Origin of the sequence: Vaginisenegalia massiliensis, assembly GCF_900604935.1 — a bacterium.
GTDB classification, from domain to species: Bacteria; Bacillota; Bacilli; order Lactobacillales; family Aerococcaceae; genus Vaginisenegalia; species Vaginisenegalia massiliensis.
Genome location: NZ_UWPC01000001.1, coordinates 1 through 57671, shown reverse-complemented (window position 1 = coordinate 57671; position 57671 = coordinate 1). Strand labels below are relative to the sequence as shown.

The 57671-nt window shown below is 37.5% G+C and carries 47 protein-coding genes (1 of these 47 running past the window's edge); 6 read left to right on the top strand and 41 right to left on the bottom strand.

What is annotated here, in order from left to right; all coding sequences use genetic code 11:
• From hutH to hutI, 7 genes are all read right to left on the bottom strand, one after another.
• Positions 1-343, bottom strand: partial view of a histidine ammonia-lyase gene (gene hutH, locus EIH20_RS00240; protein WP_124057345.1) — the beginning only. It extends 1205 nt beyond the left edge of the window; the window shows 343 of its 1548 coding nt (coding positions 1-343); its start codon is at positions 341-343; the stop codon falls past the left edge of the window.
• 50 nt (positions 344-393) lie between these two features.
• The gene (locus EIH20_RS00235; protein WP_124057344.1) at positions 394-1734 is read right to left on the bottom strand and encodes an APC family permease; all 1341 of its coding nucleotides are present in this window, start codon (positions 1732-1734) and stop codon (positions 394-396) included.
• A 223-nt stretch (positions 1735-1957) separates the two neighbouring features.
• The gene (locus tag EIH20_RS00230) at positions 1958-3634 is read right to left on the bottom strand and encodes a formate--tetrahydrofolate ligase (protein ID WP_124057343.1); all 1677 of its coding nucleotides are present in this window, start codon (positions 3632-3634) and stop codon (positions 1958-1960) included.
• A 34-nt stretch (positions 3635-3668) separates the two neighbouring features.
• The gene (locus EIH20_RS00225; RefSeq protein WP_124057342.1) at positions 3669-4295 is read right to left on the bottom strand and encodes a cyclodeaminase/cyclohydrolase family protein; all 627 of its coding nucleotides are present in this window, start codon (positions 4293-4295) and stop codon (positions 3669-3671) included.
• An 11-nt stretch (positions 4296-4306) separates the two neighbouring features.
• The gene (gene ftcD, locus EIH20_RS00220) at positions 4307-5206 is read right to left on the bottom strand and encodes a glutamate formimidoyltransferase (protein ID WP_124057341.1); all 900 of its coding nucleotides are present in this window, start codon (positions 5204-5206) and stop codon (positions 4307-4309) included.
• Positions 5207-5738: 532 nt separating this feature from the next.
• Entirely contained in the window at positions 5739-8717 is a 2979-nt protein-coding gene (locus EIH20_RS00215) for an AAA family ATPase (protein ID WP_124057340.1), read from the bottom strand.
• A 248-nt stretch (positions 8718-8965) separates the two neighbouring features.
• Positions 8966-10231, bottom strand: a complete 1266-nt coding sequence (hutI, locus tag EIH20_RS00210) for an imidazolonepropionase (RefSeq protein ID WP_124057339.1) — start codon at positions 10229-10231, stop codon at positions 8966-8968.
• Between the two features lie 201 nt (positions 10232-10432).
• Between hutI and EIH20_RS00205 the strand changes: the two genes are divergently transcribed.
• Positions 10433-12451, top strand: coding sequence for a urocanate hydratase (locus EIH20_RS00205; RefSeq protein WP_124057338.1), 2019 nt, complete (start codon positions 10433-10435; stop codon positions 12449-12451).
• Positions 12452-12522: 71 nt separating this feature from the next.
• On the opposite strand, the gene EIH20_RS00200 is transcribed toward EIH20_RS00205, so the two are convergent.
• The 4 genes from EIH20_RS00200 to EIH20_RS00185 form a co-directional block, all read right to left on the bottom strand.
• On the bottom strand, positions 12523-13350 hold the full coding sequence (locus EIH20_RS00200; RefSeq protein ID WP_124057337.1) for a DUF975 family protein: 828 nt from the start codon (positions 13348-13350) through the stop codon (positions 12523-12525).
• 111 nt (positions 13351-13461) lie between these two features.
• The gene (locus EIH20_RS00195; RefSeq protein ID WP_124057336.1) at positions 13462-14766 is read right to left on the bottom strand and encodes an efflux RND transporter periplasmic adaptor subunit; all 1305 of its coding nucleotides are present in this window, start codon (positions 14764-14766) and stop codon (positions 13462-13464) included.
• A gap of 213 nt (positions 14767-14979) precedes the next feature.
• Complete coding sequence (locus EIH20_RS00190) at positions 14980-15273, bottom strand: VOC family protein (RefSeq protein WP_338133169.1); 294 nt, start codon at positions 15271-15273, stop codon at positions 14980-14982.
• A 56-nt stretch (positions 15274-15329) separates the two neighbouring features.
• Positions 15330-15842: a VOC family protein gene (locus EIH20_RS00185; protein ID WP_124057334.1), complete on the bottom strand. Its 513-nt coding sequence runs from the start codon at positions 15840-15842 to the stop codon at positions 15330-15332.
• Between the two features lie 325 nt (positions 15843-16167).
• On the opposite strand from EIH20_RS00185, the gene EIH20_RS00180 reads away from it, so the two are divergent.
• The 3 genes from EIH20_RS00180 to EIH20_RS00170 are packed head-to-tail and all read left to right on the top strand — an operon-like array spanning position 16168 to position 19310.
• On the top strand, positions 16168-17121 hold the full coding sequence (locus EIH20_RS00180) for an aspartate carbamoyltransferase catalytic subunit (RefSeq protein ID WP_124057333.1): 954 nt from the start codon (positions 16168-16170) through the stop codon (positions 17119-17121).
• A complete protein-coding gene (locus tag EIH20_RS00175; protein ID WP_124057332.1) occupies positions 17105-18400 on the top strand; it encodes a dihydroorotase in 1296 nt (431 codons plus the stop codon). Before EIH20_RS00180 ends, EIH20_RS00175 begins: the two co-directional genes overlap by 17 nt.
• Entirely contained in the window at positions 18390-19310 is a 921-nt protein-coding gene (locus EIH20_RS00170) for a dihydroorotate oxidase (RefSeq protein ID WP_124057331.1), read from the top strand. The genes EIH20_RS00175 and EIH20_RS00170 overlap by 11 nt, the downstream gene beginning before the upstream one ends.
• A 54-nt stretch (positions 19311-19364) precedes the next feature.
• On the opposite strand, the gene lepA is transcribed toward EIH20_RS00170, so the two are convergent.
• The 24 genes from lepA to rpsB all read right to left on the bottom strand — a co-directional run bounded on the left by lepA (position 19365) and on the right by rpsB (position 47786).
• Positions 19365-21191 (bottom strand): translation elongation factor 4, encoded by a 1827-nt coding sequence (gene lepA / locus EIH20_RS00165; RefSeq protein ID WP_124057330.1) that lies wholly within the window; start codon positions 21189-21191, stop codon positions 19365-19367.
• Between the two features lie 124 nt (positions 21192-21315).
• Entirely contained in the window at positions 21316-22575 is a 1260-nt protein-coding gene (locus EIH20_RS00160; protein WP_124057329.1) for a M20/M25/M40 family metallo-hydrolase, read from the bottom strand.
• A 211-nt stretch (positions 22576-22786) separates the two neighbouring features.
• Positions 22787-23947: a molecular chaperone DnaJ gene (gene dnaJ / locus EIH20_RS00155; protein ID WP_124057328.1), complete on the bottom strand. Its 1161-nt coding sequence runs from the start codon at positions 23945-23947 to the stop codon at positions 22787-22789.
• 86 nt (positions 23948-24033) lie between these two features.
• The gene (dnaK, locus tag EIH20_RS00150; RefSeq protein ID WP_124057327.1) at positions 24034-25866 is read right to left on the bottom strand and encodes a molecular chaperone DnaK; all 1833 of its coding nucleotides are present in this window, start codon (positions 25864-25866) and stop codon (positions 24034-24036) included.
• 29 nt (positions 25867-25895) lie between these two features.
• A complete protein-coding gene (gene grpE / locus EIH20_RS00145; protein ID WP_241152352.1) occupies positions 25896-26528 on the bottom strand; it encodes a nucleotide exchange factor GrpE in 633 nt (210 codons plus the stop codon).
• 18 nt (positions 26529-26546) lie between these two features.
• A complete protein-coding gene (gene hrcA, locus EIH20_RS00140) occupies positions 26547-27563 on the bottom strand; it encodes a heat-inducible transcriptional repressor HrcA (protein WP_124057326.1) in 1017 nt (338 codons plus the stop codon).
• Positions 27564-27707: 144 nt separating this feature from the next.
• The gene (locus EIH20_RS00135) at positions 27708-28577 is read right to left on the bottom strand and encodes a YitT family protein (RefSeq protein ID WP_124057325.1); all 870 of its coding nucleotides are present in this window, start codon (positions 28575-28577) and stop codon (positions 27708-27710) included.
• 2 nt (positions 28578-28579) lie between these two features.
• Positions 28580-29749, bottom strand: a complete 1170-nt coding sequence (gene hemW / locus EIH20_RS00130; protein ID WP_124057324.1) for a radical SAM family heme chaperone HemW — start codon at positions 29747-29749, stop codon at positions 28580-28582.
• Complete coding sequence (ribF, locus tag EIH20_RS00125; protein WP_124057323.1) at positions 29743-30702, bottom strand: riboflavin biosynthesis protein RibF; 960 nt, start codon at positions 30700-30702, stop codon at positions 29743-29745. The genes hemW and ribF overlap by 7 nt, the downstream gene beginning before the upstream one ends.
• Positions 30702-31628: a tRNA pseudouridine(55) synthase TruB gene (gene truB, locus EIH20_RS00120; protein WP_124057322.1), complete on the bottom strand. Its 927-nt coding sequence runs from the start codon at positions 31626-31628 to the stop codon at positions 30702-30704. Before truB ends, ribF begins: the two co-directional genes overlap by 1 nt.
• Positions 31629-31808: 180 nt before the next feature.
• A complete protein-coding gene (gene rbfA, locus EIH20_RS00115) occupies positions 31809-32222 on the bottom strand; it encodes a 30S ribosome-binding factor RbfA (protein WP_124057321.1) in 414 nt (137 codons plus the stop codon).
• Between the two features lie 18 nt (positions 32223-32240).
• The gene (infB, locus tag EIH20_RS00110; RefSeq protein ID WP_124057320.1) at positions 32241-34499 is read right to left on the bottom strand and encodes a translation initiation factor IF-2; all 2259 of its coding nucleotides are present in this window, start codon (positions 34497-34499) and stop codon (positions 32241-32243) included.
• A 20-nt stretch (positions 34500-34519) separates the two neighbouring features.
• Positions 34520-34846, bottom strand: coding sequence for a L7Ae/L30e/S12e/Gadd45 family ribosomal protein (locus tag EIH20_RS00105; protein ID WP_124057319.1), 327 nt, complete (start codon positions 34844-34846; stop codon positions 34520-34522).
• Positions 34843-35109: an RNase P modulator RnpM gene (gene rnpM, locus EIH20_RS00100; RefSeq protein WP_124057489.1), complete on the bottom strand. Its 267-nt coding sequence runs from the start codon at positions 35107-35109 to the stop codon at positions 34843-34845. Before rnpM ends, EIH20_RS00105 begins: the two co-directional genes overlap by 4 nt.
• Before the next feature lie 54 nt (positions 35110-35163).
• Positions 35164-36429 carry a transcription termination factor NusA gene (nusA, locus tag EIH20_RS00095; RefSeq protein WP_124057318.1) on the bottom strand — a complete coding sequence of 422 codons (1266 nt, stop codon included), beginning with the start codon at positions 36427-36429 and terminating at the stop codon, positions 35164-35166.
• Positions 36430-36446: 17 nt separating this feature from the next.
• Positions 36447-36920 carry a ribosome maturation factor RimP gene (rimP, locus tag EIH20_RS00090; protein WP_124057317.1) on the bottom strand — a complete coding sequence of 158 codons (474 nt, stop codon included), beginning with the start codon at positions 36918-36920 and terminating at the stop codon, positions 36447-36449.
• Positions 36921-37051: 131 nt separating this feature from the next.
• Positions 37052-41353, bottom strand: a complete 4302-nt coding sequence (locus tag EIH20_RS00085; RefSeq protein ID WP_124057316.1) for a PolC-type DNA polymerase III — start codon at positions 41351-41353, stop codon at positions 37052-37054.
• Positions 41354-41414: 61 nt separating this feature from the next.
• Positions 41415-42680, bottom strand: a complete 1266-nt coding sequence (gene rseP, locus EIH20_RS00080; RefSeq protein ID WP_124057315.1) for an RIP metalloprotease RseP — start codon at positions 42678-42680, stop codon at positions 41415-41417.
• A gap of 9 nt (positions 42681-42689) precedes the next feature.
• Positions 42690-43484: a phosphatidate cytidylyltransferase gene (locus EIH20_RS00075; protein WP_124057314.1), complete on the bottom strand. Its 795-nt coding sequence runs from the start codon at positions 43482-43484 to the stop codon at positions 42690-42692.
• Positions 43485-43495: 11 nt separating this feature from the next.
• Positions 43496-44227, bottom strand: coding sequence for an isoprenyl transferase (locus EIH20_RS00070; protein ID WP_124057313.1), 732 nt, complete (start codon positions 44225-44227; stop codon positions 43496-43498).
• A 134-nt stretch (positions 44228-44361) separates the two neighbouring features.
• On the bottom strand, positions 44362-44919 hold the full coding sequence (gene frr / locus EIH20_RS00065) for a ribosome recycling factor (RefSeq protein WP_124057312.1): 558 nt from the start codon (positions 44917-44919) through the stop codon (positions 44362-44364).
• A gap of 254 nt (positions 44920-45173) precedes the next feature.
• Positions 45174-45899, bottom strand: a complete 726-nt coding sequence (gene pyrH, locus EIH20_RS00060) for a UMP kinase (protein WP_124057311.1) — start codon at positions 45897-45899, stop codon at positions 45174-45176.
• Between the two features lie 71 nt (positions 45900-45970).
• Entirely contained in the window at positions 45971-46849 is an 879-nt protein-coding gene (gene tsf / locus EIH20_RS00055; RefSeq protein WP_124057310.1) for a translation elongation factor Ts, read from the bottom strand.
• Between the two features lie 157 nt (positions 46850-47006).
• The gene (rpsB, locus tag EIH20_RS00050; RefSeq protein WP_124057309.1) at positions 47007-47786 is read right to left on the bottom strand and encodes a 30S ribosomal protein S2; all 780 of its coding nucleotides are present in this window, start codon (positions 47784-47786) and stop codon (positions 47007-47009) included.
• Between the two features lie 227 nt (positions 47787-48013).
• On the opposite strand from rpsB, the gene EIH20_RS00045 reads away from it, so the two are divergent.
• The gene (locus EIH20_RS00045; protein WP_124057308.1) at positions 48014-49186 is read left to right on the top strand and encodes an Mbeg1-like protein; all 1173 of its coding nucleotides are present in this window, start codon (positions 48014-48016) and stop codon (positions 49184-49186) included.
• A gap of 136 nt (positions 49187-49322) precedes the next feature.
• On the opposite strand, the gene EIH20_RS00040 is transcribed toward EIH20_RS00045, so the two are convergent.
• The 6 genes from EIH20_RS00040 to EIH20_RS00015 form a co-directional block, all read right to left on the bottom strand.
• Entirely contained in the window at positions 49323-50075 is a 753-nt protein-coding gene (locus EIH20_RS00040; protein ID WP_124057307.1) for a hypothetical protein, read from the bottom strand.
• Positions 50072-51055 carry a flotillin-like protein FloA gene (floA, locus tag EIH20_RS00035; RefSeq protein WP_206424084.1) on the bottom strand — a complete coding sequence of 328 codons (984 nt, stop codon included), beginning with the start codon at positions 51053-51055 and terminating at the stop codon, positions 50072-50074. The genes EIH20_RS00040 and floA overlap by 4 nt, the downstream gene beginning before the upstream one ends.
• Before the next feature lie 22 nt (positions 51056-51077).
• Positions 51078-51677 (bottom strand): NfeD family protein, encoded by a 600-nt coding sequence (locus tag EIH20_RS00030; RefSeq protein ID WP_164470825.1) that lies wholly within the window; start codon positions 51675-51677, stop codon positions 51078-51080.
• 282 nt (positions 51678-51959) lie between these two features.
• The gene (locus tag EIH20_RS00025) at positions 51960-53162 is read right to left on the bottom strand and encodes an AI-2E family transporter (RefSeq protein WP_124057304.1); all 1203 of its coding nucleotides are present in this window, start codon (positions 53160-53162) and stop codon (positions 51960-51962) included.
• 192 nt (positions 53163-53354) lie between these two features.
• Positions 53355-55967, bottom strand: a complete 2613-nt coding sequence (gene clpB / locus EIH20_RS00020) for an ATP-dependent chaperone ClpB (RefSeq protein WP_420894247.1) — start codon at positions 55965-55967, stop codon at positions 53355-53357.
• Between the two features lie 140 nt (positions 55968-56107).
• On the bottom strand, positions 56108-56446 hold the full coding sequence (locus EIH20_RS00015) for a metal-sulfur cluster assembly factor (protein ID WP_124057302.1): 339 nt from the start codon (positions 56444-56446) through the stop codon (positions 56108-56110).
• Positions 56447-56601: 155 nt separating this feature from the next.
• Between EIH20_RS00015 and EIH20_RS00010 the strand changes: the two genes are divergently transcribed.
• Positions 56602-57417, top strand: a complete 816-nt coding sequence (locus tag EIH20_RS00010; protein WP_124057301.1) for a Cof-type HAD-IIB family hydrolase — start codon at positions 56602-56604, stop codon at positions 57415-57417.
• The last annotated feature ends 254 nt before the right edge of the window (positions 57418-57671 follow it).

Here is a 57671-nt window from a genome sequence, read left to right as displayed (position 1 = left end):
CTGAATAACCTTTTAATAAAGAGTTAATCCGGATTAAGATGATAGCTTTTACAACATCTTCTTTGAAAGGATCGCCATAACCACTTGAGTGAGTTCTAATTAAGTTTTCTTGCAATTGTTCAGTATCTTCTTGAGAGATGCTAACGTTACATAAAGAACCAAAACCAGTGTTTACACCATACACTACACGTTTTTCGCGAACGATGTCGTCTACGATTTTACGTGAATCATTTACATCTTGAATGGCTTTTTCAGAAATTTCTACTTTATAGCCATGACGTGAAACATTTACCACGTCTTTTAAAGTTAAACTTTTACCATCTAAAACAACAACATTACTCATTCTAACACTCCTCTATTTTATTAATTAATATTTTAACATACGTTAGTAAATTAAGCTTTTTTACGGCTTGGGTTAATTACGAAGTATAGGATAGAAGCTACAACAATACCAATTAATAGATAAATGACATTTTTACCTTCTGCCATGATCAACATTACAATGCTGACAGTAACAGCTAGTAATGGAATCAACCAAGGACCAAATGGTACATGGAATGAAGTTTGAGTTGGCATGTCAGTCCGTTTACGTAAGAACGGTACAGCTAAAGCTGCTGGAATGTATTGACCAAAACGGAAGACAACAGATAAAGTAGCAAGTGTTTCGAATTCGCCTGAGAATAATAAGATGATGGTTACAACAGCTGAAATTGCGATAGACACGATTGGTGCCCCTTTAGCATTTTTCTTACCAATGATAGCTGGAACTTGACCTTCATCCGCAATCGCAGCACCATAACGAGGGATCATGATTGATTCACCCATATTTAAACCAGCAACAGAAATGATTGCACCGATATTAATCATAGAAAATCCGATAGGTCCTACCATTTCTTTAAATGCTTCTTGTACTGGTGCGTCTGTTTGTAAGATGCCTTGACCTAACATAGCAATTGCACCAGCAGTAATAATGATGTAAAGAACAGATACGATAGAGATAGAACTAATGATAGCTTTTGGTACATTACGTTTAGCATCACGCATTTCACCAGCAACAATTGGTAATGTTTCGAAACCGATGAAAGCATAGAAAATTGTTACAGCTGTACTAGATAAAGCTTGTCCTAATGTCATATCAGGATTCAATTGTAAGAATGGGCTAAAGTGTCCTGCATCAATACCGTGTTTCATAAAGAATAAAGCACAGAAAGCAAAGACAAAGATAGGAATTAATTTCGCACAAGTAACAACAACCGTAAAGATTTTGGATGTTTTAATACCTGCCACATTCATTAGTGAAAGTAAAATAACGATACCAACACTAAGCGCAATATGGTATGGAGCTAATGAAGGGATTTGAATTGTAATTAAACGGGCAAGACCTGCTGCCATTGCTCCCCATGCTACAGTTGTTACAAACCAACCTAATAAACCAACGTTAAAACCAACAAAGTCTCCAAAAGCCGCTTTAGAATATTGGTAAGCGCCTCCATTTTTGTCGAAGTAACCTGCTACTTCAGCAAAGCAAAGTGCTAACATAAATACTAAGACCATTACCCCTACCATGGCTAACAAAGAAGCTGGTCCTAGATCTTTATACAAGCCAGTTTGGACTAAGAAAATACCTGAACCGATAACGGCATTAATTCCATATAAAACCGCTTGGCCAAACGAGAATTTAGCATCTTCAGAAATTTGAACGTCATTAATTTGTGAATTGTTTGATGTTTCCATATTTTTTCCTCCTGCCGACAACAAGGGTATTCTTGTCGACTCATATTTGTAAATGAATAATCATTTAATAATTAAAAATATAGCAATAGATAATATAAATCTGCAGTGAATTCACAATAATCTAAAACCTGCAATCAACTTGTCATCACACCTATTGATTGCATTTTTATTTCATAATATTGAGAGTCAGAGGGCCCTTCTGACTCTCAACGAAATAACTTAATTAGAATAAACCAGTAATGTTTCCTTCAGCATCCACATCAATTTTTTCAGATGCAGGCGCTTTTGGAAGACCAGGCATAGTCATTACATCACCTGTTAAAGCAACGATAAATCCAGCACCAGCCGAAACTTTTAGATTACGGATAGTAATATCGAAGTCTTTTGGAGCACCTAATTTTTTAGGATCATCTGAGAATGAGTATTGAGTCTTAGCCATACAAATTGGATAAGAAGCAAAACCTAACTCAGTTAATTCTTTCATTTGTTTCTTAGCTTTACCTTCAAGAACAGCTTTACGTCCGCCGTATACTTTTTGAACGATCTTATCTAATTTTTCTTGGATAGAATCTTCTTCATCGTATACGAATTTGAAGTTATTTTCTTTTTCTGCCAATTCGATAACTTTCTCAGCTAAGTCTTTACCACCTTTACCACCGTTTGCCCAAACGTCGGAAAGAACAACTTCTACATTACGTTTTTGGCAAGCTTCTTCAACTGCTTTTAATTCAGCTTCGGTATCAAGTGGGAATTTATTGATAGCGACTACAACTGGTAATCCGTAAACTTCTTGAATGTTTTGGATGTGTTTGTCTAAGTTTGGAAGTCCTTTAAGTACAGCTTCAACATTTTCACCAGCTAATTCTTTCTTATCAACACCACCATGCATCTTAAGCGCACGAATAGTTGCTACTAATACAACAGCTGATGGACGTAAACCAGATAAACGGCATTTAATATCGATGAATTTTTCAGCACCTAAGTCAGCACCGAATCCACCTTCAGTTACTACATAATCAGCATGTTTTAATGCTAATTTAGTTGCAATAACTGAGTTACAACCGTGAGCAATGTTTGCGAATGGTCCGCCGTGGATGAATGCAGGTGTACCTTCTAAAGTTTGAACCATGTTAGGATGGATAGCATCTTTTAATAAAGCAGCTAAAGCACCTTGTGCTTTCAATTGTGCTGCTGTTACAGGTTGTCCTTGATAGTTATAAGCCACGATCATTTTACCTAATTTTTCTTTAAGGTCGATCATGTCATTAGCCAAGCACAATACGGCCATGATTTCTGAAGCAACTGTGATATCATAACCATCTTCACGAGGAACACCATTTGTGCGGCCTTGTAAACCGTTTACGATATGACGTAATTGACGATCGTTCATATCTACTACACGTTTCCATGTAATGTTACGAGCATCGATTCCCAATTCATTTCCATGGTGAATATGGTTATCAATTAATGCTGCCATCAAGTTGTTTGCTGCACCAATCGCATGGAAATCACCTGTGAAGTGTAAATTAATATCTTCCATTGGTACAACTTGAGCATAACCGCCACCTGCAGCTCCACCTTTAACCCCAAATACAGGTCCTAAAGAAGGTTCACGTAAAGCAATCGCTGCTTTTTTGCCTAAGTATGATAAACCGTCAGCTAAACCAACTGAAGTTGTTGTTTTACCTTCACCAGCTGGTGTTGGAGTAATAGCGGTTACTAAAATTAACTTACCATCTTCTTTATCAGTTGCTTTTTTCATGGTGTTCATGTCAACTTTAGCTTTATATTTACCATATAAAGAAAGGCTGTCTTCTTCGATACCCACTTTTTTTGCAACTTCAACGATTGGTTTCATCTCTACGCGTGAAGCGATTTCGATATCTGTTAAAATTTCCATGTTATAATTTCCACCTTTTCTTTCTTACTTTATCCTATAAAGATTTTAAGATTTCTTGGTAAATTTCATCGGCTAATTTGCAACCTTTATCAAGGATTTCTTGACCAGATGCTTTATATTCTTCAACAAAAATTTCATCTTTGATACCAGCTAAATTGATTAATACATTTAACCATGATCCTTGCAAAGCTGCTTTCAAATCTAAAGCTGCAACACCTAAATCACTAGCTGCATTAGTATTTGATTTACCGATAGCTTTGTGAGTAACTTCAAGAGCTTTATAAATTACTTCCATAACTTCATATGGAGTTTTAGCAGCAATCTTTAACGCTTTTTGCATAGCTTCACGACGAGCTGCTTTTTCTTCATCTGTTTCTTTTGGCATTTCAAAAACAGCTGCAACTTCGTTAAATGACTCAGTATCTTTATCAATAGCTTCAACTAATTCACTTTGTAATTTAGTTGATTCACTTAATACTTGTTTCATTTCTTCTTCGAATTCAGCATATTTCTTTTTACCAACAGTTAATTCAGCAACCATTTTAGTAAGAGAAATTCCTTGAGCAGCTGCTAAAGCTGAAGCAGAACCGCCACCAGGAGCTGGCTCATCAGAGCCTAAAGTTGTCATAAAGTCTTTTACAGTTAATTCAACTAATTTCATTTTGCCACTCCTTAGCTCAATAAGTGATTTTCTAATACTTGTTTGCCGTAATCTAAATCAGCAATTTGTAAGTACCATTCAGCTGCATCGATTAAAGCTTTAGCTGGGCAGAGACCAATTAATTCAGTTTCGATAATATTAACGCCATAGCGTGCTGCTTCAAAGCGAACTGTTTCAACTACACGGTATAAAGGAGTTTTTTCGAAGTTAACCATGTTCATAGATACTTGTGCAATGTTGCGATCTTCTAACATAACGCCGATTGCTTTACAATATTTGTAACCACCTGAAGATCCACGAACCATTTTTGCAATCTTGTTAGCAATTTCAATATCATCAGTATCTAAGTTGATGTTGAAGGCTACTAAAGGCATCCGAGCGCCGACAGCTGTAACACCTGCAGTTGGATGGATTTTACGTTCACCGAAATCTGGAGCCCAATCTTCTTCTAATAATTTTTCAGGCATACCTTCGAATTGACCTTTACGAACTTTAGCTAAGTTCACACGAGCAGGTGTTGAAGCTGAATCTTCATATAAGAAGATTGGAATTTGTAATTCATCATTGATACGTTTTGCAACTTTTTTTGAAATTTCAACACATTCTTTAGCAGTGATATCTTTAACTGGTACAAATGGAACTACGTCTGTAGCACCCATACGTGGGTGTTCACCTTTGTGTTTAGTCATATCGATATTTTCAGAAGCAAATTTAACTAATTGGAAAGCTACTTCTTGGATGTTTTCTTCATCCCCAACTAAAGTGAAGACGCTACGGTTATGACTTGCATCAGATGAATAGTCTAATAATGTTACGCCAGGAACACTTTTTGCAACTTTCACTAAGCCTTCAATAACCTCTTGGTTAGTACCTTCAGAGAAATTAGGAATACATTCTACTAATTTTGCCATTCTACATCGTCCTTTCAAAATTTTAAAACTTGAAGTTCATTATCATGCAAATAGCTGATAACGTTTTCAGTGACTAAAGAATATCATTAGTAAATAATTGTGTCAAACCCTGTTAAAACAGTATTTCAAAGCAATAATATCAATATATTTTCTAATAATTAAGTTCATAATATTTAGCTTTGTCGTTAATTATTGGAATTATTTGACGAAAATTTGACTGATTTCTCATCATTTCATCTTGTTGATTATCTAAGATAACTCAATACCTGTTATGAAAACGCATTCTATTAGTATCCCGTTTTTATTGTTCTTATGCGAAAGTTAACTTTGAAGGCGAATTCACCACAAAATTTTATTTAGCTTTAGATCTTGGTTTTTAGTCTTTTAAAAATTCGATTTGTTTTGTAAAATTTGACTCTTATTAGATACTTTGTTCACAAAAAAACTAATCAAAATTAAATTTTAAAAAGCGTATTTTAATTATTTTCTCATATAAAAGCAAATTAGGCACTTTTATCTAGTGCCTAATACATTATGCATATTGATTTTCAATTAATAGTGTGCGTTCAAACTGATCCCTATATGGATTCAAGTGACGTAATGCCTCTTCTTCATAATAAGCCAATGGTTGATCTAATAAAGCATCAATCAGAGGTAACTCTATATTTGATAAACTTCGTCTTCTCTTGATCAAACTAAAGGCCCAATACAACATGCCAATATCCCGCGGATTTGTATCTGTAACTATCTCTTTCTTTGCGTCTACTAAGAAGCGTTCAACCTCTTCAAATTTAGATTCTTGCATATTTATAACAGCCATATAAGCTTCGAGTTGAGCTTTCTTCCAATTTGAAGTTAAGTGAGAATATAGTTCGGCACTTTTATTGAAATAGTCCTTAGCCAATTGATATTCTTGATTTGCAAACTGGACCACACCCATATCAACATAAAAGACAACCAAACTCGATTCAACCCCAGTTGCCTCACAATAAGCGAGTGCTTGTTCCTGCTGTTTTAATGCCATTTCATAGTTTCCTTGATTCATTTCAATTTCAGCCAAATAATCGTATGAGGCTGCAATATTGATTGCATACTTAGTCTCAAGTTCATTAGTAATCGTAAAGGTCATGATGGAGTTCACTAAATCCTTTTTGGCCGCTTCATACTGCCCTATCATTAAGCTGTACAAGCCCTTCAAACGTAATAGTATCCCAATCGAATCATGATTATTTGTTTCAATAGCTACTTTCATTGCTAATTCAAGATATTTGGCCATCTCAACTTCATTGTCTGTCTGAATACAATAGTAAATCATTTGTCGGTATGCTCTAAGCAAAAATTCTTGATCATGACTGTCTTTTGATTTCGTAATGACAGTTTGAATATTTTGAATTCCCCGATCATACTGATTATAGCGAATATAATAACGACCTTCTAAATACAAATATTTCAAGATCAATTGCTGATAATTTGGGTCAAATTCATGCGTTTCTTTAAGCGTATTGATTTGACCTTTTATATGTTCAAATTTTACACGAATCATTTTTTGCTTACTATGATTCAGGTTTTCCAAGTGATGATAATCTGAACTATAAATAGGAAATAAATCATGTTGAAAGCGCAGATAATTCTGTAAGTAAGACAATTCGTAATCTAAGGCCTTAAGAGGTTCTTTAGCTTGATCAAAATGGTAAGCAATTCTTGATAAAGCCAAAGTTTTATTGGTCTTATTAACAAGTTGGTGAATCATAAATTCAGCAATCCGTGCATGAATAATTCGTTTCTTTGAAGCAGACTGTTCATCATAAATATATTCCTTAATAATATCATAGTTGAAGGCTAAGCCTACTTCGTCCTGTAGGGTCATTTCGTGTAATAAATGTCGTTCAATTAATAAGTCAATGGCCTGGGCCACTTCCATCGAATCGCGATTGAGCAGCTGACAAAGCAAAGGCGTTGGAGCAAATTCTTTAAAATAAGACACCATGGTCATCAATTCTTTAGCTAACGGCGTCAAATATGCTAACTGCACGCGACAATATTGCTTCATTTTGTCAGTCAAGGATTCTAATTTCATGTTCATTTTTAATAAATACACATATTCCGTTAAAAAGAACAAGTGTCCTTTTGAATGGTGGTAAATAAAATCAACTTCACTTTTTGATAAACGAATCTCTGGAAGTTGTCTTTCTAAAAAATGACCCGTTTCTTCAAATGATAGAGGACCCAAATCTAAGGTTAATAAATGATGTTTATAGACTCCGTTTGCAATCAAGTCCTCTAAACTACTATTAAATTCTGTATTAGCACTGATAAAGAAGAAAATAGGTAAACTTTCACGGTGCAATACAAGTTGATTGAGTAGTATCAAACTATCAGGATCTAACCATTGACTATCATCAATTCGCATAATGATTTTCAGTTGTGGATTTGATTTGACAATTTCCATAAAAGCGATAAACAAGGAGCTTGATGGATCAGCATCACCCAGTTGACTTAGAATTTTCGTGAATGTATCTTCATTTGGTCCGATATGATCCATTAATTTTGACAAGATGACTTTAAAAGCTTGTAAAGATTGATTAGCTTCTACTTGTTGACACATATATGAAATCAAGACAACATCATTAGGTAAATGCTCTAAGACTCGGTCTAGTAGAGCTGACTTGCCTACCCCCATAGGTCCTTTCAAGAAAATGGATTTAAAGGCTTGTCCTTCAAAATAAACCGCTAATTGGCTTTCAATCACGCCGATTTCTTTATTGCGCCCCCAGAATGAAACCGCGTTCTTGCTATAATTCAAGTGTGCTTGATTCACTTGTTTAATTGTCTCATCATAGATTGCTTTGGTCTCTTTACTTGGTGCAATCCCTAGTTCCTTCTTTAATAAGTTTACTAGTTCTTGATAAGTTTCAATGACCTTACCATTACGATTATGATCTTGGTAATATTTCATTAACAACTGGTAATTACGTTCGTCAAATTCATCGATTGAAATCAAGCGACGTATGTTCTTCTCTACTTCATTCAAATGCTTAAGTTTTATATCTTCTTGGATTTTGCGATAACACTCTTCCACAAATTTTTGTTCATAAAAACTTCGCATTTTTACAATCCAAATATCAAAATTTTCGGAATCCTTTAAATAAAACCCTTTTAAAAATTCACCCGTGTATAAATCTAAATGTTCAATCGGTTGATTCAAAAAAGCGTCAACATCACAATGAATTTCAAGTTCTTTATTCATAGTTAATATTTGATTATTTGGCGAGATAATATACTCATCATTTAACGCTTTATTCGCTTGATAAATCGTATTTCGCAAGTTCTTCTTTGCACTTTGCTCTGATTTATTTGGCCATAAGAGTCCAGCTATCTCATCACGCGAGACAGTCTGATTAATGACTAGATAATATAATAAGGCATTAATTTTAGAAAAAGAAAATAAAACTGGCTCATTATTTAGAAATACTTGAGGATTGCCAAATAAACGAAAATATACTGTATCCATAACGCTAACACCTCACTTAATAGTTCTATTGTACCTTAAAGTAAGGGCTTTTAAAAATACTATTTTCTTCAAAATTTAAAGTAAAACATAATGCAAAAAAATACAACTTGACTCATAGATTAGAAAAGGCCCAGTATTCCTTATCTTATCGTATATATAGCCAAGTTGTATTTTCTTTAAAGCAGCGCAATGGTCGCAAAGTTTATTTTCATAAACTTGCTCAATTGAAATAGCAAATTAAATAAATATTAAACCGCTTGTTTATCTTTGATGACACATTGTCCATCTTTATAAACATCAGAGATTAAATTAGTAGCAAAGAAGTAAATGGTGTGATCTAAGTTTGGTGCGTCGAAGATTGCAATATCAGCCCGTTTTCCTTCATCAAAGCTACCAATTTCGTTAGCTCGATCTACAGAATATGCCGCATTGATCGTTACAGCATTATACACTTCAATCGGTGTTAAGTGGTACATGTAGCAACCTAATTGCATAACAAATTGAATATTTGCAGTTGGACAAGAACCTGGGTTACTATCCGTTGATAAAGTAATAGCCATATTGTTTTCTAACATTTTTTTAGCTGGCGCATAGGTATCTTCCATTAAACTGAAAGTAGTAGCTGGAAGTAAGTTACCAATAACACCATTTTCGCTCATTAATTTGATACCTTCGTCAGTTGCTTTCATAAGGTGCTCAGCACTTGTAGTATGTAATTTAGCTGCTACATTAACACCACCGATAGAGTCGATTTCATCAGCATGAATACGTAACTTAAAGCCTAATTCTTTAGCTGCTGACAATAAATATTCAGATTCTTCAGCTGTGAAGACGCCTGTTTCGCAGAAAATATCACAAAATTCAGCTAAATCGGCTTCTTTAACTTTAGGTAGCATTTCATTGATAATTAAATCTAAATATTCTTTTGAACGGCCTTTATATTCTGGTGGAACAGCATGAGCAGCCATAAATGTTGAAACTAAATCAACTTTAGAATCTTCATTCAGTTTCTTAACTACCTCAAGTTGTTTTAATTCAGTTTCCCAATCTAGACCGTACCCGCTTTTAGCTTCTACAGTCGTAACCCCATGGCTTAACATATAATCCAATAAGCGATCTGATTTCTTATATAAGGTATCAAAATCTGATTTGCGAGTTGCACGAACCGTACTTAAAATACCGCCGCCTTCTCTCAAAATATCTAAATAAGAAACACCATTCAACTTTTTAGCAAATTCATGCTCGCGGCTTCCACCGTAGACTAAGTGAGTGTGACAATCAATTAGACCTGGACAAGCAAATTTTCCTGTGTAGTCAATTACTTCAGTTGAATCATCAATTAGACTAGCTTCTGGTTGGCCAGAACCAATGGTCAAAATTTTACCATCTTTAATTGCGATATATGCATCTTCAATAATGGTCGCTTCATTCATTTCTTTTCCTTGAAGAGCACGTCCCTTATCATTAGGATTAAAAAGTTGACTAAAGTGAACTAAAATTTTATCTGCTGTCATTTTGTTTCCTCCTTATTCAGTCCTATTAACTGTAAATTAATAGTAAGCACCATGTGTCAAATTTTAGTCAAATCTCTCAATTATGTTTTTGACGCAAGGGTTTTCAAAGAAAATTTTTTGATTGACACTTAGTTGACTGTTAACGTTTACACTGAGCCCAACGAATAAAGATTCGCCAATTTAAATTTTAGGAGGAATATCATGAAACAATTTAATGTTGCTGATGCAATGACCATCAAACTTGATGCTGTCTTGCCAGAAATGCCTGCTTTTGAAGAAGGAATCCGTCGCGCTCCAAACCGTGGCTTCCGTTTATCCCAAGCGCAAACCGAAATCGCTTTGAAGAACGCTTTGCGTTATATCCCAGAAGAATTCCATGATCAAATGATTCCTGAATTCTTAGAAGAATTAAAAACTCGCGGACGTATTTATGGATATCGTTTCCGCCCTGCTGGTAACCTACACGGTAAACCAATCGAAGAATATAAAGGTAAATGTGTAGCTGCCAAAGCTATGCAAGTTATGATTGATAACAACTTAGACTTTGCAGTCGCTTTATATCCATATGAATTAGTAACTTATGGAGAAACAGGTCAAGTTTGTTCTAACTGGATGCAATATCGTTTAATTAAGAAATATTTAGAAGAAATGACTGACGAACAAACATTAGTTGTTGAATCTGGTCACCCAGTTGGTTTATTCAAATCTAAGAAAGATGCACCTCGTGTTATCATTACAAATGGTCTTTTAGTTGGCGTTTACGACAACATGAAAGACTGGGAAATCGCTGAACAAATGGGTGTAACGAACTATGGTCAAATGACAGCTGGTGGTTGGATGTATATCGGACCTCAAGGTATCGTTCACGGAACATTCAATACATTATTAAATGCTGGACGCTTGAAACTTGGTATCGCTGACGATGGTGATTTAACTGGTAAATTATTCATCTCTTCTGGTTTAGGAGGCATGAGTGGTGCTCAAGGTAAAGCTGGTGAAATTGCTAAAGCTGTTGCAGTAGTAGCTGAAGTTGACCGTTCTCGTATCGATACTCGTTTAGAACAAGGCTGGATCCAAATGGTTACTGAAACTCCTGAAGAAACCATGAAAGCTGCTAAAGAATATTTAGATAAGAAAGAATCTACTTCAATTGCTTACCATGGTAATATCGTTGACTTATTAGAATATATCAACGAAAACGATATTCATGTTGACCTTCTTTCTGACCAAACTTCTTGCCACAACGTATACAATGGTGGTTACTGCCCTGCTGGCATCACATTTGAAGAAAGAACTCGTTTATTAGCTGAAGATCAAACTAAATTTGAAAAATTAGTTGATGAAACCTTAGAACGTCACTTCAATGCCATTAAGAAATTAACCGAAAAAGGTACTTACTTCTTCGACTATGGTAACTCATTCATGAAAGCTATCTATGACTCTGGTATCAAAGAAATTTCTAAGAATGGTGTTGACGATAAAGACGGCTTCATCTGGCCTTCATATGTTGAAGATATCATGGGACCTATGTTATTTGACTTCGGTTATGGTCCATTCCGTTGGGTTTGCTTAAGTGGTAAACACGAAGACTTAGTAACGACAGACCATGCTGCTATGGAAGTTATCGACCCTACTCGTCGTTATCAAGACCGTGACAACTACAACTGGATTCGCGACGCTGAAGAAAACAAAATGGTTGTTGGTACTGAAGCTCGTATCTTATATCAAGATGCAATGGGTCGTGTAAACATTGCCCTTAAATTCAACGAATTAGTTCGTGAAGGCAAAATTGGACCTGTTATGATTGGTCGTGACCACCATGACGTATCTGGTACTGACTCTCCATTCCGTGAAACTTCAAACATCAAAGATGGTTCAAACGTAACGGCTGATATGGCTACACAATGTTACGCAGGTAACGCAGCTCGTGGTATGAGCTTGATCGCTCTTCACAACGGTGGTGGTGTTGGTATTGGTAAATCTATCAACGGTGGTTTCGGTTTAGTGCTTGATGGTACTAAAGAAACTGATGAAATTATCAAATCAGCAATTGCTTGGGACACAATGGGCGGTGTTGCTCGTCGTAACTGGGCTCGTAACGAAAACGCTATTGAAACATCTATCGAATATAACAAGATGCGTAAGGGTTCTGACCATATTACCATCCCTTACTTAGCTGATGATGCTAAAGTTAAAGAAGCTGTAAGTAAATTATTCTAATCAGAATAACTGATACAAAAAGACGTCATTCACTTGAATGACGTCTTTTTTGTATCTTATTTATTTGAATCTTATTTAAACGTATAGTTCTCAATTGATTCTTTTTTCACGCTATTTTCAACATTTTGTTTGACATAGGAATCTACTTTTTCTCGGCTTTGATCTATCTTTGGCACTAAATATCGATAAAAGGCTCCTAAAGTTAAATTTTGATAGAGGGTTAACCACCACTCTAGCCCTTGGGCAATAATAAGCAATAATATGCCAAACGGCTTGTTAACTGAATCCCCTTGCCATAAATCATCACCTATTCCCCATACAAATACAAATAAAATACCATAGCCAATAAAACTTAAAAATAAGACTAATAATTGGGTCTTATTGCCTTTCATTAACTGTGTACTAATTTTAAAGGCTTGTAAATAACTGATGGGCTGCTTAGCCTTCTTAGCATCAAAATATAAGGGCAAAGCTTGTGAATAAGACAATGCTTTAATCAGTCCTGGAATAACTAACAAAATCGTCCATAAAGTTACAAAAAGGAAATATAAGACAGACATGGCAACTAAGTCAATGAAATCAGAAGTATTTTCAATCCACGTTAGACCATCCTTATAATCCAAAGTCTGATTAGTTTCTGGCTGATCAATACATTTAATACCTAAAAATACTAATGGAAAGGTTAGAATTCCCAAGAAAAAAACGACCCAGTCAGAAAGAAAATCTAAATTTATTCCAAATATAAGCTCTTGTTTTAAAGGGGGAACCAATACTAGACTCAACGAAAGACAAGCGACTAACCCAACCAAAAAACTTGCCCGAGCATACCCGATGGCATTTTTTCTCATTTCATTTTTTATGCTTTTTTTAACAAGGGAGCGATTAAATACTTTATCCATTTTTCACCTCTAGTTATTTTTCTGAATTAAGTATAACATCCCCTGTGTCATTTCATAAAATTTTTTGTCAAAGTCTAATCTTTTAAATCATCTTTTATTCTTAAACTAAAGTTACCTACCTTTACGTTTAATATCTGCCTTAGTTTTTACATTTAGCTCTTTAGGATGAAGGACAACACGATCTCCTTCCTTTATACCCTGATAAATAAGCCAATGGTCTTCTTGTCTTTGTCCTTTAACCTTACGACAGAGATATTTGCCATCTTGATAAATCCATAAGAATAACTGGTTACCATTTATATAAATGGATGATTCGGGTATTTTATAGGCCAAATCATCTAACTCGACCTCGACTGAATAACCTGGTTGAATATATCCTTCCACAGCAATTTCATATTGAAATTGACCGGCCCTAACTTGATTGGATTGATACTCTCTTTCCTCAAAAGATGAAGATACTTGTCCATTCTTGTTATTTGAAAGGACTGGAGTTATTTGAAAAAGTCGACCATCGACTGTACGATTTTCAACTAAAATATTTACTTTTAAGCTTTGACTCGATTTTATTAATGGGTAAGTATATTCTGATACTTGCCCCTGCACGCAACTCTGCTGGTTGGAGACTAGACGAAAGATGACATCTTGTCCGTTAGGTGATTGGTTTACCAAATCTCCCCTTATTTCCCCTGAAAATGGCGCTTTTTCTGTTGGTATATATTGGGATTGGAGTCGTTGAGGATTAATTTCAACATCCTCTATTTGATGATTAATTTTGCGAATTTCATTTTGTAACGCTACTTCGTCCGCTAACATAACCTTGCTATTTCTATCCTTTGTTGATTGACTGTTCGACGAAGCTTCGGAAGGAAGCTTTTGTTCCTGACTAGCTTGCCAATGCTTTAAATCAATATAATCAATCATGGCTTCAATTTTTGTTTGATTGGATCCATTTTTTGCTGACTTGACCAACCGATCTCCCCGATAGTTGTAATTGGCTTGAGTGAGTTCACTAAGAAGTTCTATATAATTTTCACGTAAATTATATAATTGCGTTTGCTGGCGTTGACAATCTTCAATATCGTAATTAAGTTGATTCTGTTGATAAGAAAATAATTCCTGTCCCTTTTCAACTTCATCCCCTACTTTAACGAATACTTGCCCCACCTGACCTTTTGCAGAAGACCAATGATAAACTTGTTCCTTTGCTGGTATCGCAATAGCTTCAAGCTTAATTGGCGATGCTTTTTCAACTTGATAAAGGTCTAAACTGTTATCCGCATTCTTAATTGGTTCCTTAGGATCATTAGCCAAGATACTAGAAGATAAACTAGCTATCAGCAAAACTAAATAAATCGCTGCTATTATGATTGACATCCACCATTTTGATTTCAAATGTAGCATTTGTTTAAATGACATTTATATTTCCTCAATTCATTTCATTAATGACTGTCTCTATCATAAATAGACGATTGAGGATTAAATTCTTTTTAAAAATCCTTGAATGCTAAAATCTAAACGATCATATATATACATTTACGTCATTATTCTATCTTAAAAAATGAAAATACCTCCAAAAGACAGACCAGTTAACAATTGTATTTTTAGAGGCTAATTTGATAATGATAGTACTTAATCTGCTTCATTTAAGATCAAATCAAAAACAATACCATTTGGGTCACAGATCGTGATTATTCGATCAGTTGCTGTTAATAGGTAAGACTGTCCACTTACTTTAGCCAGTGTTTCTTTGAAATAGGTTGAATCATTGGTCACCATTTGATAACGCAATAGCCCTAAACCATCATTGATTTCTCGAGTTTTTAATCCTGGTTGCCATTGATTCACAGCCAAATGATGATGATAATCACCCGAAGCTATCCAAGCAGCAGTAGGAATAGTCATCTTATTACCAAAATCTAAAATATCTTGATAAAATTGGGAACTCTGTCTTACATCAATGACACTTAAGTGAAGATGGCCTAAGATAGTCTTTTCAGGAAGTTGATATGCTTTTCTTTTTTAAGGCTAGCAAAAGCAAGAAGTCCTTCTAAATCCAAGGCTTCAGTCACGCCAATAATTTGCCCATCTGGCCGCTTATCCCATTTTGATTGAAGTCGATCAGCATAAATTTCTATTCCATTCCCTTCGGGATCCTCTAAATAAATAGCCTCACTATAGCCGTGGTCTGAAGCGCCAATTAAGGGCACTTTTTTATTAATAAAATGCAAGAGGCAATCAGCTAAATCTTTTCTTGACGGCAGTAAAACCGCAATATGATAAAGACCAGCGACTTGTTTTCGCTGAGCACCTTCTTGATTAACTAGTTGAATCATAGTTTCTTTTTGACCTTCGATTCCTAGATTAACCTGATTATTATTTTCATATAATACGGAAAATCCTAATTGTTCAGTATAGAAGCGAGTCATAAAGTCGAGGTTTTCCACCCCTAATTGAATCATTGATAAACGAATGGCTGATTGATATGGATACATTGTTAATCTCCTTTCTATGATCCATCTATATTATCTCTAATTCGAGATAAATGCAAGAAAAAATATTTGCTCTAACTTTCACTTGACAGTTGACTTGTCTTATCGCTATAATGAGCGTGAAAATAAGAAGTAGTCTATTTTAAACGTGTTCTGTGAAACATGAAAGTAAACTATGCAAGCCAAAATCATTATGAGTACGAGAGACTCAATATGATTTTTCCTTAAATAATTTGCCGATTAATGAGATCAGTCCACGGATTGGTCTCTTTCTTTTTTTCTAAGTCTAATAAATATTGTCAGTGAACAATCATTAGGAGGAAAAAATATGCCAACTTTAATTCCAGCGACCAAAAAACTTGCTCTTTCACACCTTACCAGTGTCGAAAGTTTAACCGATGCTCAAGTCCTTGCTTTAATCAAACAAGCTCAAGCCTTTAAATGTGGTCAAAGCTGGCAAGCCGATCGGACTTACTATGCGACTAACTTATTTTTTGAAAATAGTACCCGGACCCATCGTAGTTTTGAAATGGCCGAAAAGAAATTAGGTATGCAAGTCATTGATTTCGCCGTTGAACATAGCTCGGTAAATAAAGGGGAAACCTTGTATGATACTGTTCTAACAATGGATGCAATCGGTGTAGATATTGCCGTAATTCGCCATAGCCAAGTTGGCTACTATGAAGAATTAATTGCTTCTAACTCTATCAAATGCTCTATCATTAACGGCGGTGATGGTAGTGGCCAACACCCTACCCAATGCCTACTTGATTTAATGACAATCTATGAAGAATTTGGTCATTTTGACGGTTTAAAAATCGCCATTGCTGGTGACCTCATCCACTCACGCGTTGCAAAATCAAATATGCAAATGCTTAAACGTCTTGGTGCTGAACTCTATTTTTGTGGACCAAATATCTGGTACGATGAAGCTGAATTCAACGCTTATGGTCAATATGTATCAATTGACTCTATTATTGATCAAGTTGACGTGATGATGTTACTTCGCGTTCAATCCGAACGACACGATGTAAAATCGATGATGAGTCAAGACCTTTACCACAACGCCTATGGCTTAAATATTGAGCGGGCAAATAAAATGAAACCACAAGCGATTATTATGCATCCAGCTCCAGTAAATCGCAATGTCGAATTAGCAGACGAATTAGTAGAATGTCCTCAGTCTCGCATTGTTACTCAAATGCAAAACGGAGTCTTTATGCGTATGGCGATTTTAGATGCTATTGTGGAAGGGAAAAAAAATAATGCGATTAGTTATTAAAAATGCTCAAATTATTGAACGGGACAATGAGTTAAAAAGATGCGATATTCTAATTGAAGATGGTTTTATCAAACAAATCCAATCTGTTATTGAACCCGACAATAATGACCAAGTTCTTGATGTCGAAGGCCATTTCGTAAGTCCCGGTCTAGTCGATGTCCACGTTCATTTAAGAGAACCTGGTGCTTGCCACAAAGAAACCATTGCTACCGGATCGTTAGCAGCAGCTCATGGTGGCTTTACGAGTATTTGTGCCATGCCAAATCTTAATCCTTGTCCAGATAATCCAGCAAAACTAGCTTCAATTCAAGAGATAATAAAAAAAGACGCCGTTGTTAAAGTTCACCAATATGCATGTATTAGCGAAAATTTAAAATCAGATATCTTAGTAGATTTTGCTGGACTTAAAGAGCAAGGTGCTTTTGCTTTTACTAATGATGGAGTCGGTGTTCAAACTGCTGGTACCATGTATTTAGCTATGCAAGCCGCTGCTGATCAAAATATGGCTTTAGTAGCTCATACAGAGGATAACTCTCTCCTCTTTGGAGGCGTGATGCATGCGGGACATAAAGCCCAAGAACTTGGCTTACCTGGGATTTTATCAATTACAGAAGCTAGCCAAATCGCTCGAGATTTACTGTTAGCTGAAGCTACGGGTGTCCACTATCATGTTTGCCATGTATCTACCAAAGAAAGCGTTAGAGTTATTCGTGATGCTAAAAAAGCTGGCATCCATGTTACCGCTGAGGTGACACCTCATCATTTATTATTAAGTGAAGAGGATATTCTATCTGATGATGCCATGTGGAAGATGAACCCGCCATTACGATCAGAAATGGATCGCCAAGCCTTAATTGAAGGCTTACTAGATGGAACCCTAGATATGATTGCAACAGACCATGCCCCTCACGCAGCAGATGAAAAAGCTCAAGGATTTTTAAAAGCTCCTTTTGGCATAGTCGGTAGCGAAACAGCCTTTCAACTCATCTATACCCATTTTGTTAAACAACATATTTTTACTCTTGAACAAGTCATCCAATGGATGGCAACTAAACCAGCTAGTCTTTTTAACTTACCGGTTGGTCAAATCAAAGAAGGATACCCGGCTGATCTAGCCGTCTTTGATCTAGACCAAAGCTATACTATTAATAAAGCCGATTTTCTTTCAAAATCTAATAATACACCATTTGATCAGTGGCCAGTTTACGGTCCTACCCTATATACCCTAGTGGATGGTCAAATAGTTTGGCAAGCTAAAGGAGGTCCCCATGTTCATTAAAACTCAAATAGCCGATATAACGTTTGACAATTGTCTAATGAATGCTGCCGGCGTCTACTGTATGACCAAAGAAGAATTAGAACAAATAGTGGCGTCTCAAGCCGCTACTTTTGTAACCAAAACAGCAACCCTTCAAAGCCGCCCAGGTAATCCAGAGCCTCGCTACCGCGATGTTGGTCTAAATAGTATTAACTCGATGGGTTTACCAAATCTAGGACTCGATTATTACTTAGATTTATTAACTAATGATCCACATCAAGAACAACGCTTTTTATCCATTAGTCCGATGAATGCTGATGATACGCCAACTCTTTTTAGCAAAATTAAACAACACGATTTTAAAGGTTTTGTTGAATTAAACTTATCCTGTCCTAATATTCCAGGAAAAGCTCAAATTGCTTATGATTTTGATCAAACTCAGAGAATCTTAGACCAAGTCTTTGACTTATATCAGGGAAAATTAGGTGTAAAATTACCACCCTATTTTGATCAAGCTCATTTTGACCAAATGGCATCAATCCTCAATCAATATCCGCTAACTTTTATTAACTCGATTAATAGTTTAGGCAACGGAATTATGATTGATGATCTATCGATGATGATTGCCCCAAAACAAGGCTTTGGTGGTATCGGCGGCCCTTGTATAAAACCTTGGGCTCTTGCCAATGTCCATGCCTTTTATCAACGACTAAAACCTGAAATTCAAATTATCGGCACAGGTGGAGTAACCTGTGGACGCGATGTATTCGAACATATACTTTGTGGTGCTAGTATGGTACAAGTCGGTACTCTTCTCCATCAAAAAGGACCCCAAGTATTTGAACGCCTCATTCAAGAATTAAAAGATGAAATGGCAACCTACGGATACCAAACACTAGCCGATTTTAAAGGAAAAGTACAATATCTATAACAAAATCAGCTCTTTCTCATTAAATGCGAGAAAGAGCTGATTTTTGCACTTTTCTTATTCTTCGTCCATTTGAAGAATGGCCATAAAGGCTTCTTGTGGAACTTCAACCGAACCGACTTGTTTCATTCGTTTCTTACCTTCTTTTTGTTTCTCTAATAATTTTTTACGGCGAGAAACATCCCCACCATAAAGTTTAGCCGTAACATCTTTACGTAAAGCTTTGATAGTGGATCTTGCAATAATTTTCTGCCCGACCGCTGCTTGCACGGGAACTTCAAACAGTTGGCGAGGAATAATCATTTTTAATTTTTCAACTAAATCGCGGCCCCGATTATAAGCGAAGTCTTTGTGAACAATCATTGAAAAGGCATCAATCAAATCATTGTTCAACAAAATGTCCATTTTGACAAGATTAGATTGTTTGTAACCAATTAGCTCGTAATCTAAGGATGCATAGCCTTTAGTGTTCGATTTTAGCTTGTCAAAGAAATCATAAATGATTTCGGACAAAGGCAATTCATAGATAACATTTACCCGATAATCATCTAAATAATCCATCGTAATAAAATTGCCCCGCTTACGTTGACCAATATCCATTACCGCCCCAACAAATTCATTAGGAACCATAATAGAAGCTTTAACATAAGGTTCTAAAATTTTATCAACTTTAGTATTCTCTGGCATTGCTGAAGGATTATCAACGATAACTTCTTCCCCATTAGTCTGAATCACTTTGTAAATAACTGAAGGAGCCGTCGTAATTAGATCAATATTAAACTCTCGTTCCAGTCTTTCTTGAACAACATCCATATGTAATAAACCCAAGAAGCCGGTACGGAAACCAAAGCCTAGGGCTTGCGATGTCTCTGGTTCAAACTGTAAGGCAGCATCATTCAGTTGTAACTTCTCTAAGGCCTCACGTAAGTCATTATAGTCATTCGACTCAACAGGATAGAGACCACAGTAGACCATCGGATTTAATTTACGATAACCTTCCAAAGCTTGACTAGCGGGTTGATTAGCTAGAGTAATCGTATCACCGACCCGGGTATCTTGAATAGTTTTAATCGCTGCCGAAATATAGCCCACATCACCGACCATCAAATAATCACGTTTTAAAGGTTTAGGTGAAAAGACTCCTACTTCTACAACATCGAATTCTTTGCCATTAGACATTAAACGAATGCGATCCCCTGGCTTAACAATCCCATTGACTACCCGAATATTTAAGACCACTCCCCGGTAAGAATCGTAGAATGAGTCAAAAATTAAGGCTTGAAGTGGGGCTTCAAGATCGCCACTCGGTTGCGGTACCTTAGCAACGATTTGTTCAAGAATTTCTGGTACCCCGATGCCGCTTTTTGCCGAGGCAAAAACCGCTTCGCTTGCATCTATCCCAATGACTTCTTCAATCTCATGTTGAACTTTTTCAGGATCAGCTGCCGGTAAATCAATTTTATTAATGACTGGCAGTATTTCAAGGTCATTATCTAAAGCTAAATAAACATTGGCTAAAGTCTGAGCTTCAATACCTTGAGCCGCGTCCACAACTAATAAAGCTCCCTCGCATGCCGCTAATGACCTTGAAACTTCATAAGTAAAATCGACGTGCCCAGGCGTATCAATTAGATGGAATATATATTCTTGGCCATCCTTAGCTAAATAGGTTAGCTCAACTGCATTTAATTTAATCGTAATTCCGCGTTCACGCTCTAAATCCATCGAATCAAGTAATTGATCTTGCATTTCTCGATCAGCCACAGTCTCCGTTTGTTGAAGAATCCGGTCAGCTAAGGTTGATTTACCATGGTCAATATGTGCAATAATTGAAAAATTGCGAATTTGTTTTTGTCGTTTCTTTAAATCTTCAAGATTAAACATTATTTTTCACTTCCTCTTACGCTGGCTTAGACAGCCAGACAGACTCACTCTTTATATTATCAAAATAATAGCTTATCGCCTAGTAAATTAAAGAAAAACAGTCCAAAAGGACTGCTTTTTTTGCTTAAAGAGCTATTTGATTAATAAAAGTCTGGTAGTCTAAATAAGAACGGTGATAGAGATGATTGCGTTCTACTTTCTGACTAAATAACCCAATCACATCAATTAGGAAAGAGGGAAAGGTCTCCAACACAAAATGAGGATTGACCATTTTAAAATCTTGACCATGAATTCGTCCGCTAAATCCGCCGTATGAAACTTGGATACATGGCATCATGTAAGATAAGTCACCTATATCTCCTGCTGCAGCAATCGTCCCCCGGTCTTCAATCAGGCGTTTAATATCAAGATTGCTTTCAAAACATGTCTTAACAAATGAATTTAAATAACGATCTTGAACAAAAGGTAAATAACCCATCTGTGTTTCTAGGATCACCTGTCCACCTAATGCCGAAGCACTAGCTTTGGCCATTTCATCCAACCGTTTGCTTAATATATTCATATAATCTAGATCATTCGTTCGAAGATCAGTTCCAATGGTCACTCGGTCAGGTATAACATTGGTCGAGAAATTTCCCTGGCTAATTATGGGATTAATCCGAACATAAGCATCTTCGCGAATTTGCTGTCTAGCAAACCCTAAAGCCACATTAAACAAGTTCGACATAGAATAGGCATTTACACCAGTGAAAGGATCCCAACCAGCATGGCTTGCTTGACCTTCGAAATGATAATTCTTATATAGAAAACCAGCTAAATCACAATTGACTTCAATTGTTTCCCCTTCTTCTTCACCAATAGAATGAATGGCTAAAGCAAAATCAACACCATCAAAGGCCCCTAATTTCATCAACTCGGGTTTGCCAGCTAGATGAGTTAACTTTCCTTCTTCTATCATTTGCTGACGCCAAGTTAAATCCACGAATTCTTCTGCGGGAACGAATAAAATGCAAAAATTCATATTATATTGCTGATAATGTTGATCTTCTAATAAATAAGCCAAAACGGCTAATATTACAGCCACTTGACTATAGTGGCCACAAGCATGAGCAGCTCCTGTTTCTTTGTCAGCTACTAAGTGACTAGGATTAATGAGTGCATCCATTTCTGCGATTAAGCCCATGGTCCGGTCTGCTTGATTATCTAAACAAATTCGTAAACCAGTAGTCGAAAATTCTTCGATATGGAGATGGGGATCCTTATCTCTAATAAAATCCATAATTTTAGCTTTGGTCTTAAATTCTTTAAAGCCTAGTTCTGGCTCGTTAAAGATTGATTCACATAGAGCTAAATGTTCAGAAAAATGTTCTTGAAAAAATGTCATAATCTGCCAACTTTCTTCTTATCACTTTATTAAAGTGTACCATATTATTGGTTGAGCGTCAGTTATCCTTATGTGAGGATTTAGACATCCTTTCATAAAAAAATAAACCGAATAAACAAACAAGATGGAATCCACTTCACTTAAATTTAGTAAAAGTAAATCATATTACTTGCTTATTTATTCGGTCAATACAATATTTATAATACTTCAGCTATTTGCCATCAAATAAATCTTTCATTTTATCAAATAATTTACTTTCATGGCCTTTTACTTCCTGTCCCGAAGCCGCAGCTAATTGCTTAAAGAGATCGCGTTCACGATCTGACAGTTTCTTAGGCGTAACTAGGGTAACTTCTACGTGTTGATCGCCATTCATTCCACCACGAATAGAAGGAGCCCCTTTTCCTTTCAGACGGAAACGCGTACCTGTTTGAGTACCCGCCGGAATTTTGAGCTTGACATTACCGTGAACCGTTGGAACAACCACTTCATCTCCAAGTGCTGCTTGAGCAAAACTAATAGGTAAAGAATAGAAAATCTCTGTCCCTTCACGTTCAAAAATATCACTCGGTTCCACTTGGAATATAACATACAAGTCACCATAAGGTCCTCCGTTAGAACCTGCTTCGCCTTGATCACTTAACCGCATTTGTTGGCCATCTTCTACCCCTGGAGGAATGGTCACTTTAACTTTATGTTGTTTGGATTCAATACCAGAGCCATGACAAGTTGAACATTTTTCTTTAATTTCTTGTCCGGTTCCGTGACATACATCACAGGTTGCTTGAGTCATGACACGTCCAAATGGTGTATTACGTTCAACTTGAATATGTCCGGTTCCATGACATTTATGGCAAGTTTCTGGATGGGTTCCTTCCTTAGCACCTGTTCCATGGCAGGTATGGCATTCTTCATTACGCATGTAGCTTACAGTCGTTTCCTTACCAAATATCGCTTCTTCAAATGTTAACGTAACTCGATATTGAAGGTCGTTTCCTCGACGAGGAGCATTTGGACGTCGACTTTGTCCACCCGCACCTCCAAAGAATGTATCAAAAATATCTTCGAAACCACCAAATCCGCCAGCGCCACCGCTAAAGCCACCAAAACCGCCAAATCCGCCACCAAAGCCAGCACCAAAGTTTGGATCAGTGGCAGCATGTCCATACTGATCGTAAGCAGCCCGTTTTTGGCTATCACTTAAAACCTCATAAGCCTCAGAAATCTCTTTAAATTTGACTTCTGCATCAGCTTCTTTATTAATATCCGGGTGATATTGTTTAGATAGCTTACGATAAGCTCGTTTAATCTCAGCATCCGAGGCGTCCCTAGAAACGCCGAGTACTTCATAATAATCACGTTTATCTGCCATAGTCTACCTCCTTTTCCAAAGTATTTTCTCTATCAAGGTTAAAAGCCAAGGCTGGGCCTTGGCTTTACCCCATCTTAATAAATATCTTATTCGTCTACTTCTTCAAAGTCAGCATCTACAACACCGTCTTGGTCAGCTGGTTTCGCATCGCTAGTTGCTGTATTGTCTTGTTGAGCTTGTGCTTGAGCGGCAGCTTGTTCATATAATTTAACCGTTAGAGCTTGAACTACTTCATTCAAGGCATCCCGTTTAGTTTTCATTGCTTCTAAGTCATTTGCTTCAACAGCCGCTTTCAATTCATCACGAGCTGCTTCAGCTTTTTTAACTTCATCTTCAGACACTTTATCTTTTAATTCAGCTAAAGTTTTATCAGTTGCGAAGATTAATTGATCAACTTCGTTGCGTAAATCTACTTCTTCACGACGTTTTTTGTCTGCTTCAGCGTTCGCTTCAGCATCTTTAACCATACGTTCGATTTCTTCATCAGATAAACCAGTTGAAGATTTAATGGTAATAGTTTGTTCTTTTTGAGTACCAAGGTCTTTCGCACGAACATTAACAATACCATTCTTATCAATGTCGAAAGTTACTTCAATTTGTGGAATTCCACGTGGTGCTGGTGGAATATCCGTTAATTGGAAGCGTCCTAGAGTTTTATTGTCTGCCGCCATTTGACGTTCACCTTGTAGTACGTGAACATCTACAGCAGGTTGGTTATCTGCAGCTGTTGAGAAGACTTGTGATTTGCTGGTTGGGATAGTTGTGTTACGATCGATTAATTTAGTGAAGACACCACCCATTGTTTCAATACCTAATGATAAAGGTGTTACGTCTAATAAAACGATATCTTTCACGTCACCTGAAATAACACCACCTTGAATAGCAGCTCCCATTGCAACTACTTCATCAGGGTTAACAGATTTATTAGGTTCTTTTCCAGTTTCTTTACGAACGGCTTCCACAACAGCAGGAATACGAGTAGAACCCCCTACTAGGATAACTTCATCGATTTCACTTTGTGATAAACCAGCGTCTTTTAAGGCTTGACGCACTGGAGCTTTAGTCCGTTCAACTAAATCGTGAGTTAATTCTTCAAATTTAGCACGTGTTAAAGTCATTTCTAAGTGTAATGGACCATCAGCAGAAGCTGTAATAAATGGCAATGAGATTTGTGTTGAAGACACGCCAGATAGGTCTTTTTTAGCTTTTTCAGCCGCATCTTTAAGACGTTGAACAGCCATCTTATCTTTTGATAAATCAACACTGTTTTCTTTCTTAAATTCTTCAACTAAGTAATCCATGATTTTCTTATCAAAGTCATCCCCACCAAGGTTGTTATCACCGGCAGTTGATAACACATCAAAGACACCATCGCCTAATTCAAGAATTGAAACGTCGAAAGTTCCGCCTCCTAAGTCAAAAACTAATACTTTTTCTTCTTTATCAGTCTTATCTAAACCATAAGCTAAAGCAGCAGCTGTTGGTTCATTGACAATCCGTTCTACTTCTAAACCAGCAATTTTACCAGCATCTTTAGTTGCTTGACGTTGAGCATCATTGAAATATGCAGGTACAGTAATAACCGCTTTTTCAACTTTTTCACCTAAATAATCTTCAGCATAACCTTTAAGGTATTGTAAAATCATGGCTGAAATTTCTTGAGGTGTATAATCTTTACCATCCATCGATTCAACATGGCTTTCACCCATGTAACGTTTAATAGATGATACCGTATTTGGATTTGTAACAGCTTGACGTTTAGCTACTTCACCTACTTGGATTTCGCCATTTTTAAAGGCAACAACCGATGGAGTTGTACGGTTTCCTTCTGGGTTAGGAATAATTTTAGCTTCGCCACCTTCAAGGACAGCTACTGCAGAGTTTGTTGTACCTAAGTCAATACCAATAATTTTTGTCATATTAATATCCCCTTTTCTTTTTTAAAATTTTATTGTGCGACAATAACCATTGCTGGTCGTAATACTCGTTCATTTAAGACATAGCCTTTTTGTAAGACGTTTATCACCGTATCGGCCTCTTGGTCAGCCTCTGCCGGCATCATACTAACGGCTTGATGATAATTAGGATCGAAAGCTTGATTCAATGGATCAATTACTTCGATATGTTCTTTCTCAAAAGCTGCTTTGAATTGATTTAAAACCATTTCAACGCCCTTCTTCAAGGATTCAGCTTCTTCACTGGTCGTTTGACTAGTTAATGCTCTTTCCAAATTATCAATGACTTCCAATAATTCAGTCGCTAAATTTTGTGATCGGAACTTGGCTGCATCCTGCTTTTCACGTTGATGAATACGTTTCATATTAGCAATTTCAGCTTGTGCACGCAAATAACGATCCTCAATACTTTGCTTTTCTTGTTCAAGCTGTTCAAGTTTATGCTTAAGTTGGACTAATTCATCATCCTCGTTAGCCTTTTGCTCGTCAACTTGATCTTGACTTACATCTTCTAGCTTAGATACAGAATCGTCAACCTTTACATGCTCATCTTTCTCTTCTGTTGAAGAAGGTTTATCTGTTTGATCTTGTTCGTTTAATGAATCTTTCAGTTCTTCTTTATCCACTTCAACGCCTCCTTTACATTAATAACTAGATAGCTCTTTGACTAATTTTTCCATAATCGCAATAAGTCGCTGATATGGCATCGTGGCCGGCCCTAACAATCCCAATGTAAATTGTTGATTTTGTCGGCGGTACGAACCTTTAAGCAGACAAATATTCGGTAGACTATACTGATCAAAATCAATGCCAAAGGTGACATCCAAACCGGTACGTTCCTGTTCCAACAGTTGATACATAGCTGGAGAACCGTCCACCAAGGACATAAGTTGCTTAATTCCTTGTGAGCCAATTTGTGGATCTAAAAAATCAAACAAATTATTCTTACCACTCACTAAATAGCGTTGCCCTTTTAATCGATGAATGGATTTTTCAACAATGGGAGTAAAGTCTAGTTGAAAAGCGATATTTCGTTGAATCATTAAAGGTATGGTTAATTTCATTCGCTGAGCAACTTCTTCTAACGTTAAACCTTTTAACTCTTCATTCAATAAATCAGCAAGCTTTCGGGTTACCTCCTTATTAAGCGAGTAATTTAGATGGAAAAGATGACTCTCTACTTGACCACTATCTGTAAGCAGTATAGCCACAAGCGAATAATCATTTAAGTGAACCAATCTAAACTCTTGCAAATGATGAACCTCATTGGTTTGGGCTAAAACCACTGCCGTATAGCCAGTAATTGAAACCAAATAATCTGCTGCCATCTGAGCGAGTTGTAAACCACTGTACTGGTGATCTTGAAACAGTTCTTGAACAGCATCTAAATCTTCTTGACCTGCCATCAGTTCATCTTCGTGATGGATTAAATGATCAACATAAAAACGCAAACCATTGAAAGAAGGAATTCGTCCACTTGAACTATGAGCTTTTAATAAAAAACCTTGCTTTTCAAGAGCCATCATTTCATTACGAATGGTAGCAGGACTCACATTAAGATAACTTTCTCTTAGTAACGTTTTAGATCCAATCGGCTCCTCAAATTCACCATATAATTGAATAATTAAATTTAGAATTTGTTGTTGCCTTGGTGTTAGCATTTAATCACCTCACTTTTTAGCACTCTGTAACTCCAAGTGCTAATGTACCTATATAATAATGCTAATAAAGGTCATTGTCAACCAATTAAACCAAAATTCCGACAAAAAATTAGCACTCTATTTAAAAGAGTGCTAAGTGACGATTTACGGTAGAATTTTTTCGCCTGTTTCCCGATTTAAATAAAAGGTAAAACCTTCACCAATGACCGATTGTACATCTGTAATAGTAACGAAAGCATCCGGATCAATATCGTGAATAATACGTTGTAATGGCATTAATTGCAGGCGATTAATCACAATATAAAGTATATTTTTTTCAGTTTTTGAATAGAAACCATGTCCGTGCATTACCGTAATCCCTCGACCAATTTGTCTTTGAATTTCATTCCCGATTTCTTCATTTTTATTAGAAATAATCGTAATTGACTTCTTAGGGTTGAATCCTTCCAAGACAAAGTTCATGGCCTTACTAGCTATAAATAAATTCAGGATGGTCAGAATGCCTTTCTCAATTCCAATAACATAAGATAAAGGTATGACTACCATCACATCAATTAATAAGAGTGAAATAGCTACATTCATTCCTAAATATTTTTTCATCATCATTGCCAAAATATCTGATCCAGCTGTCGTTCCATGGCCTAAGACAACAATTCCAATCCCGACTCCAATTAATAAACCTGCAGCAATTGAAGCAATAATAGAGTTTTGTGGTACAAATTCAGGAATATGAATATATTGTAGGAAAAGAGACATTGATGCAATCGAGATAAATGTGTAATAGATTGTCCGTTTATCTAGAAACTTCCAACCCAAAACAATTAAAATACTATTTAATATAAAGGACGAAATGGCTGGATTAATTCGGAATAAATATAAACCCAATAAGGTTAATCCCGTGACTCCCCCTTCTCCTAAATGATTAGGAATAATTACCGTATTTACTGCAATTGAAAAAATAAGAGTACCAATAAGAACTAAGATAACTGAAATAATGGTTTTGCTTTGAATCAATTTTATCCCTCCTTATAAATTGTACCTAATAACTCTCTAAATACATGATCAGCTAAATTCAACCCTTTTTGACTTAAGCGTAAGTCAGAATCCTGACAGATCATGAGGCCTAATTGTTCTTGTCGTCGAATAAAATCAGGGATTAAGTCCCAATAGTTTCGCTGAAATATTCTTTCAAAATCAGCCAAGCGAACTCCTTGAGTGGTTCTCAAACCTAAAAATAAGAACTCCTCCATCTGTTCCTCAATACTTAAATTATGTTGGCGTATTCGTCCATTTCCTTGCTCATTCACAGCCTTAATATAATGATGGACAGGACCATGATTGGCATATCGATATCCATCTACAAAACCATGCGCACCCGCACCAAAACCAAAATAAGGTTGATATTGCCAATAAGTTAAATTATGTTGCGATTCAAAACCTTTTTTTGAAAAATTGGATATCTCATATTGGTAAATTCCTTCTGCAGCTAAACGCTCTTGAGCTAATTGAAACATATCAGCATCTTGATCTTCATTGGGAATGGGTAGTTTTCCTTGGCGCATTAGTTGTTGGAAGACCGTTTTTTGTTCAATGATTAATGAATATAAAGAATAATGGGGTAAATCCAAAGCTAAGGCCTGACTTAAAGATTGGTTAAAATCAGCCAGACTTTGATTTGGCAATCTAAAAATTAAGTCAATTGATAGATTTTCAAAACCGACTTTACGCAGCCAATCTATCGACTCATAAACTTGTTTACTTCGGTGATTGCGCCCAATTTGACGAAGCAATTGATCATTAAAACTTTGGACCCCCATACTAATCCGATTAACACCAGCTTCTTTTAGCAACTGGCATTTGGCCAGACTCAGTTCACCCGGATTCACTTCAAAAGTATACTCGTAGTGATCAGCCTTAGATAAATATTGGTCAATACTGGCTAAAAGTGTCGATAATTCATTCAATGAGAGTGCAGAAGGTGTTCCTCCACCTACATAAATCGTATCGAATGTCTTTTTTGATTGAGTGTCGCTAGCAAGTGTCTGCTTCATCTCCAAGTCCAAAGCCTGAAGATAGTCATCAATGGGTTGACCATCGTAGAAATATTTATTAAAAGCACAGTAATGACATATTTTTTTACAAAAAGGTATATGTAGGTAAACAGCTCGTGGGTCTTGGGTTAACATCTTGATTCACCCTTTTGATTGCTGAAATAGGCTTTAGTATCCACCAAATCTTGATCGAGTTGATTAATTAAGGCTTCTATACTATCAAATTTTTGCTCTGACCGTAAGAAATGTCGCCATTGTACCTTAACTTGCTCACCATAAATCATTTGATCAAAATTAAGAATATATACCTCGCAAGTTAACTGATTTGTCTGACCAAAAGTAATATTATACCCAACGGAAGCCATACCTTGATACCATCTGCCTTGAACCCATATAGAAACAACATAGACGCCTACACCCGGCAGAAGCTCTTGACTAGGTGTATCAATATTGGTCGTAGGATAACCTAATTCACGCCCTCGTTTAAAACCGTGAACCACACAACCACTAGTTTGATAAATATAACCCAGTTGATGGTTGGCTTCTTCTATTCGGCCCTGCTTAATCGCTTGCCGAATACTCGTTGTTCCCACTTTGTTTTGATCTATTTGCAATTGAGGAATTTCAATAATATCAAATCGTCCTCTAGCATGTTGGGGCAAGGTCTGCATATTAGCTTCAGTCGCTTTACCATAGGTATAATCAAAACCAGCCACCACAGTTTTGGCATGGAGTCCTACAATATAATCATCTACGAATTCCTGTGGGCTTTGTGCCCCAAAGGAATAGGTAAAATCAATCAGATATAAAATATCGACACCCAGTTCATTCAACAATTCACATTTGCGTGTAAAAGGAGTTAAATATTTCAGGTCATCACCCTTAACCTGGGTAAAAATTAGTTTAGGATGTTGGTTAAAAGTCATAAGAGCCAGTGGTCGTCCGCTGTCGTCAGCCACTTGACGCCCTGCCTGAATGACTGCTTGATGACCCAAATGAACGCCATCAAAGAATCCCAAAGCCAAAACAACATCCTGATTCACAATTTCATCAGCCCTATAAGGATGAGTTAAATGAATAATTTTCACTACTTCTCCTCCTCTCCGGTAAACATACGCTGTGGTTTAATTAATCCAGGCTTAAGTGGATGTGGATAATAGATCGCCAAAGCTTTATCTTGCCAAAATAAAACAGTCGATTGATCGATCAAAGTACCAAATTCCTTTTCGCTTAAAACGGCTCCGTGTAAAACTTGTTTTGCTTGACTATCTGTTAATTCAAGTTTAGGAAAATCGGCTAGCGCTCGCTCAATCGGATGGATAGAGGCAGCTAATCTGCCTTCATTCATGGCCACTTGAATTTCTTCCAAAGTGAGACAATCTGCTTGGCTAAACCCCCCCGTTTCCATTCGAACTAAGTGAGACATATGGCTAGGATAGCCTAGCTTTTGCCCCAAATCCACGGCAAGGGTGCGCACATAGGTCCCTTTTCCACATAAGACTCGAAATGACCAGGTTTGAGTTCCTTCCTCTATATCAAAAAATGGTATATTCAACCGTTCAAAAGAATCGATTTGGGCAATGCGTTTTGGTCGCTCCACTTCTTGGCCCAAACGTGCATATTCATATAAACGCCGTCCATTCACTTTTACGGCAGAATAATATGGTGGAATTTGAACAATTGAACCTTCCATTTCTTTCATACAGTGATCAATTCGACTTGTTTCGATAGGCTCTTTGAGAAATTCACGGTCAACTATTGCCCCGTGACTATCTTCCGTCTCAGTTGAAATCCCCAAAATAATAGACCCTTGATAAACCTTACGTCCAGACATCAAAAACTCTACTAGTTTAGTAGCTTGTCCAAGGCAAATTAATAGGACCCCTTCCACTTCCGGATCGAGGGTCCCTGTGTGGCCAATCTTTTTCATTTTTAATATTTTTCTTAGTTTGAAAACAACATCGTGACTGGTCATGCCAGCAGGCTTCCAGACCGGTAAGATACCATTAAACATGTCCTACCTCCTTCTCATTTCCTTTTAATTATAGCAAATTTATCCACTCAAAACTATGTTTCAGATAGCAAAAAAATCAATATAAATTAGTTCAAATTATGGTCAAATTTTAACCAATATGACAAAAAAACTGTTTGAAGTAAGCTTGGGTCTTACTTCAAACAGTCTTCTTTCAAATGTTTAGTCTTCAAGATTATGCATATCATCAGTATCGTCATCAAGATCCTTTTGATCCTCAAATTTTGAATCTTGCTGATGAATTTTATTTAATAATGCAGAAATATGTTCCCCATAATCAATTGAAGCATCGCGTTCAAATTTGATTTCAGGAGTTTTATAGAGACTTAATTTCTTACCCAATTCACTCCGCACTAAACCCGTTACCGCATCCAAACCGGCTTGCGTTTTTTGACGAGCACCTGCTTTATCAGATAAAGTCGAGTAATAAATCGTTGCATTTTGTAAATCGCCAGTCAAATCAACATCGGTAATTGTCACACCGTCTATACGAGGGTCTTTAACTTGACGCAATAAGATTGTATTGACTTCTCTAAGAATCTCTTGTCGAACGCGTCCAACTCTAAACTTAGCCATCGGCTAACCTCCTCATTCTTAGCGTTTTACTTCAACCATGTGATATGGTTCGATAATATCGTCAACGCGGATATCGTTGTAATTTTCAATCATAATTCCGCACTCAAAGCCTTTCTTGACTTCTTTGGCATCATCTTTAAAGCGTTTAAGGCTGGCTAATTCGCCTTCATAGACAACAATATTGTCCCGTATTACACGAACTTTACTTGAGCGCGTAATTAAACCATCTAACACATATGAGCCTGCAATGGTTCCCACTTTAGAAACGGTAAAGGTTTCACGAACCACAACTTGACCTTGAATTTCTTCAACATATTCAGGGTCTAGCATACCCTTCATTGCTGTTTCAATTTCATCGATGACATTATAGATTACTCGGTGTAACCGGATATCAATTTCATCGTCAGCTGCTTGTGCTTTAGCTTGCGGCGTAGGTCGTACATTAAAGCCAACGATTAAAGCACCTGAAGCCGCCGCTAAACTGACATCACTTTCGTTAATAGCCCCCACCGCTTGGTGAATAATGTTCACGCGAACGCCTTCAACTTCAATCTTTTGTAAGCTAGCTGATAAGGCTTCAACGGATCCTTGAACATCACCTTTAATAATGACATTAACCGATTTCAGTTCACCTTCTTGCAAACTATCAAATAGGTTATCCAAAGTTACCTTCTTCTTAGAATCTCGTTGAGCCATTTGTGCACGTTTCGCCCGCTCTTCACCGGCAGCCCGAGCAGTTTTCTCATCTTCAAAGACCACGAAAAGATCGCCTGCTTGCGGTGCATCGTTCAAACCAGTAATTTCAATTGGAGTTGCCGGACCAGCTTGTTTAACCCGACGATTAGTATCATTAAGCATGGTCCGTACTTTACCATATGAATTACCGACCACAATAGGGTCACCAATTTTAAGGGTTCCTTGTTGTACTAATAAGGTAGCCGTAGCCCCTTGAGCTTTATCCAATCGTGCCTCAATAACCGTTCCAATCGCTAAACGTTTTGGATCTGCTTTTAATTCTTGCATTTCAGCAACAAGTAAAATCATTTCCAATAATTCATCAATGTTTTTGTTGAATTTAGCGGAAATCTGAACAAAGATCGTATCGCCGCCCCAATCCTCTGGAATTAAGCCATGTTCCGTTAATTCTTGGGTTACGCGATCTGGATTGGCACTTGGTTTATCGATTTTGTTAATCGCAACGATAATAGGTACACCTGCTGCTTTAGCGTGGTTAATGGCTTCGACTGTTTGAGGCATCACTCCATCATCGGCCGCTACAACAATAATGGTAATATCCGTTATATCTGCACCACGAGCCCGCATAGTCGTAAATGCTTCGTGTCCAGGTGTATCCAAGAAAGTGATGGTTTTACCTTGGACATTGATTTGATAAGCCCCGATGTGTTGGGTAATTCCGCCCGCTTCACCTTCGGTTACCCGTGTATTACGCAATTGGTCTAAGAGGGTAGTTTTACCATGGTCAACATGCCCCATGATCGTAACTACAGGTGGGCGTGTGGTTAATTTAGCTTCGTCAACTTCTGCTTCAAAGTGGCGCTCTAAGTCAGCATTATCTAAAACCACTTTTTCTTCTGGCTCTACCCCATATTCTAAACAGATTAATTCAATAACATCTTTTGACAAGGCTTGGTTTACTGTAGCCATAACTCCAAGCATCAGTAATTTTTTGATAATTTCTGAAGAATCGCGGTGGAAACGTTTTGCGATTTCTTGAATATTCATGCCATCTGTATATTGAAGTTTCTCAGGTAATTCTTTATGTTTTCTTGCTGTAATACCCTTAGATTCAGTCTTAGGTTGGAAGCGACGATTTTGACGATTTTTCTTTGAATTTCCACGTGCTCGTTTAGATCCACCAGCTTTCATTTGATTATCATCATTCGCACGTTTAGCTGGTTTTTTAGTTGGAATGATCTTGCTAGTATTCGCTTCTTCCAAATCCTTATCGTTTAAATGTAAGGGACGCACTTCTGCCTTACTTGCTGGTTTGCTTGGTTTTGGAGCAGTTGGCTTCGATTGAGCCGGTTTTGTTGAACTAGCGGGTTTATTTTCCTTATTTGAAGCAGCCGGTTTTGCTTGGCTAGTTGGTTCCGCCTGTCCGCCCTTAATTAATTGGGTTAATTTTGCTTTTTGTTGGTCATCCATTGAGGACATATGGCTGTTAAATTCAATACCATTTTTCTTAGCTAGGTCCAAAACAGCTTTACTACTTAAATTGTGTTCTTTTGCAAATTCATATACACGACTTGTGGTCATATACTCACCTTCCTATTCTGTCATTTACCATCCATAGATTCTTCTCCTATTCGATATGATAAAAAACGTTGGGCCATACCTTGATTAGCAAAGGCGCATATTGTTCGACTTTTGCCAATCGCATGACTAATTTGATTTTTGTTAAATTCTATAAACAATGGAATTTGATTCCGTTGGCAATATCCTTGATAGCGTTCTAATGTAGCTTGACTAGCATCGCAGGCACAAATGACAAGATAAACTTGTTTAGACTTAATAGCTTTTTCGACAAATTCATCACCACTGATTAACTGCTTAGCTCGCGTTGCTAATCCCAATAAATTTAATTGTTTTTGGCTTGGGGTCATAGAAGTTCCTTACGTGCTTTCTGATGCTCAACATAAGCATACAATTCATCGTAAAAGGCTTCAGGAACTTTCATTTCAAAAGCCTTATCTAAGACTTTCTTCTGTTTAGCCTGTATGGCAAACTTCGGTTCTAAAGCGATATAAGCTCCTCGTCCATTTTGACGCCCAGTTGGATCTATAAAGAGCTCTTGCTCTTTGGTTTTTACAATGCGCACTAATTCTTTTTTGGGAAACATCTCTTGCGAGACAAGGCATTTACGCATGGGAATTTTGCGTTTTGGCTGGTTTGTTTTCAAACGATTCCCTCCTCAACTGCTTTAAGCCTCATCTTGGCTTAAGCGATCTTCTTCATTTAACTCAGCTTGGGCTTGAGCTTGGTCCATCAGTGCTTCCGCATCTTCCGGTCTCAGAACATCTTCAGCTACTTCTTCAGCATGACGGAGTGCTTCAGCGGAATCCACTTCAGCATCCATATCAATTGTATCATCCAGATCAGTTAATTCTAATGACTCAACTTCTGGCTCATGATTAGCTAATTCAGCCATATAGGTTGCATAATCGCTTTCAGATTTGATATCAATTTTGTATGTGGTTAAACGTGCTGCAAGACGTGCGTTTTGACCTTTCTTACCAATAGCTAAAGACAATTGGTAATCGGGTACAACCACGATACAGGCATGATTCGCTTCATCAAAATTGACGTCAACGACTTCGGCTGGATTCATAGCGTTACGAATAAAGGTAGCTGGATCTTCATCCCACTCGACAATATCCATATTTTCACCATTTAATTCATTAACAATCGTTTGCACCCGTTGACCTTTTTGACCAACACAAGTTCCTACTGGATCAACATTAGTATCCCGTGAACGAACGGCAACTTTCGACCGATCACCCGCTTCACGAGCGATATTAACTATTTCAACGGTTCCATCATAAATTTCAGGAACTTCTTGTTCGAATAGACGACGTAAGAAGTCAGCGTGGGCTCTTGATACCACTACTTGCGGGCCTTTGTTTGTTTTCTCAACCTTAACAACATAGACCTTAATCCGTTGATCCATTTCGAATACTTCACCTTGGATCTGTTCGCTGATTGGCATAACCGCTTCAATCTTGCCTAAGTTTACATAGACAAAGCGTTGATCCACTCGTTCAACTGTACCGGTAATAATTTCGTCTTGATATTGAGAATATTCATCAAAAATGATATCACGTTCAGCTTCACGAATACGTTGCATGATAACATGTTTGGCAGTTTGAGTCGCGATACGGCCAAAGTCTTTTGGTGTAACTTCAAAACGAATTTTATCGCCCAACTCATAAGCCTTGTTAATTTTTAAAGCTTCTTCTAGCGAAATTTCTAAAGTGGAATCATAGTTTGTTTGAACGACTTCTTTAACCGAATACACTTTGATTGTGCCTTTTTTATCGTCGAATACAACTTCTACGTTTTGTGCTTGATCATAGTTCTTCTTATAAGCTAAAACTAAGGCCGATTCGAGTGCCTCCTTGATAATATCGCGAGAAATTCCCTTCTCTTCTTCTAAAACTTGTAATGCTTTTGCTAATTCTTTACTCATTCATCTCACCTAATTTACTAAAATTTTATAGCCATACGGGCTTTGGCAACATCTTTTTTGTTGATTTCAATTTGCTTGGTAGCCGTTTTAATCCGGATTTCCAAACAATAGCGATCTTGATCGACAGCCAGTAAGGTTCCTTCATGAAACTTCTCACCATACTGAGGAGCATAATAATCTAAATGAATATATTGGCCAATGGCTGCTTCCATATCGGCTTGCGTTTTCAAAGGACGTTCCGCTCCAGGTGAAGATACTTCAAGGAAGTAAGCTTCCGGGAAAGGATCTGGTTGCATTTGGTCTAACGCATTGCTTACGGCTTCGCTAATTTCAACGCAATCTTCAATGTCGATTCGTCCGTCCTTGTCTGCATAGACTCTTAGAAACCATGCTTTTCCTTCTTTAACATATTCAATATCCACTAATTGACAACCAAAATCTGTCACAATTGGTTCGATAATCGGGGTTACTTTGTCTAATACCGTACTCATAGTTCACTCCTTTAATTTCATCTGCCCGTTGCACGAAAAAAGTGAGCGTTCCCGCTCACTCTCCTCTTCCGTCAATTTACTCTATACAAAGTATAACACACATAGGTAACTGATACAACTCAAGCCACTCATTAAAAGAGACTCAGTTGATCTTGATCAGGCAAACCATCTAAGACGCCATTATCGGCTAAATAGTCAATGATAGTTTTGGATACTTTACCCCGCTTTTGCAAATCTTCTTTGGATAGGAAAGGTGCTTCATTACGGGCTTTAATTATTTGATAAGCCACGTTGGTCCCCAATCCTTGTACGGCTCTAAATGGTGGGATTAAGGTATCCCCTTCAATAATAAATTTTTCAGCATCCGATTTCTCTAAACTGATCATTTGGAATTTAAAACCGCGTTCTAACATTTCGTTGGCCAATTCTAAGACAGTTAATAGTGATTTATCCTTAACCGACGCTTCAAAGCCTTTATCATTGATTTCACGAATCCGGCGTTTAACCATTTCTTTTCCTTGATGCATGGCCACAATATCAAAATCCATAGCTCGCACAGAGAAATACGCCGCATAGTAAAGCATTGGCTCATGTACTTTATAGTAAGCCACCCGTAAGGCCATCAATATATAAGCCGCTGCATGGGCTTTAGGGAACATATATTTGATCTTCAAACAGGAATCAATATACCACTCAGGAACTTTGCACTTACGCATTTCCGCTTGCCAGTCGTCAGGTATGCCTCGTCCTTTACGGACACTCTCCATTATTTTGAAAGCTAGACCATCTTCAAGACCATAATGGATTAGAGTGACCATAATATCATCCCGACAGCCAATTACTTTAGCTAGAGGCGCGATATTATTTTTAATTAAATCCTGAGCATTCCCCAACCAAACATCAGTTCCATGAGATAAGCCCGAAATTTGCAACAATTCGGAAAAAGTCTTAGGTTTCGATTCAACTAACATTCCTCGAACAAAGGCCGTCCCAAATTCAGGGATCCCCAAAGTACCCGTTTCGGAGAAAATTTGTTCAGGTGTCACACCTAAAATTTCTGGACTAGTAAAGATTTTCATAACGTCCGGATCAGTCGGTGGTATGGTCTTCGGATCACGTCCACTCAAATCCTGCAACATACGAATAACGGTCGGGTCATCGTGACCCAAAATATCTAATTTCAAAATGTTATCGTGAATTGCATGGAAATCAAAGTGAGTGGTCTTCCACTCAGAGTTGATATCATCAGCCGGATATTGAACCGGTGAAAAATCATAAATGTCCATATAATCAGGAATAACAATGATTCCACCTGGGTGTTGACCGGTGGTTCGTTTAACGCCTTCAATTCCCTTAGCTAATCGTTCTTTCTCAGCTTGAGGCAAATTAGAACCAATGGCTTCTAAATACCCCTTTACATAACCAAAGGCTGTTTTTTCCGCCACCGTACCGATTGTCCCTGCCCGATACACATAGTCTTCACCAAACAATACTTTAGTATAAGCATGGGCGCGAGCTTGATAATCTCCTGAGAAATTCAAATCAATATCGGGAACTTTATCACCATAGAAACCTAGGAACGTTTCAAACGGTATATCATGTCCATCTTTAGCCAGACTATGCCCACACTCAGGACAAAGTTTCTCTGGCAAATCAAAACCGGAACCAATTGATCCATCCGTTATAAATTCACTATGTTGACAATTTGGACAATAGTAATGAGGGGCGAGTGGATTCACTTCAGTAATCCCAGTCAAAGTTGCCACTAAACTTGACCCAACCGAACCCCGCGATCCAACCAAGTAGCCATCTTCCATACTTTTATGAACCAATTTTTGGGCAATCAAATAAATAACCGAGAAACCATTTGAAATAATCGAATTGAGTTCTTTTTCAATCCTTTTTTGCACAATTTCTGGCAATGGATCACCATACAATTCATGCGCTTTACCGTAAGCAAGATCCGTGATTTGCTCATTTGCGCCTTCAATATTAGGAGTGAAAAGTTTGTCCTTAATAACCTGGATTTCGTCAATCGAGTCAGCAATTTTCTGAGAATTTGTTACCACGATTTCGTGAGCTTTAGCAGAATCCAAGAAAGAAAATTCGTCCAGCATTTCATCAGTTGTTCTAAAATGCAAAGGAGCAAAGGTCATCGTGCGGTTGGCATTTTTCTTCATAGATCGTTGTAGAATTTCACGATAAACGCTATCTTTTTCGTCTAAATAATGAACATTACCCGTTGCTACAACTAATTTATTCTTTTCTTCACCTAAACGAATCAGTTGCGTCAAAATATGTTCTAGATCCGCCTCAGAACGAATCAGTTCTTGATCAATTAAAGGACTATAAGCCGATTTAGGTTGGACTTCAATAAAGTCATAAAAATCGACTAATTTAGCTGCTTCATCATATCCTTTTTGCATCATGGCCGTGAAGACTTCCCCTTCACTACATGCCGTCCCAATTAAGAGATTTTGCCGATATTGCTTTAATAGACGTCTAGGAATCCTTGGCTCACGGTAGAAGTAGTCCACATTGGAGTAGGATATCAATTTAAAGAGGTCTTTAAGCCCTTCTTGATTCTTAGCTAAAAGAGTCGCATGAAACGGACGACCTTGCTTGTAGCTATCACCCTGACCAATTTGTTGATTTAAATGATGGTGAGCGGTCATACCATAATCTTCTTTAGCTTGTTCCAATAACTTCATCAAAACATAACCGGTGGTCTCAGAATCGTAGACTGCGCGGTGATGTTGTTCTAGATTAATTCCATAGTGCTTAGCTAATGTATTCAAACGATGTGATTTCAAATGGCTGTTAACCAAACGAGAAAGTTCAAGCGTATCAATGACCGCTAAAGAACTGGCTTTCAATCCTAAACGTTCATAAGCCTGATTAAGAAAGCCCATATCAAAAGAGGCATTATGAGCCACTAAAATACTTCCCTCTGAGAAAGTCATAAAGCACTTGATGACACTTGCTTCATCTGGTGCATCGGCTAACATGGCATCCGTAATCCCTGTCAATTCGGTCGTAAAAGCGGAAAGACTATGGCCTGGGTTAATGAAGGCTTCAAATGTATCAATCACTGCCCCGTCATGCATCTTCACCGCAGCTAATTCGATAATGCGATCATAGACCGATGACAAACCGGTAGTCTCAACGTCGAAGACAACATAAGTCGCACTAGCCAAATCAATATCCTGTGGATTATAAGCAATCAATTCCCCATCATTAACCACGTAGGCTTCAATACCATAAATCACTTTAATGCCAAGTTGCTTACCTGTATTATACGCCTCTGGAAAGGCTTGAGCCCCTCCATGATCTGTAATCGCGACAGCTTTATGACCCCATTTAGCCGCTTGTTTGATCAAATCAGTCGGCGAATTCGTAGCATCCATGGCGGACATATTGGTATGCAGATGTAGCTCGACCCGCCGTTGATCTGCTGGTGCTTGATCCATTCGCTCAGCTTTGCTAATTTTACGAATACTGCGCGGACGAAATTCCATTTCATTAGACCAATTATCTAATTGATAGTCACCTTCAAGTCGAATCCAATCACCTTTACTAAACTGAGCCATAGCTTCAAATTTATTCTGACGACCTTCAATAATTTTGGCCGTAACCGATGAAGTGTAGTCAGTCACTTTAAGGATTAATATATGGGTACCGGATCGTGTTTCACGCATTTCTAGGTTAAAAATATATCCTTCAATGATCTGACGGTTAGGAAAGTCTGGTAAATCAATCATTGATAACAATGGGCTAGTTGGAATATCTTTACCAATTTGTGGAATATCAGCATTTTCTTCTACTAACTTACTTTGTTGTTGCCTTTTTTCCTGACGTTCAAGTGCTTCTTGTAAATGTTTTTCTTCTTCATTCGATAAGCGTTCCTGAACCGCATGTTTAGTTTGTTGATTAACCGCTTCATCGACAAAATAGCTTAAATGGATGTCACTAATCCCCACTTGTTTCAGTTTTAGCGAAAATAAATCATGATATTTATCTTGAACTAAATCAACTTGGTGTTGACTCTCTAAGCCAATGTTTAAAGTTTGATCCGTTAATTGATAACTTGCATGTGACAGACACGCTTTAATAAACGGTTTTTGATTTCCTAGAATAGTTTGAACCGCTTGCCAGTATGCTAAACTCGTTGTTTCATCAATCTCTCCATCCTCGAATGACCACCAAACTTCAACGTCCGCAATCGAACTAAAGGCTTGATGCAGATGGTGCATAAATATTTCATAAGCATGAGGATGGATGCGTTTTGGACTAGCCAAATAAAAATGCCATTGTCCACTTTGGGCATAGACATCTACATGATCAATTTGAGTATCAGCCAAAACGGCTAAAATATCCTCATCTTCTATTTGGAGTTGGTCTAATAAGTGATTGAATAAGTTATCTTGATCCATGAGCTTCCTCCTTTCAAGCAAATAAGGATGCTAGCTCTCCCCGCATCCCTATCTAATCAGTCTAATTAAAGTAACGCATGATATCATTCCAAGTTACAGCAATCATGAAAATAGCTAGAATAGCCACTCCCACTAATGTGATAACCCCTTCTTTTTCCTGACTTAGCGGCTTACCTCGCACTAATTCCACTAAATTAAGAACGATTTTACCACCATCTAATGCTGGAATTGGAAATAAATTAAAGACCCCAAGATTGGCAGATAACATCCCCATTAAACTAAGGGTAGAAATAAAGCCATATTTAACCACTTGACCGGTCATTTGGGCCATAGCTAAAGGCCCTCCAAATTGATTCAAATCAAATCCTGATTTAAACATTCCTGCCACGACAGCAACGACCATGGTCATTACTTCCCAAGTCTTTAGAAATCCATAACTCAAACGCGTGGCAAAATCGGTGCGATAAGCTGGAATAACTCCTAATTGACCATAAACTTTACCGGAATTCGGATCTTTTACCGCTTTTATTTTCAATGATTTTTCAAGGACTTGATTACCTCGTTCTAATTCAAAAATCAGTTGTTTATCAGGCGCTTCTGCAACCAGTTTTACCATTTGGTCCCAGTCCTTGACTGGCTGGTGATTAATAGCTTTCACCCTATCCCCCGCTTTTAACTGGGCTTGAGCGGCTGGAGTGTTTTTGATAACTTGTCCAATTTGAGCTTGTGAACTTGGAATGCCAGGAACTAAGAAGCCAATAACTGTAAATACAATAATGGACAAGATAAAATTATTCATAGGACCAGCAAAGTTCGTTTTGATCTTTGACCAAACACTGGCTTGTTCATAGGTTTGATCCCAAGTAGCAATGGGAATATTAGTTCCATCGGCTTCAATTACTCGAGCTTTTGGATCGACATCAAAACGTTTGCGGTCTTCTTGACCACTGGTATAACCAGCAATCGACAATGTCTTCGATAAATCGCATTCATCCACTTGTAGCGGCATTTCATTCCCTAATATTTTTTCTGATAAGTTTAGTCGGGTAACCTGATTTGCTTCATTGAAGGTCAACCCAACTTCCATACCAGGTTTGACCAACTCTTCTTCATTTAAACCAGCTAAACGTACATAACCACCCAATGGTAAGAAGCGCAAAGTATAGGTAGTTCCATCTTTACCTTGATGAGCAAAAACTTTTGGCCCCATTCCAATTGAAAACTCGCGGACTAAAATCCCCGCTTTACGGGCAAAATAATAATGACCAAATTCATGAATAACAACAATCACTGAAAAAATCAGCAGAAAAACCAATAATGTTTTCATTTATGTATCCTACCTTACTAAATTTATCCAAATCATAAACATAAAACTGGTAAAAATGGTGGAATCAAAGCGATCAAGGACGCCACCATGTCCAGGCAATAATTTACCTGAATCCTTAACCCCAAAATGGCGCTTATAAGATGATTCAACCAAATCACCAAGCTGACCCACTACTGAAAGACAAACAGTTAGTAATAAATAATTATGGGTCTGTCCGAGATTGGGTTGAAAGACATTTACATACAAGGTTGCTACAATAATGGCACACAAAACACCACCTAGTGAACCCTCAATCGTCTTATTTGGGCTTATATCAGCAGCAAGAGGTCGTTTACCAAACCGTTTACCAATTAAATAAGCCCCAATATCAGTAGCCCAAATAACAATGAACTGGAAGAGAATCGTCTTTAACCCCATATCGCGCATTAGAATCATAAAACGAAAACCAAAACCGATGTATAAGGCGCCAAACATTAAGACTGAGGCATCATCAAAATTGAAAGTACGGTGTAGATATACGGTCAATGTTAACAGTGCCATACAACAGAGATAAAACATAAATTCTGGATTCAAACCTGACACAATAACCTGGAGGTAACGAACCGGAACAAGGACAAAACATAAAGCCAAACTCGAAATTAATCCCACTGAATTAAAGAAAGGAATATGCTTCATTCGGGCAATTTCATGGAGACCAATGACCCCCAAAACAAACATAAACCAAGCAAAAGCTGTTCCACCTATGAAAACCAAGGATAATAAAATCGCTGCTCCGATTATGCCACTAATTAGTCTCGTTTTCATGGGTGTCCTCCTTACGCTTCAAGAACTTTACCAAAGCGCCGTTGGCGTTGATTATAGGCTTCAATGGCCCGATCAAATTCTTGGCTATTGAAATCTGGCCACAAAACATCAGTAAAGTAGAGTTCGCTATAAGCTGCCTGCCATAATAAAAAATTGCTCAGGCGTAATTCGCCACTAGTTCGGATTAGTAAATCTGGTTGGGCCAAAGTGCCATATCGACCCGTCGTTAATTTGGATGCTAACACGTCCTCATTAATTTCATCAAGTAATCGCTGACCCTCTTTTACTTCTTGAGCAATTTCTTTCACGGCTTGAATAATTTCAACTTGACCACCATAGTTGATGGCAAAATTTAAAATCATACCATCACAAGTGGCAGTAGCTTCAATTGCTTGATGAAGGATATCCTGGGTTTCTCTAGGCAAAGCTGTCGTATCGCCAATACATTCAACTTTGATATTATTGTCAATTAATTCTGGTAAAAACGAATTAAAGAATACTTTTGGAAGTTTCATTAAGAAGGAGACCTCCTCTTCAGGACGGCCCCAATTTTCAGTTGAAAAAGCATACAGAGTCACCAGTTTAACACCTAATTCGTTGGCACGAATCGTGATTTCCTTGATCGTTTCTACGCCTTTCTCATGACCGGCCACCCGAGGAAGCATTCGTTTTTTAGCCCAACGACCATTACCATCCATGATAATGGCAATATGTTGAGGGATCTGCTTAAATGAAGTCGTCATTTCATTGCTCCTTATTTTTGTATCATTCTAAATTGTGTCAATTCGCTATTTAAGCGAATAAAAACATCCTATCATGTTGTCAGAAATGCCTTGAGCATTAAACGCCATGATAAGATGCTTAAACGAAGTCAGGCTTATTCTAAAATTTCTTTTTCTTTATCAGCCGTAATGGTATCAATTTTCTTAGTATAGTCATCAATTACTTGTTGAATATCTTTTTCGTAGGCCTTGAAATCATCTTCAGTAAGTTCGCCTTCTTTAACTTGTTTTTTGATAGTATCTAAAACATCTCGACGAATGTTACGTAACGAAACTTTCGCGTTTTCTTGTTCTTTACCTACTTGTTTAACTAGTTCAACCCGACGTTCTTTTGTCAAGGCAGGCACGATTAGACGAATCACATTACCATCATTGGCTGGCGTAATTCCTACTTCGGATTGGAGCAAGGCTTTTTCAATATCAGCTAAGGATCCTTTATCATAAGGGGTAATTAACAACATTCGCGCTTCCGGAACTGTAATGGAAGCAATTTGGTTTAAGGGGGTTGGAACGCCATAGTACGTCACATTAACCCGATCCAAAATACTAGCATTGGCTACGCCGGCACGAATGGATCCTAATTCTCGTTGATAAGCTTCGATTGATTTTTGCATCCGTTCATGGGTGGTTTTAATTAGTGAATCTGTTGTCATAAATATATCCTCCTAAAGAACAATTTAATTTCTTAACTATCCAATATTATACCACATGTTTAGCCCAACTTCCTATTCAATCGCTAAGCTTTCATAGAAAAATACCGAATACCTGCCAAAATACTCAAATATACTTACCCAAAATAATGTTGTTAGGTCAACTTGATATTATGCATTGACGTATTAATGACTTAGTCTAAACAAAAAAAGATTCACTCAATAAAATTGAGCAAATCTTTTTAATCAGAATTGTTTTATTCGTGACCGCCAACGACCGTCCCAATATTTTCACCACAGACAACGCGACGAATATTTCCGGACTCATTTAAATTAAAGACAACCAATGGAATATCATTGTCCATACTTAATGATGAAGCCGTTGAGTCCATAACTTTTAGACCTTTAGCAATAACGTCCATATGACTTAAATTATCAAACTTAGTCGCTGTTTCATCATGCCGTGGATCTGCATTGTACACACCATCCACATTATTCTTAGCCATTAGGATGACATCTGCATTAATTTCAGCAGCTCGTAGGGCTGCTAAGGTATCCGTTGAAAAATAAGGATTTCCTGTTCCACCTGCGAAGATAACGACACGCCCTTTTTCAAGATGACGTATAGCCCGACGACGAATATATGGCTCAGCAACTTGACGCATTTCAAGAGCTGTTTGAACACGCGTTGGCACCTGATTGTTTTCAAGAACGTCTTGTAACGCTAAGGCATTCATAACAGTAGCTAACATACCCATATAATCAGCTTGGGCACGTTCCATACCCATTTCTTCACCAATGTGTCCACGCCAGATGTTTCCACCACCTACGACAATAGCAATTTCTACACCTAGAGCATGTACTTCTTTAATCTCATCAACCATAGTCTGAATCGTTTGAGGTTTAATCCCAAATCCTTCATTACCAGCCATGGCCTCACCACTTAATTTTAAGATGATACGTTTATATTTTGGTTTATCCATACTTCCCCCACCTCTTTAGCTTTTCCTAAAAAAAGCCCCATAATGGGGCTTAGTAAACTCAACAAATTAAATTATTTACCCATTTGAGCAGCAACTTCTTCTGCAAAGTTATCTTGACGTTTTTCCATTCCTTCGCCCACTTCATAACGAACGAATGTAGAAATAGTTCCGCCTTTAGTTGCTAAGAATTCTGCTACTGTTTGGTCAGGATTTTTAACGAAAGCTTGTTCAGTTAAACTGATTTCAGCTAAATATTTATTCATACGACCTTTAATCATTTTTTCAACGATATTAGCTGGTTTACCTTCGTTTAAAGCTAATTCAGTTTGAATTTTTTCTTCGTGTTTGTAGTCTTCTTCAGATACATCTTCACGAGATACGTAACGAGGATTTAAAGCGGCAACGTGCATCGCAACATCTTTAGCTGCAGCTGCATCATCAGTTCCTTTAACTAAAGTTAGAACACCGATACGTCCACCCATATGTAAATATTCACCAAATACATCAGAAGCTTCTTTGGTAAGTAATTGGAAACGACGTAAAGAAATTTTTTCACCGATAACTGTTGTAGCTTCTTTAATCATGTTATCAATACTTTCACCATTTACTTCTAAAGCTAATGCTTCTTCCATAGAGGCTGGCTTACCTTCTGCAATTGCTTTAACAATCACACTAACTAAATCTTTGAATTTATCATTTTTTGAAACAAAGTCAGTTTCAGCATTTAATTCAATAATGGCAGCAGTTTCACCATCAATATAAGTAGCTGTCACACCTTCTGCTGCAATACGATCAGCTTTCTTAGCTGCTTTAGCTAACCCTTTTTCACGTAAATAGTCAACAGCTTTGTCCATATCGCCATCTACTTCAACTAAGGCTTTCTTAGCATCCATCATACCTACGCCTGTCATATCACGTAATTCTTTAACTTGTTTTGCTGAAATTGCCATTAATAAATCCTCCTAAATTCAATTGGTAGTTCTACTATACTATAGCATAGTATAGCCTAAAAAATAAATATAATAAAAAACTGTCTCACACAGGCACCTAGCTTTCGAGCCTATGGTTTGTTTCCTGCTATGAGACAGTCTCTTTAATCTTTATAAATTATTCAGCTTCTACAGCTGGTTTTTCTTCGTTTGATTCGAATAAGTTATCAAAGAAATCTTTATCAGAAGCTTCTTCCGTTACATCCTCAGCGATGTTTCCTTGGTTTGATTCGATAATTGCATCAGCCATAGCAGCTGCAACTAATTTAATCGCACGAATAGCATCATCATTAGATGGGATAACAACATCAATTTCATCTGGGTCACAGTTAGTATCAACCATAGCCACGATTGGAATGTTTAATTTGTGCGCTTCTTGAACAGCAATGCGTTCTTTACGTGGGTCAACGATAAAGATTACGTCAGGAATTCTTGGCATATCTTTGATACCGCCTAAGAATTTTTCTAAACGATCTTGTTCCTTACGAATTTCGATAACTTCTTTCTTAGGAAGCACATCGAAAGTACCATCTTCAGCCATTTTTTCAATAGCTTTTAAGCGTTTGATACGTTTTTGGATGGTATCCCAGTTAGTTAATAATCCACCTAACCAACGGTGATTAATGTAATATTGACCTGCACGTTTAGCTTGTTCTTCAACAGCTTGTTGAGCTTGTTTCTTTGTACCAACAAACAAGACAACGCCGCCATCAGCAGATGCTTCGCGCATATAGTTGTATGCTTCATCGACTAATTTAACGGTCTTTTGTAAGTCGATAATGTAGATTCCGTTACGTTCAGTAAAGATGTAACGTTTCATTTTTGGGTTCCAGCGACGTGTTTGGTGTCCAAAGTGCACACCAGCTTCTAACAATTGTTTCATTGAAATAACTGCCATAATTTGTATTCCTCCATTTGGTTTTTATTTTCCTCCGAACAACTCAACTAATCATTAGACTCTAATTCAAGAGCACCCTAATCACTATCCTTGTTCGTGTGAATTGGTTTTTACACCGTTAATCATTCTAACTTAAGTCCGGTCATATTGCAAGGGAAAATTTTCTGTTTGGTATAAACATAATAAGTCTTTAACTTATGCTACACTATAAGTAAGGAGGGATAATTATGGCTACTTGTGTCGATTATTTAATGAAGTTTCGCAATATCCCCTTTGAAGAAGAACCGATGAACGAAATCGACCGACTCATTCTCAATGAAATCCTCTACTTGCCGATTGATTCCTTGGTTACTTCTAGTTTTGATCCTGAAGAAGGCTTGAGTCCGGAACAATTGTGTCAAAAATTTTACCAACACTTCCCTGATGCTAAACCGCTAAAAAAATTAATGTTCACTCCGAGTCGTTTACGCTTACTAAAGTTAATGCAGTCAGCTACTCGCTACCAAGACCTCATCCTACTCGGCTTTCATCAACAATTTAATCCGGATATAAACCAACAATTCGCCGCTGCATTGTGGCTTTTACCCCAAATAAAGGAAATTCAAGTTGTCTTTCGAGGAACAGATGATACCATAATTGGTTGGAAAGAAGACTTAATGATGTCATACCAGGAACCTGTTCCAGCCCAAATTGCCTCCGCCTTTTATTTAAAAGCTGTATTTCATCAATACTCAACCTATCGCTATTATATTACAGGACATTCAAAAGGAGGCAATCTAGCCATTTATGCCTCTGCCATGCAAAGCCGCTCATTTCATCAGCAATTAATCCAAGTCTCTGCCTATGATGGTCCAGGCTTTCACGAATCGTTTCTTAATTCTCAAGGTTACCAACATATATTGTCCAAGATTCAACTATTTATTCCTCAAGATTCAGTGGTGGGTAAGATGCTTGTTCATCGAACTCCCTACATTATAGTTAAAAGTAAAGCCTTTGGTCTCCATCAGCATTTTGCGACTAATTGGTTGGTTGACAATCACCACTTCATTCAAATCCCTTTTTCGTCTAGTTTTAGTCAAACAGTCGACTGGGTTATAAAGACTTGGGCCAACGATTATACCGGCGATGACCTAGCCTTTTTCGTTGAAACCAGTTTTTATGCCCTTTTAGCTACTGGAGCTGTTTCACTAGACGAATTCAGTAATGACCTTCGCTATTATCTAAGTAAAATAAGACAAGCATCAAACCAATTAAACCCAACTGACAAACATCGCTATGAGACCATGCTTAACCATTTACTGCGATTGACACTGAAGAAAATACGCCAAAATCGAAAAGAGAAACTCTCCATATTGAAAGACTCCTTACAGATAAAATGGTTCAAACATCCTCCCCTTTAATATAAAAATTATTCCCATTCGAATAACCCCTCTCGTTCCATTAGGCACAAAAAATCCGTTTGACTATCTGCATAAAGCTGATAATCAAACGGAATTTTTTATTTATAAATATTAGCTCACATCAGTCGATAAATGATTATAAGCGACTATGTTTGGCCTTTGCCGGACCAAAGATTTCTTTAGCAACCATCATGTCTTTATAAGAAATGGCTTGTAAACGACCCTGAGCTGGATTCAGCTTTACAACAGGTCGATGATGAACTTGAAGAAATTCTTCTTGATCATCGCCGACTAGCGAATTTTCAAACTGAGTAAGTTCATCTAACCAGGCAGCCTCTTGATCGCTAGTTAGGCTAGAAGCCAACTCTTGATCAACCTTTGCTAAAGTAGATTCTTCAGGATGGACATCAATCTTAAATTCTTGACTGTTAGATGATTGATCCGGCTGCACAATTTCCTTCTCTGGTATATATTGTGGAAGAAATTCTTTAGTTATTTCTTTAAGCCCCGCTATTTCCACAAGAGGTTCAACTGTTTTAGAAACAAAGTCGCGTCCTAAAGTTTGATTGTTCATCGCTACTTGTGTCTTAGATTGACTAGATTGAGCTTTATTTTGAAGTTTCATCAATAATAAATCGCGTTTAATTTGCGGATCCATTTCAGTATGACTGGTCATTTTTCGCTCTGTTTGTTTTATTTGTTTATCAAGATTATCTTTCAAATGAGTATGATTAAGATTTCTCTTACCATGATTGATTGCCTCTATTTGGCGTTGATACTTCTCGGTTGATCGAGAAATCATCTTCAAAATCTTATTTAATATCGCAAAAAATATGCTGAAAAAACTAATGATTAAAGCTAACAGAACGAATAAATCATTCAAGGTCATGATTCTTGTCCTTGAGTCGTTTGGTGAGGAGCCTCTTTAGCAATGGATTCCCTCATCGCTGTATCGGATTGGATATTTTTTAGATTATAATAATCCATCACACCCAAATTGCCCTTCTTGAAGGCTTCCGCAATAGCCAAAGGCACTTCGGATTCAGCTTCTACCACTCGCGCTCTCATACGTTGAACTTCAGCTAACATCTCTTGTTCTTCTGCTACTGCAAAGGCGCGACGTTCCTCAGCTTTTGCTTGAGCAATTTTCTTATCAGCAACGGCTTGATCGGCTTGCAATTTCGCACCGATATTTCGGCCGACATCAACATCCGCAATATCAATCGAGAGAATTTCAAAAGCGGTTCCTGAATCTAACCCTTTGCGCAAAATGGTTTGCGAGATTGAATCAGGGTTTTCTAAAACAATAGAGTGCTTAGGCGCACTACCAACAGTAGTGACAATCCCTTCACCAACCCGAGCGATAATAGTTTCTTCACCCGCTCCGCCGACTAAACGTTCAATATTGGCTCTGACTGTAACTTTAGCTTTAGCTTTAACTTCAATCCCATCCATAGCTACTCCGGCAATAACCGGTGTTTCAATAACTTTAGGGTTAACTGATACTTGGACGGCTTCAAATACATTTCGGCCAGCTAAGTCAATCGCTGCAGCTTGTTCAAACTCCAGATCAATATTAGCCCGTTGGGCAGCAATTAAGGCATCAATTACCATATTGACATTCCCACCAGCAAGGTAATGGGCTTCTAATTGATTTGTGTCGATTTTCAAGCCAGCTTTAGTGGCTTTAATTAATGGATTAATGATCTTAGCAGGAGCAACCCGACGCAAACGCATACCCACTAAATCACCAATTCCAACCTTTACACCTGAAAAATAAGCTGTAATCCACAAGCCAACTGGTACAAAACGGAAAAACAAGAGAATAAATAGGAGAACTAGAATTGCTAAAATAATCCCGCCCGCCATAGATTCTCCATATAAGATAGTATTAGTCATTTACTTCCCTCTCTTCTACATAAATAGATGAACCACTAACTTTAACGACTTTCACAGGACGATTTGCTTCAATCATATGTGTTAAACTTATGACATCATAGTATTTTTGGTTGATTTTTGCTTTACCAACCGGACGTAAATCAGTTATCGTTTCCCCAGCTTGTCCCAATAAATCAGGATCATCTTTGGAGCTAGAATATCCAGCATCGCGAGTTAAATTCGTAGCTAGAATAAAGTTTGAATTTAATCGCAAAGAGTTTCCTAGTTTCATCATGATTACACTGACGATTATGATAACCAAAGTTAAATAAATGATCGCTAATAGAGATTGGGTAAAATCTCCTAATTTAAGATTAATCGCATAGCCGATAGTGACCAAACCTACGAGGCCTGCTATGCCAAAGTCAGGAACATATAATTCTACCATCAATAAAGCAAATCCAATTAAACAAATCACGAAAGCCAAAAAATAAGACTGAATGTCGAAGTATAAACCCATAAAAGTCATACTGGCAAGAAAGTATACAATTTGCGGCTTCAAGAAGACTGATAAGGATAAGCAAACACCACTTATCAGCAGCCAAACTATCATAATCATCCCTCCTTTATGGTCAGTATATACCATTTAAAATCATTTTAAAACACCTAATATTATTCAAATGTTGATTAAATTATTATATAAATTTACAAAGTTTGTTTTTAAGTTCAATGTCTAATAAGGCAATTATTGAAAGCCCTATTTGTAAAATGATATTTATGAGAAAATCACCTTAGCAAAACAACCCCTTAGCATGACTAAGAGGTTGTTTTAAATGGAATAATGATCGATCTATCCGTCGCGAACATACAGTCATAATATCGACCTGAGTTATTGTTATTGATCCAACAAACTAATTCCTTCTTCTTGCCTATCATCCCGCTCAAGGGCAGGACGGATCAACGATCTCCCCGAACTTTCAAGATTAACCTGTTGTCGATTGTTGATATCTTGACGGAGAAGTTTATATAAGGTTGCGGCTAAAGGAACTCCTATTAACATACCTGGGATTCCAAATAGGCCCCCAAAAACAGTAACAGAAACCAAAACCCAAAGACCTGGCAAACCAATCGAGCCACCCACAATCTTAGGATAGATTAAATTTCCTTCCAACTGTTGAATGACCGTAATGAAAATGACAAAGAAACAGGCTTGTTTGAATGAAACCGTTAAAATTATGATAAAACCAATAACAGCAGAAAGATAAGCCCCTAATACAGGAATTAGGACTAGAATTCCGGTTACTGCTCCAATCATACCAGCAAAAGGCAATTTCAAAATAAACATACCTGAAGTCACTAATATGCCTAAAATAAAGGCTTCTATCACTTCACCCGCAAAGAAATTGGCGAAAGATTCATCAGCCACTTTTACGATGTTCTTAAAATAGACATAGTCTTGCTGATTCAAATAGGTAGACAAGATTTTATCAGCTTGGCGCTGGAGAGTTTCTTTCGTTGACAAAATATAGAAGGATAACATAATGGCCAAAACCAAATTAAGAATATTCGTTGCTGTTGTAGCTAAGAAAGTTACAGAACCTGACAAAACACGTTTGCTAATTCCATTAAAATAGGTCACTAAATTCTGTAAAACTGCTTGAATGTCAATACCCATCGATTTTAAACTAGTCGATATTTGTGGATAAGCTTCCTTATTAGCTTGGGTCCAATTGGAAATTTCTTTAGCTACTGCCGGTAGAGTCTCAGCAAACTGCCCAATCGCAGAAATGAACTGTGGTACCACTAACCAAGTAATAAAAGTTAACACACAGCCAATGGTCAAAAAGGCCAATGCCATACAAATAGGTCGTCGATATTTCGCTTGCCACCCATCCTTTTTATCACGAAACCAAAATTTTTCATAGCGACTCATTAATACATTTACCACATAAGCAATAGCAAAGCCCATAAAGACAGGTGTTAAAACATTAAACACTTGACCAATAAATCGCAAAATATGATTTGAATTCATAACTGCTAAAAATATTAAAGCAAGGATGAGCAAATATTTCATAATTAATCGATCAATTTTCTCCATAGTTCACATCCTTTTCATTTCTTCTAAGAATATAGCATACCCTTGAGCAAGATAACAGTCTCAAGCCTGATTCTACTTGAATCTAGACAAAAAAATTAATCTAACTCATCGCGAGTTAGGTTAATTTTTTTACATTCAACAAAGAATTTGGTCAACTAAAATGACTCACGTAATAAACCGTTCAGACTACCCTTAGTCAGCTTTTGGCTCAGCTTTGAAGATGAGATGTTCTGGTTCACAAGTCTCTAGACTAACTTTGACCAACGAATTCGGATAAATATCACCTTTAATTAAGGCTTTGGCTAAAGGAGTTTCCAATTCTTTGGTAATAAAACGCATCAAAGGACGGGCTCCATAAATTGGGTCGTAACCTTTTTCAGCTAACCAATTTACAGCGTCTTCTTCAATATCCAATTCAATATCTTGATTATGCAAACGATTTTCAAGTTGAGCCAACATTTTATGAATGATACGGTTCATGTGACGCATAGAAAGCGGTGTGAACATGACAATATCATCAATTCGATTTAGGAATTCGGGTTTAAAGTGGCTCTTTAATAAGTGATCGATTTGCTCTTGAGCTTGAGTCGTGATTTGTCCCTCTTGATCAACACCCTCTAAGAGTATAGGCGAACCAAGGTTACTTGTCATTATTAAAACCGTATTTTTGAAATCAACTGTACGACCTTTAGAGTCTGTTAAACGGCCATCATCTAAGACTTGCAAAAGAATATTGAAGACATCTGGGTGAGCTTTCTCAATTTCATCTAGCAAGACAATCGTGTACGGATTACGTCTCACGGCTTCGGTTAATTGGCCGCCTTCTTCATACCCAACATATCCTGGAGGCGCGCCAACTAAACGCGAGACTGTATGTTTCTCCATATATTCGGACATATCAATTCTAACTAAATGATCTTCAGCATCAAATAAAGTTTCAGCTAAGGTTTTGGCTAATTCTGTTTTACCGACACCCGTTGGACCTAAGAACAAGAAAGATCCAATTGGACGATTTGGATTCTGTAATCCAGCCCGCGAACGGAGGACTGCCTCGGCGACTTTCTCAACGGCTTCTTCTTGACCGATGACACGTTGATGAAGGGTTTCATCTAATTTCAATAATTTTTCACGTTCACCTTCAACCAGACGATTCACTGGTATGCCGGTTAAGCGTCCCACCACTTTAGCAATTTCCTCATCTGTTACCGCTTCTTGTGTCAAACGATTTTCTTGTTTTAAGTCTTGTTCCGCTTCAAATTCACGTAAAGCTTTTTCTAATTGTGGAATTCGCCCATGACGTAATTCAGCGGCTTTTTCTAAATCATAGTTTGCTTCTGCCTCTTCTAGTTGACGGCGTGCTTCTTCTAAACCTTGTCTTTTTGTTTGTAAAGCATTGGCTGCTTCTTTTTCAACTTCCCAACGCATTTTTAAACTATTAGCCTGTTCCCGAAGTTCAGCTAATTCTTCTCGAAGTAAGTCTAAACGTTTTTTGCTGGCATCATCGGTTTCTTTCTTAAGGGCTGCTTCTTCAATTTCCAACTGCATTAAACGACGATTCACTTGATCCATTTCCGTTGGCATTGAATTCATTTCAACCCGAATCGTAGCACAAGCCTCGTCAACGAGGTCAATAGCTTTATCGGGCAAGAAACGATCGGTAATGTATCGATGAGATAAGGTGGCAGCAGCTACTAAAGCATTATCGTGAATATTGACACCATGGTGAATTTCGAAGCGTTCTTTAAGACCCCGTAATATCGAAATAGTATCTTCTACCGTAGGTTCTTTAACTAAAACACGTTGGAAGCGGCGCTCTAAGGCTTTATCTTTTTCAATATTTTCTCGATATTCATCTAAAGTAGTCGCACCGATACAATGCAATTCACCACGAGCTAACATTGGTTTTAACAAGTTTCCAGCATCCATTGACCCTTCTGTTTTACCTGCACCAACAATGGTATGAATTTCATCAATAAATAAGATAATGTGTCCTTCAGCTTGTTTAACTTCTTTAAGAACGGCCTTAAGTCGTTCTTCAAATTCACCCCGGTACTTAGCCCCGGCAATTAAGGCTCCCATATCTAAACTGAAAATTTCTTTATCTTTAAGGTTTTCCGGTACGTCTTTACGAACAATTCGATGAGCGAGGCCTTCAATAATGGCTGTTTTACCAACCCCTGGCTCACCAATTAAAACCGGATTATTCTTAGTTTTACGTGATAGAATACGAATCACATCACGTATTTCTTCATCTCGACCAATTACTGGATCGAGTTTATTCTCTTTAACTGCTTTAACTAAATTAGTCGCATACTTAGCCAGTGATTCATAATTTGCTTCTTGATTTTGTGATGTCACACGATCTCCTCCTCTTAATTGCTGGATTCGTTCTTTCATTTTTTCTTCTGTCACGCCATGACTTGTTAAGTATTGTGTTAAAGGATTCCCTTTTTGATCAAATAAAGCTAGAACAAACACTTCCGTTGACAAAAAATCATCCTGCCATGACTGTGCTATCTGATTTGCTTTTGCAAATAACTGATTTAAACGACTTGAAATACTCTGGCCGTATTGAATGTTCGCTCCTTCAACCATCGCTAATTTATCAATCTCTGCTTCGATTTTGACTTTAAAGTCAATCACATTTAAACCAAGATCTTGATATAGATTCGTCGTAAAAGATTCTGGCTGAACTAAACTCAACCACAAATGAGGGATATCGATTTCTTGATGTTTTCGGGTTTGGGCTATTTGTTGAGCTTGACCCAAAGCTTCTTGCATACTTGTTGTCATTTTTTCTATCATATTCATTCCAACCTTTCCTTCATGATTCAAAGGTCAACTTTGGTCAATTAATTTTCCTTAAAAAGGAAGCCGATCTCAGGCTTGATAATATCTTAACTCATTGGTCAGAAAAGGTCAACAATTATTTTGACTATTTTTGACTATAGTTTAACTCCTAAGGCAATTCGGGCATAGCGACTCATTCGTTCTGGAGTCCATGCCGGATACCAGACAAATTCCACATTAACTTCTTTAATTGCTTCTATTTTGAGTAGCTGTTGCTTAACATCTTGGACAATCACATCAGCTAAGGGGCAACCAATTGTTGTCAAGGTCATTTTCACTTGGCATAGGCCTTCTTCATTTAAATCCACTTCATAAACTAAACCAAGATTTACAATATCGACTCCTAATTCCGGATCAATGACTTGTTCTAATTGTTCAAAGATTGCGAATTTTAACGCTTCTTCTACTTGAGTCATTTTTATTTCATCTGCCATGATTAAGGCCTCATTTCTCAAACTATTTTACCTATTTATTGTGTCATATTTTCACCACTGATATCAAGTTAAATGCTAATCATTAAAGTTAATCAAGATTGTCTTCAATTTGAATATTGGTTATAATGCTTAGGAAAATGTAAAGGAGCGAAAGTATGAAACAACATCTGATTGCGATTGACCTAGATGGTACAACTTTAAATAATCAATCTAAAGTGAGCCCGCTCACGATTCAAACCTTACAAACATTAGATCAAATGGGACACTTAGTCTGCATTGTCACAGGACGTCCCTATCGAAATAGTGAAGCTATCTACCGGCAATTAAATATCCAAGCTCCTATGGTTAACTTTAATGGAGCCTTATGTCATTTCCCAGGAAACGATCAATGGATTCCATCCTACCATGTCTGCCTAGACAAAGAAATGGCTTTTGAATTATTTAGCCACCAAGAACAATTGGAAATTAATTTACTCTGTGCAGAGGGCCGTGATCAACTTTTTACCACTTCTATGGCTCTACCAGACAGTCCCTTTTATCCGGTTGACCGATCTCATGTTTATCGATTAAGCCGAGAATCTTTAACCTATGATCCCACAGCCTTAACCATTTTCTCTCACGAAAGCAAACAAAAAGAAATCGAACAAAATATCTTAACTGTCTACGGTGATCAAGTTTCTGTCCGTACTTGGGGCGGCCAACTTCCCTGCCTCGAAGTTGTTAGAAAAGGCATCAATAAAGCAATCGGTGTCAAAGCCATTGCCGAATTCTACCGTATTCCTCAAGAGGCCATTCTGGCTTTCGGTGACGAAGAAAATGATTTAGAAATGTTAACCTACGCAGGTCTTGGTGTTGCAATGAAAAATGCCAATCCTGAACTCGTTAAAGTTAGTCAAGACCAGACTGATTTCACCAATGATGAGGATGGACTTGCTCGTTATCTTATCCAATATTTTGGTTTGACCAACTAAATACTTTTTTTGCGTCAAATCATCTTTACAAATAGTCAGTAAATATCCACCAGCGTAGCTGGTGGCTTTACGGTCAGCCCTAGAAGGGCTTGTTACTGCGAGCCCCTTAAAGGGGCTTTTTTTAATGGACTGCCAACCGCAAACTCCCTTTACCTATTTTGCAAAGGGATCAATATACTCTTTTTTACTTATACTATCACTCAGTCTATCTTCTATTTCTTGATCACGAATATACTTTTCGATCATCTTCTGAT

Bases quoted from the DNA above. Each gene is read 5' to 3' on its own strand.
- tsf (WP_124057310.1), bottom strand. From the start codon at position 46,849: ATGGCAATTTCAGCAAAACAAGTTAAAGAATTACGTGATATGACAGGC.
- floA (WP_206424084.1), bottom strand. From the start codon at position 51,055: ATGGCGGGCGGGATTATTTTAGCAATTCTAGTTCTCCTATTTATTCTC.
- infB (WP_124057320.1), bottom strand. From the start codon at position 34,499: ATGACCACAAGTCGTGTATATGAATTTGCAAAAGAACACAATTTAAGT.
- EIH20_RS00010 (WP_124057301.1), top strand. From the start codon at position 56,602: ATGAAACAACATCTGATTGCGATTGACCTAGATGGTACAACTTTAAAT.
- hutI (WP_124057339.1), bottom strand. From the start codon at position 10,231: ATGACAGCAGATAAAATTTTAGTTCACTTTAGTCAACTTTTTAATCCT.
- ftcD (WP_124057341.1), bottom strand. From the start codon at position 5,206: ATGGCAAAATTAGTAGAATGTATTCCTAATTTCTCTGAAGGTACTAAC.
- EIH20_RS00025 (WP_124057304.1), bottom strand. From the start codon at position 53,162: ATGGAGAAAATTGATCGATTAATTATGAAATATTTGCTCATCCTTGCT.
- rpsB (WP_124057309.1), bottom strand. From the start codon at position 47,786: ATGGCAGTTATTTCAATGAAACAATTGTTAGAAGCTGGTGTGCACTTT.
- EIH20_RS00215 (WP_124057340.1), bottom strand. From the start codon at position 8,717: ATGGATACAGTATATTTTCGTTTATTTGGCAATCCTCAAGTATTTCTA.
- EIH20_RS00175 (WP_124057332.1), top strand. From the start codon at position 17,105: ATGCGATTAGTTATTAAAAATGCTCAAATTATTGAACGGGACAATGAG.
- EIH20_RS00170 (WP_124057331.1), top strand. From the start codon at position 18,390: ATGTTCATTAAAACTCAAATAGCCGATATAACGTTTGACAATTGTCTA.
- dnaJ (WP_124057328.1), bottom strand. From the start codon at position 23,947: ATGGCAGATAAACGTGATTATTATGAAGTACTCGGCGTTTCTAGGGAC.
- EIH20_RS00040 (WP_124057307.1), bottom strand. From the start codon at position 50,075: ATGACCTTGAATGATTTATTCGTTCTGTTAGCTTTAATCATTAGTTTT.
- EIH20_RS00230 (WP_124057343.1), bottom strand. From the start codon at position 3,634: ATGGAAATTTTAACAGATATCGAAATCGCTTCACGCGTAGAGATGAAA.
- nusA (WP_124057318.1), bottom strand. From the start codon at position 36,429: ATGAGTAAAGAATTAGCAAAAGCATTACAAGTTTTAGAAGAAGAGAAG.
- rimP (WP_124057317.1), bottom strand. From the start codon at position 36,920: ATGAGTACGGTATTAGACAAAGTAACCCCGATTATCGAACCAATTGTG.
- lepA (WP_124057330.1), bottom strand. From the start codon at position 21,191: ATGTTTAATCTTGAAGATTTAAAGAAACGACAAAAACAAATTCGCAAT.
- EIH20_RS00015 (WP_124057302.1), bottom strand. From the start codon at position 56,446: ATGGCAGATGAAATAAAAATGACTCAAGTAGAAGAAGCGTTAAAATTC.
- EIH20_RS00160 (WP_124057329.1), bottom strand. From the start codon at position 22,575: ATGACATTTTTTCAAGAACATTTTTCTGAACATTTAGCTCTATGTGAA.
- EIH20_RS00185 (WP_124057334.1), bottom strand. From the start codon at position 15,842: ATGTATCCATATCAATCAGCCATTCGTTTATCAATGATTCAATTAGGG.
- EIH20_RS00030 (WP_164470825.1), bottom strand. From the start codon at position 51,677: ATGATAGTTTGGCTGCTGATAAGTGGTGTTTGCTTATCCTTATCAGTC.
- hemW (WP_124057324.1), bottom strand. From the start codon at position 29,749: ATGTTAACCCAAGACCCACGAGCTGTTTACCTACATATACCTTTTTGT.
- EIH20_RS00070 (WP_124057313.1), bottom strand. From the start codon at position 44,227: ATGACGACTTCATTTAAGCAGATCCCTCAACATATTGCCATTATCATG.
- EIH20_RS00195 (WP_124057336.1), bottom strand. From the start codon at position 14,766: ATGTCATTTAAACAAATGCTACATTTGAAATCAAAATGGTGGATGTCA.
- EIH20_RS00225 (WP_124057342.1), bottom strand. From the start codon at position 4,295: ATGAAATTAGTTGAATTAACTGTAAAAGACTTTATGACAACTTTAGGC.
- clpB (WP_420894247.1), bottom strand. From the start codon at position 55,967: ATGATAGAAAAAATGACAACAAGTATGCAAGAAGCTTTGGGTCAAGCT.
- EIH20_RS00105 (WP_124057319.1), bottom strand. From the start codon at position 34,846: ATGACCCCAAGCCAAAAACAATTAAATTTATTGGGATTAGCAACGCGA.
- pyrH (WP_124057311.1), bottom strand. From the start codon at position 45,899: ATGGATAAACCAAAATATAAACGTATCATCTTAAAATTAAGTGGTGAG.
- EIH20_RS00235 (WP_124057344.1), bottom strand. From the start codon at position 1,734: ATGGAAACATCAAACAATTCACAAATTAATGACGTTCAAATTTCTGAA.
- EIH20_RS00045 (WP_124057308.1), top strand. From the start codon at position 48,014: ATGGCTACTTGTGTCGATTATTTAATGAAGTTTCGCAATATCCCCTTT.
- rseP (WP_124057315.1), bottom strand. From the start codon at position 42,680: ATGAAAACATTATTGGTTTTTCTGCTGATTTTTTCAGTGATTGTTGTT.
- truB (WP_124057322.1), bottom strand. From the start codon at position 31,628: ATGTTTAATGGTATCTTACCGGTCTGGAAGCCTGCTGGCATGACCAGT.
- EIH20_RS00200 (WP_124057337.1), bottom strand. From the start codon at position 13,350: ATGGATAAAGTATTTAATCGCTCCCTTGTTAAAAAAAGCATAAAAAAT.
- hrcA (WP_124057326.1), bottom strand. From the start codon at position 27,563: ATGCTAACACCAAGGCAACAACAAATTCTAAATTTAATTATTCAATTA.
- EIH20_RS00180 (WP_124057333.1), top strand. From the start codon at position 16,168: ATGCCAACTTTAATTCCAGCGACCAAAAAACTTGCTCTTTCACACCTT.
- rnpM (WP_124057489.1), bottom strand. From the start codon at position 35,109: ATGCGTAAATGCCTTGTCTCGCAAGAGATGTTTCCCAAAAAAGAATTA.
- EIH20_RS00085 (WP_124057316.1), bottom strand. From the start codon at position 41,353: ATGGATCAAGATAACTTATTCAATCACTTATTAGACCAACTCCAAATA.
- EIH20_RS00205 (WP_124057338.1), top strand. From the start codon at position 10,433: ATGAAACAATTTAATGTTGCTGATGCAATGACCATCAAACTTGATGCT.
- dnaK (WP_124057327.1), bottom strand. From the start codon at position 25,866: ATGACAAAAATTATTGGTATTGACTTAGGTACAACAAACTCTGCAGTA.
- EIH20_RS00075 (WP_124057314.1), bottom strand. From the start codon at position 43,484: ATGAAAACGAGACTAATTAGTGGCATAATCGGAGCAGCGATTTTATTA.
- rbfA (WP_124057321.1), bottom strand. From the start codon at position 32,222: ATGGCTAAGTTTAGAGTTGGACGCGTTCGACAAGAGATTCTTAGAGAA.
- frr (WP_124057312.1), bottom strand. From the start codon at position 44,919: ATGACAACAGATTCACTAATTAAAACCACCCATGAACGGATGCAAAAA.